Origin of the sequence: Frankia sp. AgB1.9 (assembly GCF_016786355.1) — a bacterium.
GTDB lineage: Bacteria > Actinomycetota > Actinomycetes > Frankiales > Frankiaceae > Pseudofrankia.
Genome location: NZ_JADWYX010000025.1, coordinates 19,540 through 76,908, shown reverse-complemented (window position 1 = coordinate 76,908; position 57,369 = coordinate 19,540). Strand labels below are relative to the sequence as shown.

The 57,369-nt window shown below is 72.2% G+C and carries 46 protein-coding genes and 1 pseudogene; 16 read left to right on the top strand and 31 right to left on the bottom strand.

All coding sequences use genetic code 11. From position 1 onward, the window contains the following. Positions 1–125: 125 nt before the first annotated feature. A complete protein-coding gene (locus tag I6A60_RS12240; RefSeq protein WP_203020352.1) occupies positions 126–458 on the bottom strand; it encodes a putative quinol monooxygenase in 333 nt (110 codons plus the stop codon). A gap of 485 nt (positions 459–943) precedes the next feature. Here I6A60_RS12240 and I6A60_RS12235 point away from each other — a divergent pair, with 485 nt between their 5' ends. Further along, entirely contained in the window at positions 944–3,073 is a 2,130-nt protein-coding gene (locus I6A60_RS12235) for a phosphocholine-specific phospholipase C (protein ID WP_203055613.1), read from the top strand. 15 nt (positions 3,074–3,088) lie between these two features. On the opposite strand, the gene I6A60_RS12230 is transcribed toward I6A60_RS12235, so the two are convergent. Both I6A60_RS12230 and I6A60_RS12225 read right to left on the bottom strand, forming a co-directional pair. Next, positions 3,089–4,180 (bottom strand): enoyl-CoA hydratase/isomerase family protein, encoded by a 1,092-nt coding sequence (locus tag I6A60_RS12230; protein ID WP_203020355.1) that lies wholly within the window; start codon positions 4,178–4,180, stop codon positions 3,089–3,091. Positions 4,181–4,437: 257 nt separating this feature from the next. After that, positions 4,438–6,882 (bottom strand): diguanylate cyclase domain-containing protein, encoded by a 2,445-nt coding sequence (locus tag I6A60_RS12225; protein ID WP_203020357.1) that lies wholly within the window; start codon positions 6,880–6,882, stop codon positions 4,438–4,440. Between the two features lie 373 nt (positions 6,883–7,255). Here I6A60_RS12225 and I6A60_RS12220 point away from each other — a divergent pair, with 373 nt between their 5' ends. Then, positions 7,256–8,857 carry a GGDEF domain-containing protein gene (locus I6A60_RS12220; RefSeq protein WP_203020359.1) on the top strand — a complete coding sequence of 534 codons (1,602 nt, stop codon included), beginning with the start codon at positions 7,256–7,258 and terminating at the stop codon, positions 8,855–8,857. On the opposite strand, the gene yaaA is transcribed toward I6A60_RS12220, so the two are convergent. From yaaA to I6A60_RS43980, 5 genes and pseudogenes are all read right to left on the bottom strand, one after another. Next, positions 8,846–9,721, bottom strand: a complete 876-nt coding sequence (gene yaaA, locus I6A60_RS12215; RefSeq protein ID WP_203042600.1) for a peroxide stress protein YaaA — start codon at positions 9,719–9,721, stop codon at positions 8,846–8,848. The genes I6A60_RS12220 and yaaA overlap by 12 nt on opposite strands. Before the next feature lie 151 nt (positions 9,722–9,872). Beyond that, positions 9,873–11,216 (bottom strand): hypothetical protein, encoded by a 1,344-nt coding sequence (locus tag I6A60_RS12210; RefSeq protein WP_203018807.1) that lies wholly within the window; start codon positions 11,214–11,216, stop codon positions 9,873–9,875. A 126-nt stretch (positions 11,217–11,342) separates the two neighbouring features. Then, positions 11,343–13,652 (bottom strand): germacradienol/geosmin synthase, encoded by a 2,310-nt coding sequence (locus I6A60_RS12205; RefSeq protein ID WP_203018798.1) that lies wholly within the window; start codon positions 13,650–13,652, stop codon positions 11,343–11,345. A 52-nt stretch (positions 13,653–13,704) separates the two neighbouring features. Beyond that, entirely contained in the window at positions 13,705–15,102 is a 1,398-nt protein-coding gene (locus I6A60_RS12200; RefSeq protein WP_203018796.1) for a family 2B encapsulin nanocompartment shell protein, read from the bottom strand. A 1,363-nt stretch (positions 15,103–16,465) separates the two neighbouring features. Next, a pseudogene (locus tag I6A60_RS43980) lies at positions 16,466–16,583 on the bottom strand (dihydrofolate reductase); the annotation flags it as partial. Between the two features lie 76 nt (positions 16,584–16,659). Here I6A60_RS43980 and I6A60_RS12190 point away from each other — a divergent pair. Further along, positions 16,660–17,067: a hypothetical protein gene (locus tag I6A60_RS12190; protein ID WP_238435282.1), complete on the top strand. Its 408-nt coding sequence runs from the start codon at positions 16,660–16,662 to the stop codon at positions 17,065–17,067. Further along, the gene (locus I6A60_RS12185) at positions 17,064–17,291 is read left to right on the top strand and encodes a helix-turn-helix transcriptional regulator (protein ID WP_203018792.1); all 228 of its coding nucleotides are present in this window, start codon (positions 17,064–17,066) and stop codon (positions 17,289–17,291) included. Before I6A60_RS12190 ends, I6A60_RS12185 begins: the two co-directional genes overlap by 4 nt. Positions 17,292–17,320: 29 nt before the next feature. Here I6A60_RS12185 and I6A60_RS12180 read toward each other — a convergent pair whose 3' ends face one another. The 3 genes from I6A60_RS12180 to I6A60_RS12170 form a co-directional block, all read right to left on the bottom strand. Then, a complete protein-coding gene (locus I6A60_RS12180) occupies positions 17,321–18,544 on the bottom strand; it encodes an SfnB family sulfur acquisition oxidoreductase (protein ID WP_203018790.1) in 1,224 nt (407 codons plus the stop codon). A 238-nt stretch (positions 18,545–18,782) separates the two neighbouring features. After that, the gene (locus I6A60_RS12175) at positions 18,783–20,459 is read right to left on the bottom strand and encodes a chloride channel protein (RefSeq protein ID WP_203018788.1); all 1,677 of its coding nucleotides are present in this window, start codon (positions 20,457–20,459) and stop codon (positions 18,783–18,785) included. Next, a complete protein-coding gene (locus I6A60_RS12170) occupies positions 20,456–20,944 on the bottom strand; it encodes a MarR family winged helix-turn-helix transcriptional regulator (protein ID WP_203018786.1) in 489 nt (162 codons plus the stop codon). The genes I6A60_RS12175 and I6A60_RS12170 overlap by 4 nt, the downstream gene beginning before the upstream one ends. 90 nt (positions 20,945–21,034) lie before the next feature. Between I6A60_RS12170 and I6A60_RS12165 the strand changes: the two genes are divergently transcribed. After that, positions 21,035–22,111: a nitronate monooxygenase gene (locus tag I6A60_RS12165; protein WP_203018784.1), complete on the top strand. Its 1,077-nt coding sequence runs from the start codon at positions 21,035–21,037 to the stop codon at positions 22,109–22,111. 165 nt (positions 22,112–22,276) lie between these two features. Here the strand turns inward: I6A60_RS12165 and I6A60_RS12160 are convergent, their stop codons facing one another. The 4 genes from I6A60_RS12160 to I6A60_RS12145 all read right to left on the bottom strand — a co-directional run bounded on the left by I6A60_RS12160 (position 22,277) and on the right by I6A60_RS12145 (position 26,520). Continuing rightward, positions 22,277–23,182, bottom strand: coding sequence for an alpha/beta hydrolase-fold protein (locus I6A60_RS12160; RefSeq protein ID WP_203018809.1), 906 nt, complete (start codon positions 23,180–23,182; stop codon positions 22,277–22,279). Between the two features lie 70 nt (positions 23,183–23,252). After that, positions 23,253–23,825 carry a DoxX family protein gene (locus I6A60_RS12155; protein WP_203018775.1) on the bottom strand — a complete coding sequence of 191 codons (573 nt, stop codon included), beginning with the start codon at positions 23,823–23,825 and terminating at the stop codon, positions 23,253–23,255. A 503-nt stretch (positions 23,826–24,328) separates the two neighbouring features. Beyond that, the gene (locus I6A60_RS12150) at positions 24,329–24,805 is read right to left on the bottom strand and encodes a GyrI-like domain-containing protein (RefSeq protein WP_203018773.1); all 477 of its coding nucleotides are present in this window, start codon (positions 24,803–24,805) and stop codon (positions 24,329–24,331) included. A 59-nt stretch (positions 24,806–24,864) separates the two neighbouring features. Then, complete coding sequence (locus I6A60_RS12145; RefSeq protein ID WP_203018771.1) at positions 24,865–26,520, bottom strand: alpha-keto acid decarboxylase family protein; 1,656 nt, start codon at positions 26,518–26,520, stop codon at positions 24,865–24,867. A 511-nt stretch (positions 26,521–27,031) separates the two neighbouring features. Between I6A60_RS12145 and I6A60_RS12140 the strand changes: the two genes are divergently transcribed. Beyond that, positions 27,032–27,733: a cysteine hydrolase family protein gene (locus tag I6A60_RS12140; protein WP_203018769.1), complete on the top strand. Its 702-nt coding sequence runs from the start codon at positions 27,032–27,034 to the stop codon at positions 27,731–27,733. Between the two features lie 156 nt (positions 27,734–27,889). Then, positions 27,890–29,548, top strand: coding sequence for a regulator (locus I6A60_RS12135; RefSeq protein ID WP_203018767.1), 1,659 nt, complete (start codon positions 27,890–27,892; stop codon positions 29,546–29,548). Positions 29,549–29,704: 156 nt separating this feature from the next. On the opposite strand, the gene I6A60_RS12130 is transcribed toward I6A60_RS12135, so the two are convergent. The 7 genes from I6A60_RS12130 to I6A60_RS12100 all read right to left on the bottom strand — a co-directional run bounded on the left by I6A60_RS12130 (position 29,705) and on the right by I6A60_RS12100 (position 38,039). Then, positions 29,705–30,847, bottom strand: a complete 1,143-nt coding sequence (locus I6A60_RS12130; protein ID WP_203018764.1) for an NDMA-dependent alcohol dehydrogenase — start codon at positions 30,845–30,847, stop codon at positions 29,705–29,707. Between the two features lie 18 nt (positions 30,848–30,865). Beyond that, positions 30,866–31,996: an ABC transporter substrate-binding protein gene (locus tag I6A60_RS12125; protein ID WP_203018759.1), complete on the bottom strand. Its 1,131-nt coding sequence runs from the start codon at positions 31,994–31,996 to the stop codon at positions 30,866–30,868. Further along, positions 31,996–33,078, bottom strand: a complete 1,083-nt coding sequence (locus I6A60_RS12120) for a phosphotransferase (RefSeq protein WP_203018757.1) — start codon at positions 33,076–33,078, stop codon at positions 31,996–31,998. Before I6A60_RS12120 ends, I6A60_RS12125 begins: the two co-directional genes overlap by 1 nt. Further along, a complete protein-coding gene (locus I6A60_RS12115) occupies positions 33,075–34,043 on the bottom strand; it encodes an LLM class flavin-dependent oxidoreductase (RefSeq protein ID WP_203018755.1) in 969 nt (322 codons plus the stop codon). The genes I6A60_RS12120 and I6A60_RS12115 overlap by 4 nt, the downstream gene beginning before the upstream one ends. Positions 34,044–34,123: 80 nt before the next feature. Beyond that, positions 34,124–35,485 carry an ABC transporter substrate-binding protein gene (locus tag I6A60_RS12110; RefSeq protein WP_203018753.1) on the bottom strand — a complete coding sequence of 454 codons (1,362 nt, stop codon included), beginning with the start codon at positions 35,483–35,485 and terminating at the stop codon, positions 34,124–34,126. Between the two features lie 86 nt (positions 35,486–35,571). Then, positions 35,572–36,786: a CaiB/BaiF CoA-transferase family protein gene (locus I6A60_RS12105; protein ID WP_203018750.1), complete on the bottom strand. Its 1,215-nt coding sequence runs from the start codon at positions 36,784–36,786 to the stop codon at positions 35,572–35,574. A 98-nt stretch (positions 36,787–36,884) separates the two neighbouring features. Beyond that, entirely contained in the window at positions 36,885–38,039 is a 1,155-nt protein-coding gene (locus I6A60_RS12100) for an amidohydrolase family protein (protein WP_203018748.1), read from the bottom strand. Between the two features lie 162 nt (positions 38,040–38,201). Here I6A60_RS12100 and I6A60_RS12095 point away from each other — a divergent pair, with 162 nt between their 5' ends. Next, complete coding sequence (locus I6A60_RS12095) at positions 38,202–38,564, top strand: DUF488 domain-containing protein (protein WP_203018746.1); 363 nt, start codon at positions 38,202–38,204, stop codon at positions 38,562–38,564. 31 nt (positions 38,565–38,595) lie between these two features. Here I6A60_RS12095 and I6A60_RS12090 read toward each other — a convergent pair whose 3' ends face one another. Next, positions 38,596–39,375 carry an LON peptidase substrate-binding domain-containing protein gene (locus I6A60_RS12090; RefSeq protein ID WP_203018744.1) on the bottom strand — a complete coding sequence of 260 codons (780 nt, stop codon included), beginning with the start codon at positions 39,373–39,375 and terminating at the stop codon, positions 38,596–38,598. A gap of 235 nt (positions 39,376–39,610) precedes the next feature. On the opposite strand from I6A60_RS12090, the gene I6A60_RS12085 reads away from it, so the two are divergent. Continuing rightward, positions 39,611–40,105 (top strand): hypothetical protein, encoded by a 495-nt coding sequence (locus I6A60_RS12085; RefSeq protein ID WP_203018742.1) that lies wholly within the window; start codon positions 39,611–39,613, stop codon positions 40,103–40,105. A 5-nt stretch (positions 40,106–40,110) separates the two neighbouring features. On the opposite strand, the gene I6A60_RS12080 is transcribed toward I6A60_RS12085, so the two are convergent. From I6A60_RS12080 to I6A60_RS12070, 3 genes are read right to left on the bottom strand one after another with little or no spacing between them, the layout of a single operon-like run. Continuing rightward, complete coding sequence (locus I6A60_RS12080; RefSeq protein ID WP_203055612.1) at positions 40,111–41,274, bottom strand: bifunctional RNase H/acid phosphatase; 1,164 nt, start codon at positions 41,272–41,274, stop codon at positions 40,111–40,113. After that, positions 41,275–42,018 (bottom strand): zinc ribbon domain-containing protein, encoded by a 744-nt coding sequence (locus I6A60_RS12075; protein ID WP_203021610.1) that lies wholly within the window; start codon positions 42,016–42,018, stop codon positions 41,275–41,277. Beyond that, positions 42,015–43,019, bottom strand: a complete 1,005-nt coding sequence (locus tag I6A60_RS12070) for a Nif3-like dinuclear metal center hexameric protein (RefSeq protein WP_203055611.1) — start codon at positions 43,017–43,019, stop codon at positions 42,015–42,017. The genes I6A60_RS12075 and I6A60_RS12070 overlap by 4 nt, the downstream gene beginning before the upstream one ends. A gap of 206 nt (positions 43,020–43,225) precedes the next feature. Here I6A60_RS12070 and I6A60_RS12065 point away from each other — a divergent pair, with 206 nt between their 5' ends. The 4 genes from I6A60_RS12065 to I6A60_RS12050 all read left to right on the top strand — a co-directional run bounded on the left by I6A60_RS12065 (position 43,226) and on the right by I6A60_RS12050 (position 47,903). Further along, positions 43,226–43,474, top strand: a complete 249-nt coding sequence (locus tag I6A60_RS12065; RefSeq protein ID WP_203024077.1) for a hypothetical protein — start codon at positions 43,226–43,228, stop codon at positions 43,472–43,474. 180 nt (positions 43,475–43,654) lie between these two features. Continuing rightward, positions 43,655–45,841, top strand: coding sequence for a hypothetical protein (locus I6A60_RS12060; RefSeq protein ID WP_203024079.1), 2,187 nt, complete (start codon positions 43,655–43,657; stop codon positions 45,839–45,841). 337 nt (positions 45,842–46,178) lie between these two features. After that, positions 46,179–46,889, top strand: a complete 711-nt coding sequence (locus tag I6A60_RS12055) for a TetR/AcrR family transcriptional regulator (protein WP_203024081.1) — start codon at positions 46,179–46,181, stop codon at positions 46,887–46,889. Positions 46,890–46,904: 15 nt separating this feature from the next. Then, positions 46,905–47,903 carry a TIGR01777 family oxidoreductase gene (locus I6A60_RS12050; protein ID WP_203024083.1) on the top strand — a complete coding sequence of 333 codons (999 nt, stop codon included), beginning with the start codon at positions 46,905–46,907 and terminating at the stop codon, positions 47,901–47,903. On the opposite strand, the gene I6A60_RS12045 is transcribed toward I6A60_RS12050, so the two are convergent. Then, positions 47,863–49,263, bottom strand: coding sequence for an aspartate aminotransferase family protein (locus tag I6A60_RS12045; RefSeq protein WP_203024085.1), 1,401 nt, complete (start codon positions 49,261–49,263; stop codon positions 47,863–47,865). The genes I6A60_RS12050 and I6A60_RS12045 overlap by 41 nt on opposite strands. An 80-nt stretch (positions 49,264–49,343) precedes the next feature. On the opposite strand from I6A60_RS12045, the gene I6A60_RS12040 reads away from it, so the two are divergent. Further along, the gene (locus tag I6A60_RS12040) at positions 49,344–51,599 is read left to right on the top strand and encodes an MMPL family transporter (RefSeq protein ID WP_238435280.1); all 2,256 of its coding nucleotides are present in this window, start codon (positions 49,344–49,346) and stop codon (positions 51,597–51,599) included. Here I6A60_RS12040 and I6A60_RS12035 read toward each other — a convergent pair. Continuing rightward, positions 51,549–52,205, bottom strand: coding sequence for a cysteine hydrolase family protein (locus I6A60_RS12035; protein ID WP_203024087.1), 657 nt, complete (start codon positions 52,203–52,205; stop codon positions 51,549–51,551). The genes I6A60_RS12040 and I6A60_RS12035 overlap by 51 nt on opposite strands. Positions 52,206–52,322: 117 nt before the next feature. Between I6A60_RS12035 and I6A60_RS12030 the strand changes: the two genes are divergently transcribed. Further along, a complete protein-coding gene (locus I6A60_RS12030; protein WP_203024089.1) occupies positions 52,323–53,327 on the top strand; it encodes a GlxA family transcriptional regulator in 1,005 nt (334 codons plus the stop codon). A gap of 60 nt (positions 53,328–53,387) precedes the next feature. On the opposite strand, the gene I6A60_RS12025 is transcribed toward I6A60_RS12030, so the two are convergent. From I6A60_RS12025 to I6A60_RS12015, 3 genes are all read right to left on the bottom strand, one after another. Next, entirely contained in the window at positions 53,388–54,965 is a 1,578-nt protein-coding gene (locus I6A60_RS12025) for an AAA family ATPase (protein ID WP_203024091.1), read from the bottom strand. A 365-nt stretch (positions 54,966–55,330) separates the two neighbouring features. Continuing rightward, a complete protein-coding gene (locus tag I6A60_RS12020; RefSeq protein ID WP_203042588.1) occupies positions 55,331–56,005 on the bottom strand; it encodes a DUF4304 domain-containing protein in 675 nt (224 codons plus the stop codon). A 125-nt stretch (positions 56,006–56,130) separates the two neighbouring features. After that, complete coding sequence (locus I6A60_RS12015) at positions 56,131–56,763, bottom strand: TetR/AcrR family transcriptional regulator (RefSeq protein ID WP_203024095.1); 633 nt, start codon at positions 56,761–56,763, stop codon at positions 56,131–56,133. 123 nt (positions 56,764–56,886) lie between these two features. Here I6A60_RS12015 and I6A60_RS12010 point away from each other — a divergent pair, with 123 nt between their 5' ends. Continuing rightward, positions 56,887–57,315 (top strand): ester cyclase, encoded by a 429-nt coding sequence (locus I6A60_RS12010; protein WP_203024097.1) that lies wholly within the window; start codon positions 56,887–56,889, stop codon positions 57,313–57,315. Positions 57,316–57,369 lie beyond the last annotated feature (54 nt).

The following is a 57,369-nucleotide window of genomic DNA, read 5'->3' as shown; positions in this document are numbered from 1 at the left end:
AGTCTCGGGCGGCCAGCCAGAGGCGTGACGCATGCCACATATGTCCCAACGCCAATGACTAGGGCATTTCCGCGACCACCCCAGGGCCCAGACGGCGATCATGACCGGTGTGGAGGCCCCGACGGTCAGGGCCGGTTCGGGACCGTCATCTCGGCGAGTTGAGACCAGTCGTCGCCGGGAACGGTCACGTTCACGATGCGCGGGGTCTCCGCGAGATGCTCGGGCAGTGTCCGCTGCGCGGCGATGAAATGCGCCGACTGGACGTGGGCGGCGCCGGCCTCGTCGTCCCGGAACGCCTCGACCAGCACGTATTCGGTCGGCTCCTCGAGGCTGCGCGACCAGTCGAACCACAGGCAGCCCGGCTCGCCGCGGGTGGCCTGGGTGAAGTCCTCGACGATCGCCCCCCAGCGGTCCGCGTCCGCGGGCAGCACCCGGAACTTGACGACGATGAAGATCATCTGACTCCTCCGAGGTGTGCGTGAGCGCGCCAGCGCATCCCGGGTGGCCGCGGCAGCCCCCATTGTGACCCACCGCGACCGGCACTCCGAACCAAGCCGCGTGCCTCGTGTCTACCGTCCCCGGCCAACGCGGCACGCGCTCGCCATCCCTGGCTGAGGTCTTCTCCGCGCGCGCCGAGATGCACCACAGGTCCCGAGACCGGGTGATTTGTCCCGTGGTCGCCTTGCGGACCACCGTCGTTCATCTTCGGCAGACAGGCCTGACGGGTACCGGACGGGCGGCGTTCCGCTGGGATTCATCGAAACGATCCGGACGCGGATTGGTGTCTGCCAGTAGCGTCGCGGCGTCCATCTCGGCCCGGTAAAAGGAGCGTTTTGGCTGAGCCTGAGGCGCCGGCCGCGCGGAATCGCGCGGTGACTTCCTCGGCGAACGACTCATCTCACCTCGCTCTCACCGGAAAATCCAATCGGAGGACGTGAACAGCATGGACGGCAACAGCGGAGCCAGCTTCGACGACCCGGGGTCCGGCACCGACTACCGCGCTCCGCAGCCCTTCGTGGCGTCCGTCAACCGCCGCCGGTTTCTTCAATGGGGCGGCGCGGTCGCCGGCGCGATGGCGCTGGCCGGACCCGGCGGCGTGGCCGAGGCGACGAGTGCCAGGGCGAGCGCGTCCGCGGCCGGCTCCACCGGGACGATCTCGGACCTGAAGCATGTGGTGATCCTGATGCAGGAGAACCGAAGCTTCGACCACTACTACGGCAGCCTGCAGGGCGTCCGCGGCTTCGGCGACAAGCAGGCGTTCAGGTTCCAGAGCGGCAACACCATCTTCCAGCAGCCGGACACCGGCCGCAGCGACGGCGGCTACCTGCTGCCGTGGCGGATGAACTCCGCGACGATGAACGCGATGAACGCGGGTGACCTGGACCATTCCTGGACCGGTGACCACAGCGCTCGCAACTCCGGGCTGTGGAACAAATGGGTCTCGGCCAAGGGTGAGCAGTCGATGGGTTACCTCACCCGCGCCGACCTGCCGTTCAACTACGCGCTGGCCGACGCTTTCACCATCTGCGACGGCTACCATCAGGCGATCATGGGGCCGACCAGCCCGAACCGGATGTACTTCTGGACCGGCACGTCGAGCGGGGCGACCACCAACCCCGCCGACTACACGGTCAAGTTCACCAATGTGAAAACCTATCCGGAACAGCTGACGGCGGCCGGCATCAGCTGGCAGGTGTACACCAACCACGAGGTCGGCGACGGCAGCGGCGCCGACGGCTGGGTCGGCGACTACGGCGACAACCCGCTGTGGTTCTACAAGCAGTACCAGACGTCGATGAAGGCCAACACGACCGCCGGCCAGCAGCTGGCGATCCGCGGCGCGGTCCAGCCCTGGCAGGCCAGCGCGGGCACCGCGCTCGGGCCGAACCACGTCAACCACGTCCTGGCCCAGTTCCAAGCCGACTGCGCGGCGGGCACGATCCCGCAGGTCTCGTGGATCGTCGCGCCCTACTCCTACTCCGAGCACCCCGCGGCGAGTCCCGCCTACGGCGCGCACTACACCCGGGCCGTCCTCGAGGCCCTGATGGGCAACCAGGCGCTGTGGGAGAGCACGGCCCTGTTCGTCACCTACGACGAGCACGACGGGTACTTCGACCACACGCTGCCTCCGGCACCGGAGACGAGTTACACCAACGAGTTCATCAGCAGCCAGCCGATCGGCATGGGCACCCGCGTGCCGATGCTCATCTGCTCGCCCTGGACCCGTGGCGGCTGGGTCGACTCCAACACCTACGACCACACCTCGATGAACCGGTTCCTCCAGACCTGGACCGGGGCCCCGCTGGTGAACGTCACCGCCTGGCGCAACCTGGTCAGCTCGGACCTGACCGCGGCGTTCGACTTCGCGAACCCCGACTTCTCGATTCCGGCGCTGCCGGACACGGTGCCGCTGATCAACCAGTCGGACGCGGCGAAGACCCTTCCGGCGGTCAAGCCGCCCGCCTCCGGCGCTCAGGTGGCGCCGGTCCAGGAAGCGGGCACCCGCCAGCACCGGCCGACGCGCCACATGCCGCACGCCGACGTCGCGGTCAACCGCAGCACCGGCGTGGTCACCGCCACCATGTCCAACACCGGCAGCCTGGGCGTCTCGCTGTTCGTCTTCCCCGACCAGTACCTGACCGCCTCGGCGACGCCGTTCACCGTGGTGAACGGTACGAACAAGACCTACACCTGGAACACGTCGTCCACGTCCGCGAAGTACGCCTTCTCCATCTACGGGCCCGACCGGTTCGTCCGCTCGTTCGTCGGCACCGTGGTGGCGGCCAGTCAGACCACCGTCGCGGTTCCGCAGGTGTCGGCGACCCCGGTTACAGCGGCGGCGGGTGGCGGAGTCGCCGCGCTCAAGATCGCCCTGGGTAACGCCGGGCAGCCGGCCGTCACCTACACCCTCACGCCCAACGACTACGCCGGCACCACCCAGACGGTCCCGATCGCCCTCAACGGTTCCGCCACAATCACCTGGCCCGTCGACGCGAACGGCTACTACGACGTGATCGTCAAGGCCGACACCGCCGACGGCTACACCCGCCGCTACGCGGGCCGCATCCAGTAGGAACCGGGCGGCGGCTCACCTCGTACTCGCGCGGGCGACGCCCCGGGCGAGTACGAGGTCACCGCCGGTCGGGGCGGCGAAGAACTCCGCGACGCGAGCGTCGTCGACGTCGGCGAGCATGTTGGGTGACCAGCGCGGCGACCGGTCCTTGTCGATGATCTGGGCGCGGATGCCCTCGGCCAGGTCGTGGTGGCGCAGGCAGGCGACGGAGACCCGGAACTCACTCACCAGCGCCGCGTCCAGGTCAGCGAGCGTCGCCGCGCGGCGCAGCGCCGCGAGGGTGACGACGAGCGCGGTCGGCGACTTCGTCGCGATCTCGTCCGCCGCGGCGGCGGCCGCCGGGTCGCCGTGCGCGCGCAGCCGGCCGAGGATGTCCGGGACGCTTTCCGCCGAGTAGCAGGAGTCGATCCAGCCGCGGGCGGCGGCGAGGTTCCCCTCACCCGAGGGCACGGCCAGCGTGGCGATGGCATCCGCCGGTGGCTTGCCGGCGACCAGGAGGTCGACCAGTTCCGGCAGCCGGTCGGCGGGGACCAGGTGATCGGCGAGGCCGCCGGCGATCGCGTCCGCGCCGGACAGCGTGCCGGCGGTCAGCGCGGCGTGGGTGCCGGTCTCGCCCGGCATCCGGGACAGCAGCCAGGTGCCGCCGACGTCGGGCACGAGCCCGATGCCGGTCTCCGGCATGCCGATCTTCGAGCGCTCCGTGACGACGCGGACCGAGCCGTGCGCGGAGATCCCGACGCCGCCGCCCATCACGAGGCCGTCCATCAGCGCCACGTAGGGCTTCGGGTACCGGGCGATCAACGAGTTCAGCCGGTACTCGTCGGCCCAGAAATCGATTGAGGCGGTTCCGCCGGTCAGGGCGTCGTGGTGGAACAGCCGGATGTCGCCGCCGGCGCACAGCCCGCGCGCACCGGCGCCGTCGACGAGCACGCAGGTGATCGCGTCGTCGATGGCCCAGTCGTCGAGTGCCTCGGTCATCGCGAGCACCATGGCGTGGGACAGCGCGTTGATCGCCTTCGGCCGGTTGAGGGTGAGGCGGCCGACGGGGCCCTCGACGCGGCGGATCACCTCGTCGGCGCCGTCGGCCGGCGTGGCCGAGACCGTCATCGGGCCGCCGCCGGCACCGCGCGGGACACGATCACCCAGCTGGTCCTGCTCGTGTCCTCAAAGGCGGGGCGCTCCCGACGGTCTCGCACGACGACATAGTCGAACAGGCCCGGGAGGCGCCGCGCCGTATCGAGACGGCGCTCACAGACGTCGGGCGCCGCGGTCGGCTGCCGTCCGGACCGGGATTTCAGTTCGTCGACGTGGTCGCGAACGCCGCCCGCGCCACCGACATCAGGGGCGTCCCGGCCTGACCGCGGTCACCAAGGGGGCGTGAGCGTCGGCGGGCCGACGGCGGCGCCCTGGGCGAGGTCGCAGCCGAGCGCGCGGACCCTGGCCAGCTGGGCCGGGGTGTCCACCCCCTGCGCCGCGACGGCGAGGTGCAGAAGGTCGGCGAACCGGACGATTCCGGCGATGATGGCGATGCCGACGTCGCCGTCGTCCAGGTTGTGGATGTGCCGGTCGCTGAGGCGGATGCCGCCGAGGCCAGCTGGAATGTTGTCCTTGGTGATCGCTCGGATCGGGCCCAGCTCGGTGAAGTCGAGGCGGGTCTCGACGCCCGCCGCGGCGAGTTCCCCGATGGCCGTGTTGACGTTGCGATAGTCAAGCTGCCACATCGCGTCGGGGATGAGCACGCCGAGCCTGGGGCCGCGCGGGTGCCGCGTTCCGGAGTCCAGGAAATACGTGATGATCTTCTCCCGCAACGCGGACTCGCCCAGGCCGCGCTCGGAGATCCGGATCCACAGTTGGCGAGACGCGCCACCGTCCGGGTGGTCGGCGTCTGGGGCGTCGGCCTTCCTGCCCGCGCCGTCGAGCGGCGGGGGAGTGGTGGCGGACTCGACGGTGCGCAGGGCGCCGTCGACGAGCCACTGGTCGATGTCACCGCTGAGCCCTGCCTCGAAGGCGACGGGCTCGATCTCCTCCGGTCCGAGCAGGCGCCCGCAGGGCTGCGTCCAGCAGGGAACGGCCTCCGCGGCCACCACCGCGCCGGAACCGGAAGCGATCGGCCGGAACAGCAGCGTCAACTGCCCGGCGGCGACGGCCTGCCGCAGCTCCGTCACCCCCGCCAGGTGGGTCGCGACCGTCTCGCGGATCGTGTCGTCGTAGGCGACGCAGCGTCCCGGCCCGCGCCGCTTGGCCGCGTACATGGCGAGGTCGGAGGCGTCGAGGAGCTGTTCGGCGTCGGTGAGGCCGGGGCCGGCCAACGCGATCCCGATGCTGGCGCCGACGCTGACGAGGCGGCGCAGCCGGACGGGCGGCGCGAGCGCGTGGATCACCCGCTCGCCGACGGCCCGTAGGTCGTCCAGGCCGCCGACTCCGTCGCACAGCACGGCGAACTCGTCGCCGGCCAGCCTGCCGACGAGGTCGGTCGGGCGGCCCAGCTGGCGCAGCCGGCCGGCGACCTCCTGGAGAAGCTCGTCGCCGGCGTGATGCCCCAGCGTGTCGTTCACGGCCTTGAAGCCGTCCAGGTCGATGTACAGGACGCCGGTCCGGCGGGTGTCCGGTTGGCCTCTGGCCAGGCTTCGGCGGAGGTGATCGAGGATCGCGACGCGGTTGGGCAGGCCGGTGAGCGGGTCGTGCAGCGACCGGAACCGGGCGGCGTTCTCCATCCGGATCCGCAGCACCGCGGAGCCGAGAATCGCGACCACGGAGCGGATGAAAGCCACGTCGTCGCCGGTCAGGCCCGGCGCGGCCCGGCGGACGGTGACGGTCGCGACCGGCTCGCCCATGTGGCCCACCGGCATCCGGACGAGCGTGGGCGCCGCGCCTGCGCTCTCGTCCCGGCCCGCTTCGGCGTCGAGACCGGCCCGGGCGGCCGCGCTGTCAGGGCAGGGCTCCACCGTGATCCGGTCGGCGTTGACCTGATCCGTGAGCGCGCTGATGCCCAGATCCCACAGGGCCCGCTCGTCGCCGATCTCCAGGGCGTACTGCGCCAGGTTGGCGAGCGCCGTCTGGCGGGCAGTCCGGTCCAGCAGCTCCGCGGTCGCCCGTTCGCGTTCGGTCACGTCGCTGACGACCCCACCGACCGCGGTCCGCCCTGCGGCGCCCGACACCGGGACCAGATGGACGTCGTACCAGCACCGGCCGGACGGCACCACACTGTGGACGCGCTGGCCGCGCATCGCGCTGCGCACCATCTCCAGTACGGCGGGCTCGTCGCCGAGCGCCTCGTGGAGGCCGTAGCCGGCGCTGTCCCGAGGCCCGGTCGCGGGCGACTCGCGGGCCGTTCCGGCGCTCGCGACCACCTGTCCTTCGTGGTCGAGCAGGAAGACCGAGACGGGGGTGCTGTCCAGCACGAGCTGGAGCTGCTGGTGGGTCGAGACGAACTCGGTGATGTCCTGGAGCTGCGTGAGGAAGCACCGGTCGCCGTCGATGGTGACGATGCCCCCCGACGCCAGGACGTGGGCGACCGTGCCGTCGGGGCGCAGGAACCGGATCACCCGGCGGCCCGCCTCGCCGACGCGCCTCCAGGACTGCTGACTGAAGGCCGCGTTCAGCTCGTCGACCTGCGTCGGGTCGATCATCTCACGCCAGTCCAGGCCGACGAGCTCGGACTCGCCGCGACCGATCAGCGCGCAGGCCGCGGTGTTGACGCGGCGCAGCCGGCCGTCCGAGATGCGGGTGACCGTCAGACCCACCTCAAGCTGATGGAAGAGGTCGACGAATCCCATCTCCCGGTCGTGTTCGTCGCCGCCGCTCGACACGTCGCCTCCCCGCCGATGGCAGGACGCCGCGCGGCCCGTCCGCCGACGGCCGCGGCTCTGCGCCGGTAGAGGCCTCTACCCCGCGTCGTGGCCACCAACCCGGAGCGTGCCCGGCCGCCGCCGCCGAGAACCCGTGCAAGCGCTGGCCATGACTGCGGCGTCGCCGCCGCTGGTCGGTTCGCCGTCCGGGGGTCGGGCAGGACTTCCGAGGGCGGCGCGGTGCCTCGGCGAGACCTGTGGCGGTGCGCCGGTCGCTTGGAGTATCCAATTGGTTGCGCTGCGGTGAAGGGGGTGTGTGGTGGCGGGGCTCAGCGGAGCCGGGGGCGCGGCACCAGGCCTTCGGCGGTCGGCTGGGCGGACCGGCGGGTCCTGGATGTTCCGGCGGGCCGCGGTCTGCGGTGCGCTGCTCGTCGCGTCGGCCGGGGTGTTCGTGGCGGTGCTGGGCTCGGGTCCCGCGCAGATCGCCACGCTGGTTGTCGCCGTTGTCTCCGAAGCCGCCGCCTCGATCACCTGCCTCTGGAGCGCTCGACGCGCCGCGCCCGGTGACCGGCGATGGCGGGTGCTCATCGGCATCTTCGCGGCCGGCCTCGGCGCGGGCGGCCTGCTGACGCTGGTGAAGCTGCTCAGCACGGGCTCGGTCGTGGGCAACGTGACCTCGGAGTATTCGGGCCTGATCGTCTTCTACGGGCTGGCCCTGGCCGGGTTGCTGTCCCTGCCGACCTGCCCGTTCGAGGACCGGGGTGCTCGCCGGTTTCGCGGCGGGCCGAGCCGGTGGCATGTGATCGTCGTGCTCGACAGTGTGCTGATCGTCGGTTCGGTCCTCCTCGTCGAATGGGGGACGTCCTTGGAGGGCCTCGTCCGGACCAGGTCGCCCGACCCCGCGGAGGTCGCGTTCGCGCTCGTGCACCAGGTCGCCGCGCTGATCCTCACTGCGACGGTGCTGCTGATCGGCACGTTCCGCCGGCCGCGGTCTCCGGCGACGCTGGCGCTGCTGGGAGCCGGTCTGCTGGCCTACGCCCTCACGAACGGCCTACTCGTCTATCGCTTCGCCCACGGCGACTACGACCTTCCGGGGTGGAGCCTGCTGCCGATCATCGTCTCCCTTCAGTTGATCACCCTGGCCGCGTTGGTGCCAGTGCGCGGCCAGGGGAGTCAGGACGGTGAGCCCATGCCCGATCCGCGGGCGATGTGGGCGCATGCCGCCCTGCCGTATGCCGTGCTCGGCGTCGCCGGTGTGCTGATCCTGACCAGGCTCGTGGCGGGGGCGCCGCTCGACCGGGTCGAGGCGTATGGAACCGTCTCGCTGCTCGTCCTCGCGCTCGCCCGGCAGATGATGACCATCGCCGAGAACACCCACCTGCTCGCCGAGGTGCGGGTGCGTGAGCGGCAGCTGCGGCATCAGGCCTTTCATGACCCGCTGACCGGCCTGGCGAACCGCGCCCTGTTCAGCCGGCGCCTGGCCCGCGCGGTCGGCCCCGGCAACGCGCCGGGCGGCGACGGCGACACGCCGGGCGGCGACGGCGCGCTCGCCGGCCGCGAGGCCGTCGCCGTCCTGTTCGTCGACCTGGACCACTTCAAGGGGGTCAACGACGCCTTCGGGCACGCCATCGGCGACGAGCTACTGAAGATCAGCGCGGCCCGGCTGCGCGGGGCGGTCCGCGCCACGGATACGGTCGCGCGCCTCGGTGGCGACGAGTTCGCCGTCATTCTCGACGGCGACGGCGCGGACGAGCCGGTCCAGCTGGCCCAGCGACTCGCTGCCGCTGTCGAGGCGCCCTGCAAGCTGGCCGGCCGCCGCTACGACCCGCGGGCCAGCCTCGGCCTCGTCACCCTCGACCGCGCCGCCGGACCGACGTGCCCCGACACGTTGCTCCACCAGGCGGACCTGGCCATGTACGCCGCGAAACGCGAACGCTCCCGCAGGCTGGTCGTCTACGACCCGGCCCTGTCCGCCGGGACTGTGTCACGTACCTGAAGGGGCCCGCGTGGGTTTGCCTGGCGGGGTCCAGCGGGTGATGACGTCGAGGGTGGGGGCGGTCGGGGTGCCGTGCGGCTCGGCGGCGAGGCCGGCTGCCTCGGCTGCCTCGGCCACGTCGTCGATGGTCTTCACCGGGCGGCCGGCGGCCTCGGCGAGCAGGAGCGCCCGGGTCAGCAGGCCCTTGACCTGCTTCGCCTGGTAGCTGAGCGGTCGGCGAACCCAGCGTCCGCCGACGCGTTTCTCCGTCAGAGCACGAACGGGCAGGGCGCCCGCCCGCAGCGGTCCGGCGAGGCGGGGCACGGTCACGTAGTCCGACGAGCGGAGGTCCACGACGAGGTGCTCGCCGGCGGAGGCCGGGGCGGCGGCGAGCAGGTCGGGCAGGACCGGCGCGAGCTGGGCGCGCCAGAAGGTCGCGAGGACGGTTGATCCTGCGCTGCCGCCCAGGCCGGGGATCGCCGCCGCCATGGCGACCCGGTGGTCGGGAACCGGCTCGGCCGCGCCGATGAGGCCGAAGGCGCCGTTGGAGACGAACAGGGTGTGGTCGGCGGCGGCTCGCGCGGCCGGTGGCAGCGTCGCCGGGGCGAGTGCTTCGTAGAGCACGCCGACGAACCGGTCGAGCGCGCGCGTCGTCGGCGCGTCCAGGATCGCGACGTTGGCGGCCAGGTCCGCCTCGGCCCGCGAGGCCGGCAGCCGCAGCGCGACGATCGCCGTGGCCGGGTCGTCACGGCAGAACGCGGCGACCGCTCGCGCCACCTCGGCCCGGGCCGCCGAGAGCGGGCCGTCGCCGAACCCGGCCGTCCGCAGCGACGGCCCGTCGCCACCCTCGGCCTTCGCCTCACTCGGCGGCAGCAGGATCCGCACGTACCCGACCTCATCTCGCGATGGCGACGTCCCGGCGGCCAACCTACGGCGTGGGCGGCCCTCCTACGGCGTCGCCGGGCGGCCTTCGAGCGGATTCGCGGCGATCCGGCCGGCGGCGTCCTTCACCGGCGACGGCGCTGGCCGGCGGCGGTCACCAGGTGAGCCAGGTGTCGTCGCCGCCGTTCGCGGCGAGCAGGGCGCGCGCCGAGGGCTCGGCTGGTGGCTTGCGCGCGACCCGCTCGGTGACCAGCGCGCGGGCGAGGCCGGCCTGCCCGGACCGCGCCGCGGCGGCGATCAGGGTCAGGTCGATGACGTCGCGCTGGGCGTGGCTCCCGCCGACCGCGTGGGCGTCGGAGCGCAGGTCCAGAAGCAGGTCCACAGCGGTCCGCGGCTCCCCGTCGGCGAACGCCGAGAAGGCGGTGAGCAGGCCATGCCCGGCCCGTTCGGCGGCCTGGCGGTTGGCGGGAGCGGTCAGGTCCCGGTTGGCGGCGACCACCTGGGCCGCCCGGGCGTGGTCGCCCGCCAGCCCGAAGGCCATCACCGCGTGCCAGTCGTTGAAGATGTACGTCGGCGTGCCGACCAGGTCGCGGATGTCGGTCGCGAGCGTGACTGCGCGGCTGGTCACGTCCGTGCCGTACAGGGCGAGTCTCCACAGCAGCGCGGCCGCGTCGACGATGTCGAGCCACTCGGTCGAGCTGACGGCGCGGACCCGCTCGTCGTACAGCGCGAGCGCGTCGTCGGCCCGGCCCAGCTCCAGCAGGTACAGCCCGAGATGCCACCAGTTGTGCACCGCGAAGTAGCTGTCCCGCCAGTCGGGCGCCGACGACGTCAGGAACGCCACGCCCGCCGGGAGGCTGCCCTCCATCTCGAAGACGTGGGCCAGCGCGTGCACGGCCCACACGTCCCGGGGGTCCCGGGCGAGCGCCCGGCGGGCGGCGTCCTCTGCTGCCCGGTAGTCGGCGTTCTCCTCGAGGCCGAAGGCGTACATGCCCTGGAGGAACCCCCAGGCCGGGTCGGTTTCCGGCCAGGCGGGAAGCACTCTCGCCACGAGGTCGCGCAGCTCGCGGCGGTCGCCGAGGAAGAAGGAGAGATCCTGGGCGATCTTCAGGGCCAGCAGGTCGCGGGGGTTGGCGACCAGGGCGCGCCGCAACGCGCGGGTGGCCGCGTGCCAGTCGCCGTCCGCCCAGGCCCGGGCCGCGGCCAGGTGACGGGCCTCGCGCGGGGCGGCCGGGCCCGCGTCGAACGGCCCCAACGGTTCGAGCAGCTGGCGGGCCTCGGCGGCGCCGGCGGCGGTGGTCGCGTAAAGGGCCAGGTAGGCGCGGAAGATCCGCGCGAGCGCCAGCTCGCCGTCCGCCGCGATCGCGGCCTCGGCCCCGCCGACCGGGTCCCCGGTGAGCCCGACAAGATCTTCGATCGCCTGGTCCAGCACGCCGACGGCCCCGCCGTCGGCCGCCTGTAGCGGGACCCCCCAACGGTCCACGCGGATCTCGCTCATGACGTGATTATCCCGGTCGCGTGGACGGCGGGCCGTGGCCACGCGGCCGGGATGGGGACGAAGTCGCACCCAGACCGCCTGACGACCGACGACACAGACCCAGGCTGGTCCAGCCGGCCGCGGGGCCTACGGCGCCGCCGATGACGTGGCGCCTGCGCGGGTGACGCGGGTCAGGCTTGCCAGCCGCGCCGCCGAGGTGCCCAGACCGACCGGAGACCCGAACGGTGGAACACCGGCCGCGGGATGCTGACGTAGCTCGGATTCGTCGTAACGGCGGGTGCCCTGGTGCCACCGCAGGATTCCGGCGAGCCAGTTCTTCAGATCCTCGACGTAGGTCAGCAGCGCGCCCTGAGCGTCCTCGGCCAGGTCGTACGTCTCGAACAGCGCCGGCAGTTCCTGTTCGACTATGTGCTCGAACTGCAGCATGCGCGCGGTCATGAGATCGTTGACCACCGTGACGGCACGGTCGCGGGAGCAGCCCAGGAATTTCTCGGCCACCAGGACGCCGTTGTGCAGCTCGCCCTCGAACTGAATCTCCTTCTGATAGGAGAAGATGTCGTTGAGAAGGGTGGCGTAGTCCGAGGCCGAGCTCTCCAGTGCCCTGATCGGGCGGCTGGCGTAGATCTCCGTTGGCACCAGCCGCTCGCCGCTCACCCGGGTGAGAGTCATGGTCAGGTCGGAGCCGAAGGTCGCCCGCCGCATCTCGAGGTAGTCGATCGGGTCGGGAATCCGGTTCTCGGCCTGGTTGGCGAGTTCCCACAGCCAGCTGTCAAGCATGAGGTCGATCGCCGCGCGGAACGATCGTCGCGCACTCAGGCTCAACGGCGGGGCGGTGCGGGCCCACAGGTCCGCGAGCCCGCGCTCCAGCGGAAGGAGCGGCGGCGGCATCGCCCCGGCGAGGGTGGCGAACTCGACCGGCAGGAACTGCCGAAGGCGCTCGTTGCACGCCCGCGCCCCGGCGAGGTCCCGCGTCCGGCCGAAGATGACGGGGTAGTAGTCGTCCGCGTAGGTGCCCCAGGTCAGCCAGCAGGCCGAGAGCAGCAGCTCGGCCTGGCTCGCATCCGGGTCAAGCCCGGCCGAGCAGAGTGGAAAGTCGTACGAGACGAGCTTGTGCTCGTCCCAGATTCCCGGCACCTGCGCCAGTAGCCCCATGTCCCGGGCCCACCGGACGGTGTCCCGGCGGCAGCCCGAAAGGTGCGGGTTGTCGCCCACCGGGAACGGCATGTACGGCGCTGGCGCCCGTGAAGGCCCGACGACCTGGAACGGGACGTGGCTGAAGGCGCGCCTGCGTTGCGGCGCGGTCGCCAGGACCGATTCCAGCGGCCGGGCGATGGATGAGCCCAGCCCGGTCGGACCGTGCGGAAGAATGCGATCGGCCACCCGCTCCGAGGTCTCGGCGATACCCTCGGGCCGAGGTCCGTCGTTCATGTACCGGCTGGACCGCAGGTGCCACTCGTGGCCGCCCGACTGCCAGTCCTGCAGACCCTTCACGTACGCGACGACGGCGGCGCGGGCGAGCGGGTCGATCCCGTTCTCCTCGAGAACAGGTGGGACCTCGCTGATCGCCGTGTGCTCGAACTGGTGCAGCCTGGACGTGAGCAGATCGTTTACCAGCTCGGCCGCGGACTGGGTGTCGCAGTCGAGGAAACGCTCGATGACCAGGACTCCGTTGCTCAGCTCGCCTTCGATCTCGACCTCGCGCTGGTAGGAGAACAGGTCGTTCCGCAGGTGAATCGCGTCGGCGAAGGTGTCTCGCAGCACCCGCATCGGGCGCAGGCCGGCTATGGCCGCGGGCACCTCGGCGTCCGCGGCGTGCTCGACCAGGTTCGCGGACCACGGCGCGCCGCCGACCTTGCGCCTCATCTCGATGTACTCGATCGGATTGGCGACCCGATTCGCGTTGATGTTGGCCAGTTCCCAGAGGGATTCGTCCAACAGGTTGCGCGTGCTCACCGCGAACCGCCGGCGCCAGGCCGCGCTCCGGTCCGGGACAGTACGCGCCCACAGGTCGGCCAGGCCGCGCTCGACCGGGTTCGTCGGGGCATCCTGGCCGGTCGGGGCCTCCCCGGCCGCGGCGACTCCGTCGACCGGCATGAAGGCGCGCAACCGGTCGAGGTAGTCGCGGGCGCCGGCCATGTCGCCAGTCCGTTTGAACAGCTCCAGGAAATGGTCGTCGAAATAGAAGACCCAGACGTACCAGTCCGTGACCAGGTTGAGCCGCTCGGCCGAGGCATCCGGGTGGGTGTAGGCACACAGCAGGGCGTAGTCGTGGGCGTCGAAGTCCTGCTCGCTCCAGATCACCTCGCCGCCGGGGCCGGGGCCGATCATCTCCATCTCGGCGGCCCAGGCCCTGCTGTGCGTCCGGGCCGCGTCCAGGTGCGGGCTCAGTCGCGCCGGGTAGGGGACGTAGAACCGCGGAAGCGTGAAAGGCTTCATGGTGCTCCGCGTCCTCCTTTCTGAAAGGGAGTGGGGGCGCCGGCGAGCGGTCCTAGCGTCCGATCTCGACGCTCTCCAGCACGCCGAGGGCGTCGGGCACGAGGACGGCCGCGGAGTAGTAGGCCGTCACCAGGTAGGAGATGATGGCCTTCTCGCTGATTCCCATGAATCGGACGGAGAGGCCCGGCTCGATCTCGTCGGGAATGCCCACGTTGTTCAGTCCGATGACGCCCTGATTCTCTTCGCCGGTGCGCATCGCGATGATGGACGTGCTGCCGGACGCGCTGACGGGAATCTTGTTGACCGGCAGTAGCGGAACGCCGCGCCACGCCGGCACCTGCTGGTCGTGGAACGCCACCGTGGCCGGGTAGACGCCCCGCGCGGTGCATTCGCGGCCGAAGGCGGCGATCGCGCGCGGGTGCGCCAGCAAAAAATGCGTGCTACGCCGCCGGCTGAGGAGCTCGTCCAGGTCATCCGGGGTCGGCGGCCCCGAACGGGTGTGAATGCGCTGGCGCAGGTCCACGTTGTGGAGCAGCCCGAAGTCGGAGTTGTTCACCAGCTCGTGCTCCTGGCGCTCGCGCAGCGCCTCGACGGTGAGCCGGAGCTGGTGCTCGAGCTGGTTCATCGGCTCGTTGTAGAGGTCGGCCACCCGGCTGTGGATCCGCAGCACGGTCTGGGCGACGCTGAGCTCGTACTCGCGGGGAGCCAGCTCGTAGTCGACGAACGTGCCCGGGAGGGCCGGCTCGCCGACGTGGCCGGCCGTGATCGAGATCTCGGCCTCGCCCTGTTTGTTCCGCGCCGGCGCGGGACGGCTCCGGTAGTCGTCAATCCAGGCCCGCAGCGTGTCCGAGGCGTCCACGATCTCCTGGAACCGCTGGCGCGGCAGCGCGAGCACCGTGGTCGTGGTCAGCGCGCGGACGGTGTAGTCCCAGGTCGTGTCCGGTTCGACCAGCACGTCGGCGCCGAAGTACTCGCCGTCGCTGAGGATTCCGAGCGACCGCTCGTCATCGAAGGCGCCGGGGCCGAACCGCCCCACCTTGCCGTGGGCGATGAGGACGACCTCGGCCGCGGCGGCGCCGGCTTCGGCGAGGATCTCACCTGGGGAGTACTCACGCTGGACGAAGGCGTCAGCCAGCGTGGTGAGCTCGCCGCCGTCGAAGCCGCGCAGCACCGGCAGCTCGGTCAGCTCGGCCGGGACGACGCGGACGTCCGACCCGGTGTTGGTGAACGTGAGGAGGCCGTCGCCGACGACATAGGTGAGACGGCGGTTAACGCGGTACACGCCACCCGCCGTGTGCACCCAGGGCAGGACCCGCAGCAGCCACCGGGACGAGATCTCCTGCATCTGCGGAACGGACTTGGTGGTGGTCGCGAGATTCCTCGCGGCCGCGGTGCTGAGGCTCAGCGGCTGATCCTGTGCCTCGGTGGTGGCGTTGACAGGCTCGGTCATGGCATGCATCACCCATCTTTGTTGCCGCGGGACGGAGTCGCCGCGCCTCGGTCGGTATCGCCTGAAATCGCCCATGCTTGCCGAATGGCTGATCGGAACGCGAATAAGTGATCGCGGACGAGGGAACAGATGGTTGCCGCGCGGAATACTCCGCAAGACATGGCGTTGTGTGGCCCTACCTGAATGGGCCATAGACGCGGTACTGGGTGGGCGTTTACAGGCAAGGTCCCGCCAGCAGTGGGCGGGATTGGTTTCGGCCAGTCGGAATGGACGCCGTCGGCCGCGGCGAAAGCTTCCCGCATCCCACCCGGGAGCGGCAAGAACTCCCCCTGACCAATCGAGGAGTGGCTCAATGTGACGGTCCTGCTATGACCCGAGGTCGGCGACGCCAGGGAAGGTCCGGACACACGGTGTGAAGATCGTTGTCACGGGTCCGAACATGACCCGCGGTCATGTGCCCGGTGCGGGCCGGGGGCGGATTCGCGAAGCCGGTGCGTCTCGTTGTCGTTCCGCCAGCGATGAGGCTCATCGTGGGCGCACCGCCGCGGGCACGGCGTCAACGTATGAGCGGCCGGCCGAGGCGCTGGTTTAACCTAGCTGCGCCTAGTCGAAGAACGTGTCCCGGCGGGGTCGTCTCGTCGATTGATGCTGTCACCTTTGCCGCGCGATCGGCCGCGCGTCTCAGGGGCGAGGTGCGACGCGGTCGACTTTCGCGGACCGCGTACGCCATGAGATTTCCAGGGCGACCAACCCGGCCGGCCTCGCACGGCCGCGGCAGTCGCCCGCACCGTCGGCCGACCGCCCCGGCCGAGGCGCTGCTCAGCGCGCGGTCCGCTGGGCCTGCGTCAAGCCGGAGCCCCCGAGTCGGACTGCGTCGGTCGCCGCGCACCGAGCCGCTGCGGCTCTGGGTGCGCGGGCCAGCCGGTAGCGATCGTGTCGGAGCCTTTATCCCCTAACGAGCAGGGACTAAAGGCTCCACTGCATTCCCCGGAGAACTAGTCCCTCGTCGGCTGGGCTGCCGCACGCCAACCGCAGTCGAGGAATGGGTACTCCCCGACGGCCAGGAGCGGTGGCCGGGGCAGTTCCCGCTACTTTCGATATTGGGGGCGTGGCCGACCGCATGGTCTGGGGGATCGCGTCACGCCAGCGAGTTCGTGGGGTGAGCACTGGTTGCCTCGACGGTGTGGTCTCCCGGCTCGTCGGCCGCGCGCTGACGGGAGGAGTCAGCGGTCGCCCCCGACACCATCCGTAGCGGTCGGGCGGACTTGGGGGCCCGAACGGATGGTGCCGCAGGGCGCCGAGGTAGTTCATGGTCACTACTGCTGACTACCGGCCGCTCCCAGCTGGCTCAGCCGGATCCAGGGCCACGGCCCTCGCGGGCCTGGTCGAGCGCGGTCTCGATGCCGTCGTTGACGGGGTGGAAGGTGGTCGCCCCCTCCCAGGAGGTCACGCTTCTCGTGCGTCACGACGAACACGGGCGATCTCCGGCCTGAGTCTGGGCGTGCCTGGATGACAAGCAAGCTTGACTAGATGGAAAGCAATCTTTACATTCGATCTATGGTTGACGAAGCTCGACAGGACAAGGTGACCCGCGACGCCCGCAGGGCGATCCTGATCGACGGGATTCCGGTCTCCCTCTTCGGGATGATCGCGCTGGCGCTGGGCAGTTCCCCCGACCAGACCACCGCCGAGAAGGGCTGGTGGCTCGGCGTGACCGGCGCCTTCACGCTCTCCGTCGTCTGGGTCCTGGTGCGGGCCTTCCGTCGCGCCGACGAGTATCAGCGCAAGATCCAGCTGGAGAGCATGGCGATCGCCTTCGCCGCCGTTCTCGTGGGCCTGCAGGCCGCCGTCCTGCTCGACGCCGCCGACATCGTCGGGCTACGTCCGCTCAGTGAGGTGATCGTCATCGGAGGCGTGGCGGTCTGGCTCGGCATCGCGGACCTGCGCACCCGCCTGCACCGGTGAGAAACCGGCTGCGCGCGCTGCGAGCCGAGCGCCGCTGGAGTCAGGCCGACCTGGCCGACCGATGCCAGGTGTCCCGCCAGACCATCAACGCGATCGAGACCGAACGCTACGACCCCGGCCTGCCCCTCGCGTTCACCCTCGCCGGCATCTTCGAACTGACCATCGAGGACATCTTCTTTCCGGACCGTTCCGAGGCCTCTCCCGATCCCGGCTCACGCCGCTGACGCGGCCGTCAGGCGATGAGGCCGACACGTCAGATCTGGCCGTGGTTCGGGGGAAGCGCGTCGTTGAGGTGGAAGTTGCCGACGTGGTGGTACTTCCAGTCGACCGGGTCGTGGCTGGCGTGGGTACGGGCGTTGCGCCAGTGCCGGCTCAGATCGTGGCGTTCATCGGTGGCGCTCGCGCCGGAGAGGGCGAACAGGTCGCTGGCCACCTCGGCGGCGATCTCGCTGCCGAAGGCCTTGGCCTGCGCCACCGCGAGCGAGCCTCGGGCGGCTGCCCGCGCGTCCTGGGGCCGCCGTCCGATCTCGTGCAGCTCGCCGGCGGCCCAGGCCAGCAGCTGCTCGGCGGCACGTACCCGGGTGGCCAGCCTGCCGTAGCGCAGGATCGTGTGCGGGTCCTGCGCCGCGGTCTCGACCCAGCCGCCGCGGGCGGCCTCGAAGAACGGCCGGGCCCGGTCGCGCACGAACGCGCCGGCATCGCGCAGCGCGCCGCCGGCGATGCCGACCTGGATCGCGGCGTGCACGAGCTGCGCGCGGGCCCCGAGCTGCTGGGGACCCTCGAACGCCTGGTGGTAGGGGATGACGAGGTCCGGGTCCACGAGCACGTCCCGCAGCATCGTCGTGCCGCTGACGGTCGCGCGTTGGCCCATGACGTCCCAGTCGTCGTCGACCGTGACGCCGGGGGCGTGGCGTTCGACGAACACCAGGACGAGGCGTCCGGACTCGTCGAGCGCCGTGACACCAATCCAGCGGGCAGTGATCGACCCGGTGCAGTAGTACTTGATCCCGTCCAGGCGTAGCCCGTCGCCGTCCGTGCGCAGCCTGGTTCTCAGGTCCTGGGCGTGCCGGCCGCCGCGCTCGGCGAGCCCGCTGCCGAACCGGGCACCGGCGAGCATGTCGGCGAACAGGCGTCGCTGCTGTGTCGCGGTTCCCCACCCGGCCAGCACGTCGGCGAACAGGAAGTGGCCCTGCGGCACCTGGGCGATGGCCGGGTCGACGGCGGCGATCACGCGGACGACCTCGGCGAGGGTCACCGGCGAGACGTCGGCGCCGCCGTGCTCGGCCGGCACCGTGATCCCCAGCAGGCCGCTGGCATCCAGCGCGGCCAAGGCCTCCACCGGCACGGAGCCCGAGCGGTCCCGTTCGATCACCTCGTCGGCGATGGCCTCGGCGTAGCGCCGCGCGGCGCCGATCGCCTCCACGTCCGACCCGATCACGGAGGCGGCCAGCTGGTTCCCCGCCAGTGGACCGGTCATCCGGACAGGTCACCCCAACCGGGCTGGGCATCCCGGCACACGCATCCGGGCCCGCCACGCACCGCCGCCTGCCGTGCCACGCCGCGACCTAATCCAAGATCCACTATCATCCCCAATTCCAGTCGACAAGATTGGCGGCAGCATCATGTCATCAATCTGGATGGCTCGGCAACCAGGCGGAAACAGGCGGTGGTCTCGACGACAGCAGGACTGCGTCGGGGGCAGCAAGGTCCTGGCGTCAGGCCGGCACCTCGGGCGGTCGTTTCTCCGGGCGCTCAGATCTTGTGAGGTGGGTGGGTCCGCGATGGGTGGGGATATGGCGTTCGCGGTGGTGCTCTTCATGGAGGTCATGTCGGCGCGCGTGGAGAAGCTGGCCGAGGTTGATGACGCCCGCGGGCCCGGCGGCGTCGCCACGGTGGATGACGGTGGCTTCGGTGACGCCGTGGTGGGCGAGTGCGTTGGCGACTTCTCGCAGGGTGTTGTCAGCGTGGACGACGACGGGCGGTCGCGTGTCCGGGTCCGACGCACGGTCCGCGGGTGTCATGACCTCGTGGGCGTAGAACGCGTCGAGGGGGTCGGTGCTGTATTCGCGGGTGAGGTGCAGCCCACGTCGGGCGATCTTCTCGGTCAGCACGGATCGTTTGAGCAGGAGCGCGGACAGGCCGTACGCGCTGATGGAGGCGACGAGCAGGGATGGGGCGTCGTTCCAGGCGTGGGTGAGTTCGAGCGTGAACACGACGCCGGTCAGTGGGGAGCGCATGACGCCGCCGACGACAGCGGCCAGGCCCGCCATGGCCCAGAAGCCGGGGAACACGGTGGGTAGTGCCATGCCTTCCAGCGCGCCGAGCGCTCCACCGATCATGAATACGGGGGCGAGTACACCGCCGGAGGTGCCCGAGCCGAGTGAGAGGGACCAGATGACGGTCTTGACGAGCAGGATGCCGAGGATGAGGGAGAGCGCGGCCCGGCCGGTGAGCAGGCTGTCGATGACGTCGTAGCCGACGCCGAGCGCGCGGGGCTCGATGAGTCCGCCGACGCCGATGACCGACCCGCCGATCGCCGGCCACCACATCCAGTGAACGGGCAGGCGGGCGAAGGCGTCCTCAGCCGCGTAGACCAGCCAGGTGGCGGCGATCGCGAGCAGGCCGCCGGTCAGGCCGGGGATGAGCGCGAGGGCCTGCGCGCCCGCGCCGGGCCGGACGAGGTCGGTGACGGGGAAGACCGGGGCGGTGCCCAGCAGCGGGCCCCGGCAGATCACCGCGGTGGACACGGCCGCCGCGACGGGGATCAGGCTGCGGGGCCGCCACTCGAAGAGCAGGAGTTCGACGGCGAGCAGCACGGAGGCGAGGGGAGCGTTGAAGGTGGCGGCCATCCCGCCGGCGGCCCCGGCGACGAGGAGCGCCTTGCGTTCGTCGGCGGACAGCGTGAGGACCTGGGCCAGGATCGAGCCGACCGCCCCGCCGGTCATGATGATCGGGCCTTCGGCGCCGAACGGGCCGCCGGTGCCGATGCTGACGGCCGCGGAGACGGGCTTGAGGACCGCGACCCGGGGCGAGACCCGGCTGCCGCCGATGAGGATCGCCTCGATGGCCTCGGGCATGCCGTGCCCGCGGATCTTCTCCGAGCCGAACCGGGCCATCACCCCGACGACGAGCCCGCCGACGATCGGCGCCGACAGGACCAGCCACGCCGGGTGGTGCCCGCCTCCCGGGCTGACCAGGGTGGTCGCCGCCCGCTGGTAGAAGACCAGGTTGGTGATGAGGCCGATGAGGCGCAGCAGGGCGAACGCGGCCAGAGCGCTCGCCGCGCCGACCGGCAGCGCGACGGCGGCCACGAACAGGACCCGCGGCGTGAGGGTGAAGTCGCCCAGGTGCGCGGGACGGTCGTGCCCGGTGCTCCGGATCGTGGGCGTCACAGCGGGAGCGGGCTGCTTGCCGGTACGACGGTTTCTCCGGCACAGCGGGTGACCTCGCGGGCCGCCCGCCGGACCTCCTCGCGTTGGTCCGGCCCCATCCGGTCGAGCACGGTTTCCAGCAGCGCGTGGCGTCGGTTGAGAACGGCGGTCACCAGGTCGCGGCCGGTGTCGGTGACCTCGACGGTGACGACACTGCGGTTCGCCGGGTCCGCGCCGCGCGCGACGTGTCCGGATGCCTGCAACCGGTCGACGAGGCGGGTGACCGAGGAGGCGACCATGCCCAGCTCGGACGCGAGCGTCGAGGACGGCACCCGGCCCAGCGCGTCCAGGGTGAGCAATGCCCGGAACCGCGGCACGCTCACGGCTCCGTCCAGGGCGTCCAGGCTCGCCAGAGTGATCCCGACCAGCGTGCGGGTCAGCCCTTCGAGCGCGGCGACATCCTCAGGTGGCTCGACGCGCCCCGGCGCGGTCGCGGTTCTCTTCACAGATGCAAGACTTGCGCAACGCAAGTCGTCGCGTCAAGCGGGCCGGTCCACCGCCCGGTCCGATCTGACGGCCGTGGCACAGTCGCCGGTATGGAGCTGCCAGACGTCCCGGCCCGGATCGTGTGCGCCCCCATGGCGGGTGGGCCCTCGACCCCCGAGCTCGCCGCCGCGGTGGGCGCGGCCGGCGGGCTCGGGACACTCGCGGCCGGATACCTGAGCGCCGACCGGTTCGCCGCGGACATCACGCGCACCCGCGCGCTGACCGGCCGGCCGTTCGCGGTGAACCTGTTCGTCGGCGGGCCGGCGGCCACGCGAACCCAGGCCGTCGCGGACTACGCCGAGCGCCTGCGGCCCCTCGCGGTCGAGCTCGGCGTGGCACCCGGCGAGCCCTTTCCTGGCGGTGACGCGGACGACGACGACTTCGCGGCGAAGCTCGACGTGCTGGTGCGGGCCCGGCCGGCGCTGGTCAGCTTCGCGTTCGGGCTGCCGCCGAGCGAGGCCGTCGACCGCTGCCACGACGCCGGCATACCGGTCGCCATCACCGTCACCGACGAGCGGCAGGCACTGGCCGCCGCCGGGCGCGGCGCTGACGCGCTCATCGCCCAGGGCTGGGAGGCCGGCGGCCACCGCGGCGGCATCGACCCGGACGACACCGAGGGCGCCACCGGTCGGCTGGCCCTGCTGCCGCTGCTGGCCAGGGTCCGCGCGTCGGTCGACCTGCCGGTGCTCGCGGCGGGTGGCATCGCGGACGGCGCCGGCGTCGCCGCTGCGCTGGCGGCCGGCGCGAGCGCGGCCGTCGTCGGGACGGCGTTCCTGCGCACGCCCGAGGCCGGGACTTCGCCGGTGCACCGGGCGGCGCTGACCAGCGGGCGCCAGACAGTCGTCAGCCGCGCCTTCACCGGGCGCCTCGCCCGCGGGCTCGACAACGCGTTCACCCGCGAGCACGGGTCCCACGCGCCGGCGGCCTACCCGCAGGTCCACCGGATCACCGCGCCGCTGCGGGCCGAGGGACGACGACGCGGCGACCCGGAGCTGGTCAACCTCTGGGCCGGACAGGCCGCGGCGCTCAGCCGGGACGCGCCCGCCGGGAACCTGGTCGCCGAGTGGCACGCGCAGGCCCAGGAGGCGCTGGCCGCGGCCCGGTCCACCCTCGCGCCACCCGTGTGATCAGCGGCCACGGCCCCCCGCGCGGATTCCGCCGGGCCGGCCTGGTGCCGTGACCGTCAAGTCCTGATCGCTGCTTTCGCCCTCCGGTGGCTACGAACCAGCGCTGGTTACGACCACCCGAGGGCCGAAACGACGATCATGGAAGGCCGGGGCGCTCGGGGCGCGTCACCCAGTGGTCGGTCGGGGCGACGGCGGCGCGAGCGCGCGGGCGACGAAGGCGAGCTGGGCGGGCAGCGCCGCGCGCCAGAACGTTGGATCGTGCCCGCCCGCGCCGAAGGCGCGTTCGCCGGCCGCCAGCTCGTCGGCGGACTGGCGGGAGACCGCGTAGAACGGGTCGCCGCGCCCGCAGTCGATCCGGTAGGCGACGCCCGTCGCCGGCGGCTGCCCGAGCACCCGGTGGGCGGCGAAGTCGGCGGAGGAGTCGAACGCCCCCGGCGCGCTGGCGCCGTACGTCCGCCACATCGCCGGGCTGCTCGCGGCCACGGCGGCGACCAGGTCGGGGTGGCGCTCGGCGAGCAGCAGGGAGCCGTAGCCGCCCATCGACCAGCCGAACGCCGCCAGCCGGCTGGTCCGCAGCCCCTGCGCCGCGAGCCGCGGGAGGATCTCGGTGAGAATCATCTGCTCCGGGTCGTCATCGGCCGCGCGCCGATGCCAGTAGGTCTCGCCACCGTCGACCGCGACGGCCACGAACGGCGAGGCTCCCGCCCGCACCGCCGTCGCCAACGCCGAGTCCAGGCCGAGCAGGGCCACCCCGCGCCGGGCGTCGTCGCCCCGGCCGTGCAGGACGAGGCATACCGGCAGGCCGTCGAGCGGGCCCACCACCGGCGACACGACCACCATCGACACGGTCCGGCCACGCGCGGCGCTGTGGAACTCGGTCGGGGTCACCAGGGCAGGCCCGGTCGGCACCACCGTCGCGGCGCGGGCAGCCGCCAGCGAAGGCGAAAGCCGTCCCGCCGGGCCGCCGCCCGGCGGAGCCACCAGCCCCGGCGCCGCGTGGCCGCCCGGTTCCCGGACCCACCAGGCGCCGGCGACGGCCCCGGCCGCGGCCGTCGGAACGGCCAGCAGCATCGTCCGTCTACTGGGCCGCACAGCCACGATCATCGCATTCCCGGCCCCAGTGCCACCTGGGCAGGTCGTCTCAGATGGCCAGGACGATCGCGGCGGTGGCACCGCCCAGACAGAGGGCGAAGAGCATCTCGGGTAGTCCGCCATCTCGGCGCCGGAACAAGCGGTCGAGCGCGAGACGCCCGGCGCCGATCGCCGCCACGGCGAGAGCGACGATCGCGATGGTCAGCGGGTACTCGATGCCTCCGTTGGTGCCCCACAGCCCGTGGGAGGCGGTCACGACCATCGCGTTGATCATGACGCCGACGACGATCGCGGCTGACAGCGGGGTGAGCAGGCCGGCCGCGAGGCCGAGGCCGCCGAGGAGCTCCGAAGCGCCGGCAAGCCCGGCGAACAGGGTGCCCGGATGATAGCCCAGCTGCTCGAAGCCTCGGCCGGTCGCGGAGAGGCCCTCTCCGCCGAACAGGCCGAACAGCTTCTGCGCACCGTGCCCGGCGAGCAGCAGGCCGACGGTCAACCGCAGGAGCAGCAGCCCGATATCGGCCGCGGAGACGGCCACGCGCGACGGGCCAGGGCGAGCGGAAAGAGACGACGCAGGGTAGGGCGTCCGGTAAGGCGCCGGGTGCCGCTCGGCGAGCAGTCTCATGGCAACCCCCGATCCCAGGACAGAGGCGGTGACGCTGCCGTCACGACCAGGTCTGCCCGCTCGCGCGACACACACTCAGGCTCGGACGGCAGGTCGCCGGGACGTCGAACGGCACCGCCCGGACCCGCTCGACCACGCCAGGACCCTCGGAAGGCCGGGGCGCTACCCGCGGTCCGGCCACCGCAAGATCGGTCCCACACCCAGCCCCTGCCGCCCGAGTTTCCCCTGCGCAGCCAGCGATCAAGGGGGTCGCCTGCCCCAGCGGGACGCCTTGATCATTCGTTGCGCAGGCAAGACGGCGTTCGATGCCCTGGTTTGTCCACCGTTTCCCTGCGCAGTTCTCGATCACGGTCTGGCAGCTTGCCCAACCAGCCGGATGATCGGCGTCTGCGCAGGAAAATAGGCGCCTTGGTGGCCGGGGCGACGCCGGCGGGCCGGGCCCAGCTTGGTCAAGTCGGCTGACCGCGCCGAGCCCTGCCCGTAGCGCCTGCTGACGGGGGAGATCATTCGGTGCTGGCGGCCAGTGCGTAGAGGACGGTGGTCTCGATCTTGGCTTCGTCCTCGTGCCAGTCGCCGTAGATCTCCATGCTCCACGCGCCGATGGTCTCAGCGTGTTCGCGGCACCAGGCGTGGATGGCCGCGTGCGCGTCCGGCAGGCCGCCGTACCCGCCGCGATGGACGGTCAGGGCGGCCCGGCCCGCGGGGGACTCGACGCACTCGACCAGGCCCTGCGGCGGGAAGGGACGGGTCACCTCGACGCCGAAGTCGACGTCGAGGCCGGCGTCGGGGCTGCCGACGCCGTGGTGGTACACGAAGACGTTGTGGCCGTCGTCGCGCAGGCCCGGCTGCCCGCGCAGGAACGCCCAGACCTGGTCCAGCGCGGCCCCGAAGGCCGTCGGAACCTCACCGGGGCGGACCTGCCTGCGGACCGCGGCGAGCACCTTCGGCGCGACGGTCTCGACCTCGACCACGTAAGTCATGGACCAACTCTGCCAGCCGTCATCATCAGCCCGCGTGAGCGGTGAGGCGGACACGGCCGCTATCCGCCGGCGTAGAGGCTCCCGACGTTCTCGTGCATCCGCGTCGCCAGCGGTGGCGCCGCATGGCTGTCGGTCAGCACCTCGATGTAGCAGCCGGCGCTGGCGTGCCGGGCCGTGTCCAGCGCCCGGTCGAGCTCGGCGCAGGTCGACACGCGCGCGGTGAACCAGTCCTCGCAGCCGAGCACCCTGGGCAGCTCCGCGTAGTTCCACCGCGCCAGGTCGTTGTACGCGAGGTCCGGGTGCTTGCACAGCAGCCGCTCGATCAGATAGCCGGAGTTGTTCAGCACGAAGACCACCGGCTTGAGCCGGTACCGGCCGAACTGGCTGATCTCCTGGGCCGTCAGCTGGTGCGAGCCCTCGCCGGTGATCAGCACGACGCGGCGGTCCGCGCCTGCGGCGACGGCGGCTCCGACCGCGGCGGGGGTGGCCCAGCCGATCGACCCCCACAGCGTCTGGTTCTCGAACGTCGCCCCGTAGGGAAGCCGCGCGAAGGCCATGCCCATCGAGCAGGTCCCGGTCTCCGCGACGACGATGTCGCGCGGCCGCAGGAACTGCTCCCAGCGGGGATACAGGTTGCCTGCCGTGATCGGGTCGTCGCCGCTGCCCGGTTCGGAGCGCATCCGGACCACGTCGGCGGCGGGTTGCGGCCAGGTCCGCGTCGGCAGCCGGGCCGCGAGGGCGGTCAGCAGGTCCCGCATCTCCACGCTCGGGTAGGTCATGGCGCCGACCTGGACGTGGTGGTGACGGATGTCGACGGTCTTCGCCGGGTCGAGGTTGGCCGTGAACGCGCCGGAGTTGAAGTCGTGCATCAGCGCGCCGACCAGGATCACGACGTCACCGTCCTCGACCAGGCGCCGGACGTCCCCGTTCATCAGCTTGCCGTCGTACATGCCGACGAACCCGGGCTGGTCCTCGTCCAGCACCCCCTTGTCGGCGACCATGGTGGCGAAGGGCAGGCCGGAGGCGTCGACCAGCCGCTGCAGGTGCCGGCCCAGGCCCGCGCGGACGGCGAGGGCGCCGGGCAGCAGGCAGGCGCTGCTCGCGTGGCGCAGCAGCTCCGACACCGCCGCGACCGCGGCGTCCAGCTGAGCCGGGTCGCTGGCCGGCGCGGGCAGCTCCGGCGCCTCGCTCGCCACCGGCAGCTCGGCCAGGTCGGCGGGGAACGCCAGGTAGACCGGGCGGCGGTGGTAGATCGCCGCGGCGATCAGGCGCTCCGTCTCGGCGGCCACGTTCTGCGGCGTCATGATCGCGCTGGCGCAGACCACCGGGTCCGACATCCGCTGGAAGAGGTCGAACTCGCCGTTTCCCAGGGTGTGGTGCACGAGTGCGTGGCGGGCCTGCACGGGCATCTTCGGCATGCCCACCAGGTGGAAGACCGGGAGATGCTCGGTGTAGGCGCCGGCGATGCCGTTGATGGCGCTCAGCTCGCCGACGCCGTATGTGGTGCTCACCGCCCCCATTCCATGGACCCGGGCGTAGCCGTCCGCGCAGTACGCGGCGTTCAGCTCGTTGCAGTTGCCCATCCACTGGATGTCCGGATGCGCGATCACGGCGTCGTCGACGGGGAAGGCGTAGTCGCCCGGGACCCCGAACACGTGGCGGATCCCGAGATCCCTCAGCCGGTTCAGCACGTGCTGGATCACGGTCGTGACCATCGGGGAGCCCCTCCGTCGAGTGCCGGTGCGGCGCGCGGCGCCCTGGGCCCCGAGGTCCGGCCCGTGGCGCGCGCCGACGGCCGCCGCTCTCGTCGCGCAAGCGGACAACTCAGGGCTCGGTACCCGTACCAGCCGGCCTCTAACGAACCGGCGCGACGGCAGGTAATTAAACAACTACGGACGGACGTGCGGGCCGCCTCGACCGGATCTGTATACGGGATCGGATCCGGGGCTGTATACGTCCTTTACTGATCCGTTACACAGCGACACGCGCCCCGAAACCGGACAGCCCCAGAGTCTTCGCAAGGCAGCGGCATCCAGCCCGAGGTCCCGACCGAACCGCACCGCGAGGCTCCCCAATCCGGGTGACCGAGCGGCTCACTCCTGCCCCGGCGCCGATCCCTGTCCCCGGCCCGGCAATCCGTGACGTGAGCCGACGGCCGCCCTGGCCGGTTTGGATTCTCAGGCCACCGCACTCCGTCCCCGTCTCCGCCGATGACAGGACCCTGGAATGACGAGCGCTCCACTCACCGTCCCGGCCCGTCCATACGACTTCACCTTTGATCCAGCGACGACGGCCCTCGTCGTCATCGACATGCAGCGCGACTTCATGGAGCCGGGCGGTTTCGGTGAAAGCCTCGGCAACGACGTGTCCCAGCTGCGGAGCACCATCGAACCGCTGACGGCGGTCTTCGCCGCCGTCCGTGCCGCGGGCCTTACCGTCATTCACACCCGGGAAGGCCACCTGCCGGATCTCTCGGACCTTCCCCCGGCGAAGCTGAACCGGGGGAACGCGTCGCTGAAAATCGGCGACCTGGGCCCGAAGGGGCGCATTCTCATTCGCGGTGAATACGGCCAGGACATCATCGACGAGCTCGCGCCGATCGAGGGCGAGTTCGTCGTCGACAAGCCAGGGAAGGGCGCTTTCTACGCGACCTCGTTCGGCGACATCCTGACCGAGAAGGGCATCACGAGCCTCGTCGTCACCGGGGTGACGACCGAGGTGTGCGTGCACACCACGGTCCGGGAGGCCAACGACCGGGGCTACGAGTGCCTGGTGCTTTCCGACTGCGTCGGCAGCTACTTCCCCGAGTTCCAGCGGGTCGCGCTGGAGATGATCGCGGCGCAGGGCGGCATCTTCGGGTGGGTCGCGCCATCGGCCGCGTTCATCGAGGCGCTCGCGTCCCTTTCGGCGGCGTCGGCCGCCCAGTAACACCAGCCCTCAGCAACACCCGTCGCGCCGCCGGGCCAGCACTGGCGGCGACGCGGGAATTCGGACGCCGCGCTCCGGGGGGACCGGCCCGCGTCCGCGAACAGCACGGGGGCAGCCGCGCCGCGGCCGTGCCCACCAGTCATTGAGGAGTCTGTCATGGTGAAGTTTCCAGGGACGGGCGGCACAGCGACCGCCGGTCCGCCGCTGTGGGTCCGGGGGGACCTCAACGCGTTCTTCGGGCTCGGTATCAACGTCCTGGTCAACGTCCTGGTCCTGACCGGGCTGTGCATCGGCGTCGTCGGTATCCCGAAGGGTGACGTTCTCGGCACGATTCTGCCGGCGCTCGGCATCGCGCTGATCATCGGGAACGTGTACTACACCTACCTGGGTCGCCGGCTCGCGGCGAAGACAGGCCGGTCCGACGTCACGGCGATGCCATACGGCCCCAGCGTGCCGCACATGTTCATCGTCACGTTCGTCATCATGCTGCCGATCTACCTGAAGACGAAGGACCCGTTCAAGGCCTGGGAAGCCGGCATGGCCTGGGCCTTCATCATCGGTGTGATCGTCATGCTCGGCGCCTTCGTCGGCCCGACGATCCGGCGGTACGCCCCCCGCGCCGCGATGCTGGGCACGCTGGCCGGTATCTCGGTCGCCTTCATCTCGATGCGCCCGGCCGGGCAGATGTGGGAGGCGGCCTGGATCTCGCTGCCCGTCTTCGCCCTGCTCATCGTCGGGCTGATGACCGACATCAAGCTGCCGTTCAACCTGCCGATCGGCGCGGTCGCGCTGCTGCTGGGCACGGCGATCGGCTGGGCCGGCGGCTACATGCACCCGCCGGAGGTGACCTCGGCGGCCAAGGACATCGCGCTGGCCCTGCCCGACTTCCGGTTCGACATGCTCATCCACGGCCTGAAGGACCTCTCGCCGCTGCTGGCCACGGCCATCCCGCTCGGCGTCTACAACTTCACCGAGGGCATGACCAACGTGGAGAGCGCCGCGTCGGCAGGTGACAGCTACAACCTGCGCGCGATCCTGCTGGCAGACGGTTTCGGCGCCGTGATCGGCTCCTGCCTGGGCTCGCCGTTCCCGCCCGCGGTCTACATCGGCCACCCGGGCTGGAAGGGCGCCGGCGGCCGCACCGGCTACTCGCTGGCCACCGGACTGGTGATCGCGCTCCTGTGCTTCTTCAGCCTGTTCAGCCTGCTCGGCTCGATCCTCCCGCTCCCCGCGATCGTGCCGATCCTGCTCTACATCGGCCTGCTGATCGGTGCCCAGGCGTTCCAGGTCTCGCCCCGCGCGCACGCGGCGGCGGTGGTCGCGGCGCTCCTGCCCAACATCGCCTCGTGGGCGACCGGGCTGATGGACAACGTGCTGGCTGCCGCCGGCACGAGCGCGTCCCAGGTCGGCTACGACAAGATCAACCAGGCGGGAGTCGTCTACAAGGGCTTGATGATCTTTGGTGAGGGGGCGATCCTCGCTGGCCTGGTCCTGGGCTCGATCGTGGCCTTCATCATCGACAAACGGTTCGTCTCGGCGGCGATCTTCTCGGCGATCGGCTCGGTGCTGTCGTTCATCGGCCTGATCCACGGACCCAAGGTCGAGTGGGACGCCAACGGCCAGGTTGCCCTGGGCTACCTGATCCTGGCCGCCGTCTGCGTCGCCTTCGCCCTGACGAAGCCGGCACCGCGGGTGCCGGACGCCGACGAGATCGAGCTGGAGCGCATCCACGGCGTGCCGCAGCAGGTCAAGAAGACGGACAAGGACAGCGAGGACGCCCCGGCGGCTGAGGTGCCGGCCGCCGCCACGGGCTGACCGGCCCGAGACACGGCCCGGTGCCGGGGGGCACCGGGCCCGTACACCCACGCGTCCCACGGTCCAGGCCGGCGAGGCGCGCGCCTGACCCGGGCGCGCCCCGCCGGCCGCACCGCGCAGTCCGCAGGCGGGGAGGCCGGTCCAGCCCGTCCTCGGTCACGCCTCCCCGGGTCTGGCGGCGTCGAAGCGGACCACACCGCGCAGGTTGCGGCCCGCGCGCAGGTCGGCGTAGCCCTCGTTGAGGGTCTCGAGGGTGTACGTGTTGGTGATCAGCTCGTCGAGCTTGAGCCGGCCCTGCTGGTAGAGGGCCAGCATCGCCGGGATGTCCTTCGACGGGCTGGAGGCGCCGAACAGGGAGCCCTGGATCCGCTTCTGGTACAGCACGAGGTCGCGGATCGAGACCGGGATGCCGAGGTCCTCGTCGGCGCGGCCCAGGCCGACCAGGACGCAGGTCCCGGCCTTGCGGATCGCGGCCACGCCGGCGGCGATGTGCTCAGGCCTGGTCACGCCCACGCAGACGATGGCCGCGTCGGCGCCCTGCCCGTTGGTGAAGCCACGGGCCAGATCGGTCGCCTCGGCCATCGTGGCGACCGCGTGCGTCGCGCCGAGGGTCAGCGCCGCCGCCAGCTTCCACTCGACCGGGTCGACGGCGATGACCACCGACGCGCCCGCGTGCGCGGCCCCCTGCACCGCGTTGATGCCGATCCCGCCGACACCCATCACGATGACGACGTCACCCGGCCGCACCTCGGCCGACCGGACGGCGGCGCCCCACCCGGTGCTGACCCCGCAGCTTGTCAGGCAGGCCGCCTCCAACGAGATCCCGTCCGGGCAGCGGACCGCCGACTGCACGGAGACGGTCGTGAGCTCGCTGAACGTCGAGACGCCGGCGGCCTGGCTGACGGGCCGGCCGCCCAGCGTCATGCGGCGGGTGCCGTCGGCGCGAACCCCGGACAGCACCCGGGCCCCGTTGTCGCACAGGTTCTGCATCCCCGAGGCGCACCACCGGCACGTCCCGCACATCGGCAGGAACGACAGTACGACCCGGTCACCGACCCGCCACCCCGGCGTGTTCGGGCCGACCTCCTCGACGATGCCGGCGCCCTCGTGGCCACCGGCCATCGGCAGCGACCCGTCCGCGACGGGCAGGTCGCCGGTGACGATGTGGTCGTCGGAGTGGCACAGGCCGGCCGCCACCATCCGGACGAGCAGCTCGTCCTGGCGCGGCGGCTCCAGCTCGACCTCGGCCAGCTCCCATTTGCCGGGCTGCTCGGACAGCACGGCTGCTTTCGTCAACACCGCGGTTCCTCCGGTGGATCAGTAGTCGTCCGTCGTCTCGAACAGGCCTTCGTATTCGAGCTTGCCGTCCCGGACACGCCCGTAGTGCAGCCAGTCACCCTTGAACATCTGGTGGTCGAACGGCCCGCCGGCGATGTGGGTGTTCGGTCCGCCGGTGACGGCCGGCATGAACCGGATCCGCTCCAGGCCGGTCTTGACCCCCTGGCCGGTGAGAACCGGGGCCCGGTACAGCGCCTCGACGACGGTCGCGGCCATGTCGTAGGCGAGGCCGGGGATGGCGTTCGGCCACATCCACGGGTCCTCGCCGAACCGGGTGACGAACCGCTCGTGGAACCGGTGCATCCGTGGGTTCGCCGGGCACCACTGGTCGATGCCGACCCAGCCTTCGAGCTGCTCGAAGCCCCAGATGTACTGCATGAACGCGGTCGTCATGATCCTCGGCGGGTCCCAGTCGGCCCGCTCCAGCGCGGCACGCACGGCTCCGGAGACGACCAGGCCGCCGTAGCCCAGCCAGGCCAGGGCGTCGGCGTTGGCCGCCCGCAGCCGGCCGAACGCGTCGGCCAGCTCGTCGACGGTGGTCGTGTTCGTGATCTCCTCGACGGCGGTGACCCTGATCCCGAGGCGGCGGGTCTCCTGCCGGAAGAACCGGACGTACTCCTCGGAGATCGGCGACCAGGGCGCGACGACGGCGACGCTGCGGTGGCCCTGGCGCTTGAGCCAGTTGACCATCAGGGCCGGGTCGCCGCCGACGTCGCCGTTGCCGAGCCGGAAGCAGTACTCGCCGTGGAAGCCGTCGGTGCCGCACATGCTGACCAGCGGGACGTGGGCGGCGTTCGCGTGCTCGGCGAGCGCGAGCGCCGAGTCGGTGTAGTTCGCGCCCACGACGGCCAGGCAGCCCGCGTCGACGAGACGCTGGAACGCGTCGATGCCGCCCTTCGCCGTGCCCTGCGGCAGCCCGGCGTCCTGCTCGAAGACGAACTCGTAGCGGCGGTCGAGCAGGCCGCGCTCGGTCCCCTCGTCGAAGGCCATCCGGATCTCGCGCTCGAACCGGGCCCACTCCATGCCCAGCCAGCCGATCTTGATGGGGGCCAGCTTTAACCAGCGGTCCTCGATGGACGGCGCGGGCGGCTTCGCGGTCGAGGTGGTCATCACCACTCCTTGTCGAGTTCGACGGCGGCCAGCGCGTCGTGGTCGGCCGCCGCGGTGCCGAGACGGGTGAGCAGCAGGGCGGTGACGGCCGGGTCGACCCTCAACGTGATGCCCCACAGGAAGAAGCCGTGCACGATGCCGCGCCGGACGCCGAGCCAGGCGTCGTCCCAGGCCGGCGGCTCGACGCCGCCCGCGCGCAGCCGGTCCAGGTAGTGCCGCACGAGGTCGCGCTCGGCGCCACGGCGGTCCTCGACGGTCAGCGCCGACGCGAGGTGGTAACCGACGTCGAGGTACCACGGCCCGCGCTGGACGAGCTGCCAGTCGACGAACGACGGCCGGCCGGCGCCGTCGAGGTAGAGGTTGCCGACGTGCGCGTCGCCGTGGATCACGGCCCAGTCGGCGGCGGCGGCCGACCGCGCGGCCAGGGTCCGGTAGCCGGCGGCAAGCCGCTCGGCGTCGCGGGCCGGCTCGGGCACGCCGGCGCCGATCGGGCCGGCGAAGTTCTCCCGGATCTCGGTCACGCCGCGCCGGATCAGGTAGGTGTCCAACCGGGGAGCGAGCCAGCCGGCCGTGGCGAGCGCGGGCCGGTTCCAGGTCGCCGCGTGCAGCCGGGCGAGCTGGTCGAGGCTCTCGGCCGCCTGGTCCGGGGTGTAGGGGCTGCGGGCGTCGAGGAACGTCGCGCCCTCGGTGACGACGTCCTCGGTGATCACGACGGCGTTGTGGGACGCCGGGTCGACGTCGGCGTAGACGGTGCGCAGGGTCCGCATGCCGGTGCCGGCGGCGACGTCGCGGTAGAAGAACGCCTCCGGCTCGCCCGCCTGCCGGAACTCCCGCCCCGCCTCGGTGAAGTAGCCCTTGGCACACAGGTTCGGCGACAGGCCGGCGGCGGGCGCGCCGTCGACCCACTCGACCTGGAACCTGGCGTTCGTCGCCACCCGGCTGATGACCGCGCCGGGCGTGACGGTCCGGACCTCAACCCCGGGGAACCGCCTGCCCAGCGCGGCGGTGAGCCACCCCGGCGTGAGCAGCTCGTCGAGGGTGTCGGGCAGCGGCGGCGACGTGGGCGCCGCCGGGGCGGTCATGACCTCGCTCCGGCGGCGCGCAGCCGCGGCGCGAGATCCGTCAGGGCCTGTAAGACCATGTCTTCTCCTCCGTCCCGGGTGGCCGGCAGCAGCGCGAGATGGCGCGCGCCGGCCGCGATGTACTCGCCGAGGCGTGCCTCGACCTGCTCGGGGGTCCCCGCGACCGCGACGCGGTCGATCATCGCCGCGAAGTCCTGCCGGTAGGTGCCGCCGAGGAACTCGGCCGCCCGGCGGCGGGCCCGTTCGCCGTCGTCGTCGATGACAAACGGCAGGTAGGCGGCCCAGGTGAACCCGTCGAGGTCCCGGCCGACCGCCGCGGCCTCGGCCCGGACCGTCGCGACCGAGCGGGCGTACCGCTCGGCCGAGTAGAGGTACGGCATCCAGCCGTCCCCGAGCCGGGCGGCGCGACGCATCGCGACGGGCGCCCGGCCGGCGACGAGGACCGGAGGCCCGCCCGGCTGGCTCGGCGCCGGAGCCATCCGCACTCCCTTCATCGGGAACAGCGGGCCGTCCCAGGTCACCGGCTCACCCGTCCACAGCTCGCGGACCAGGCCGATCGCCTCGTCGGTGCGCCGCCCCCGGCCGGCGAGCGGTACCCCGCAGGCGTCGAACTCGGCCGGGTACTCGCCGCCCACGCCGACACCGAGGGCGAGGCGCCCGCCGGTGGCCACGTCGAGGTCAGCGAGTTGCTTCGCGACGATCGCGGGCTGGTAGAGCGGCAGCAGCAGTACCGCGGTCCCGACCACCGCCCGCTCGGCCTGCGCGCTGAGCCGGGCGAGCCAGGCCAGCGCCTCCGGGCCGCCGTTCGGCGACGCGACATGGCCGCCGACCCACAGCGCCTCGGCGCCGGCTGCCTCGGCGGCCGCGACACCGGCCCGGGTCCGTGGGGCGACGCAGCCTAAGCTCACCCGGTCGGCCGCGAGAACCGTCCTGGCCTGTCGCGTCGCCTCGTCCAGCTCGGTCATGCGCTGCCCTCCCTTGTCTTCCTGCCCTGGGGCCGGGACCGTGTCCCGACCCCAGGGTGTGGCCACGCCGCTGGCCTGGGCTACTGGTTGGCCACCAGCGGGGTGCAGGAGAGCTTGACGGTCGGGAGGTACTTGCCGCCGGAGAGCTGGACCACCGCGGCGCAGGGGGCGGACGCCGTGTGGTTGACCGGCCACTGGGTCTGGGCGACGGCACCGGCGACGTTGTAGCTGTAGCCGCCGCCGTTCATGGTCTTCAGCAGACTGGCGACGGTGAGGTCGCGGCCGGTCTTCTTGACCGCGTCGAGGAACATGTCCGCCGACCAGTAGCCGGCCATCGCGGTGAGGCCGATCGGCTCGTTGGGGGCGTACCTGGCGAAGTCGGCCCGCATCTGGTCGTCAGCCGCCGAGCCGCTCTCCGCCGGGGCCCACTGGAGCAGCGTGTAGGTCCCGTCCAGGTCCTTGAAACCGGCCAGCCGCGGGTCGTAGCCGAGCGGCGTGAGGATCTTCCCCTGGTAGCCGGCCGCGCGGAGCGCATCGATGATCTTGATGGCCGGTGAGAAGTCCACGATCGTGACGACCAGGTCAGGCGGCGCGCCGTGGTTGGCGTGCATCAGGGCGTTCACGATGGCCGTCGGGTCGTTGAGCCCGGAGGCCGGCACCGGGTTCTCGACATACGGGACGGTGATCCCGGATGCCTTGATCGCCTTCGCGGACAGCTTCACGCCGTTGACCGCGGAGTCGAGGTCGACGCCGACGACGGCCGCGCTCTTGCCGGACCCGTCACCGCCGAGGATCGACCGGGCGGCCATGCCCCACGCGCTCGGGATCGTGCTGCCGCCGGGGCCGGAGACCAGGCAGCCGGTGATGCCGAAGCCGAGGGCCGTACCGCAGTAGTCCGCGCTCACACCCCAGCCGAAGAAGGGCGTGTCCGTCTTGCAGAACACGTCCGAGAAGTTGCCCGCCCGGGCGACGGCGGGCACCGCGGCGAAGACGCCGTCGTTGGCCAGGGACTCGGCCTGCGTGATGAGCCTCGTCGGGTCGGAGCCGTCGTCCCGGGTGCCGACGTAGGTGATCGTGCGCCCGTTCACGCCGCCCTCCGCGTTGGCGCGCTCGAAGCGGATCTTCGCGCCGACGTCCATGCCCGTGTTCACCGGTCCGCTGGAGCTGGTCTGGGTGATCAGGCCGCCGACCTTGATCTCGGTGTCGGTCACGCCCCGGTTCTGCGGCCCGGTCGGGTTCGCGCAGCCGAGCTTCGCCGGGTCGACGGTGATGCCGCTGTTGCTCCAGCCCGTGTCCGGCCCCGGCGTGAACGCCGCCGGCCCCACCGTGGCCGCCCCGGTGGCCTTCGGGGAGGTGGTGCCACTGCCGCCGCACGCGGCGGCGGCGGTGACTAAGAAGATTCCAGCGACGGTGAGTGACGCGAGTCTTCGGGTCCTGCCCATCAGAAAGCCTCCCTGTTTGTCTGCTGTCACCCGGAAAACGGCATGGCAGGGCCGGGAAATCGGGCGACGAGTTTCCGGTAACCGAACTAGAGGACGGCGCCTGATTCCTTGAGGCGCAGGATGTCGTCCCAGGTGTAGCCGTGTTCGAGCAGGACGTCCTCGGTGTGCTCGCCGTGCCCGGGGGCCGGCGAGAGTGCCGGTGGCGCGTCGTCGAACTGCGCGGGGCTCGCCACCAGCGGGTATTCGCCGGACTCCTTCTTGACGGTCGTGACGAAGCTGTTCGCCAGGGCCTGCGGGTCGTTCGCCGCCTCCCGGGCGGTCTGCACCAGCGACCACGGCGTCGCGAGCCGCCCGAGCAGTTCGGCCCAGTACGCCAGCCCCTGCCCGGCGAAGATCTCGTCGAGGACGGCGATGCAGGCCGGCGCGTTCGCGGCCCGGGCCGCGGCGGTCGCGAACCTGGGGTCGGTGAGGACGTCGGCCCGGTCGACCGCCTGGAAGAACTCGACGACATGTTTCTCGGTCTGGATGCCGGAGAGGTAGACCAGCCGGTGGTCACGGGTCTGGTAGGCGGCGACGAACGGGTTCGGCAACGCCAGGTGGCGGTTGCGGGGAATCGCGTCGATGTCGTAAAGCTGGCTCGCGACGACGCCGGGGGAGAACATCCACAGCCCGGAGGACAGCAGCGAGACGTCGACCACCGCGCCCTTGCCGGTCCGTTCCCTGCGGAACAGGGCCGCCGCGATCCCGCCGGCGAGGAAGGCGCCGGACGCGAGGTCGCCGAGCGCCGGGCCGGGCTGCGGGACGAACTCGTCGCTGACCTGGCTCGCGGCCTGCGCCATGCCGGTGCGGGCCCAGAAGTCGGTGTGGTCGAAGCCGCCCGCGTCGCGCTCCGGCCCCCGTGGGCCGTGCCCGCTCGCCCGGGCGTAGACGAGGCCCGGGCGCACGGCGGTCAGGTCGTCGACGTCGATGCGGAACCGGCGCCGGGCGTCGGGCAGCAGGTTGGTGATGAACACGTCCGCCGAGCGGACCAGCGTCGCCAGGACCGCCTGGCCGTCGGGGGTGCGCTGGTCGACGCCGACGCAGCGCTTCCCCCGGTTGGTGATCTCCCACATGAAGGCGACGCCGACCTCACGGTCCGGCAGGCCGGCGATCGGGTTGCCGTTCATCGGGTCGAGCGTGCCGGGCGGCACGACCTTGATGACGTCGGCGCCCCAGTCGGCGAGCACCGCTCCGGCGGACGGTGCGAAGGCGTACATCGACGCCTCCACCACGCGTACTCCGGAGAGCAGGTCGTAGGGCATGGCACTCCGTTTTCTAAGGGCGCGTGTTTCCTGGGCCCGGTCGTCGTTCGTGGGCTGTCGGCTGGTGCCTGCCGCTGGCCGCGCGGCGGCGCGGGTCGTCAGAGCCGCAGCAGCGCGCGCAGGTTGCCTTCGGCGATCTTCACGGCGTCCTCGGCGGGAACGTCGGCGAGCGTCTTCTCGAGGTAGGCGCGGTTGTTCGGCCACAGGCCGTCGCCGTGCGGGTAGTCGCCCTCGAACAGCAGGTTGTCGACGGGCACGTCGCCGAGGCTGCGCAGCGCGAACCGTTCGTCGACGAGGCAGGCGTACATGTGCCGGGCGAAGACCTCACGCGGCGGCCGGGAGTCCTTGATTCCCGCCTGGCCGATCGTGATGTCCGTGCTGATCCGGTTGTCGTGGAACGCCTTCTCGGCCCGCTCCAGGATGTAGGGGACCCACCCGGCGCCGCCCTCGGAGAGCATCACCTTCAGCCGTGGGAATCGCTCCAGGATTCCGCTGAACAGCCAGTCGACGCAGGCCATCATCGAGTTCAGCCCGATCAGCGAGACGAGTACCGGCGGCGGTGCGTCCGCCGACGTGGTCAGCAGCCGCGACGACGAGCCGATGTGCATGCAGATCGGGATGCCCGCGTCGTCGGCCACGGCCCACAGCGGGTCCCAGTGGTCGGTGTGCACGGATGGCAGGCCGAGGACGGTCGGGTTCTCCGAGAACGCCACCGTTCGGGCGCCCTTCGCGAGCACCCGCTTCAGCTCGGCGACCGCCGCGTCGAGGTCGTTCAGGGGGAGAATCGCCGCCCCATAAAGCCGGTCGCGGTCCGTCGCGCACCATTCGTCGAGCAGGTAGTCGTTGTAGGTGCGCAGGCAGGCCTGGGCCAGCTCGTGGTCGGAGACGTTGAGGAAGAACCGGTGCCCGGCGAAGCGCGCGTAGTTGGGGAAGCAGAGCTGGCCCCACACACCGTCGATGTCCATGTCGGCCAGCCGCGCGTCCGGGTCGTAGCAGCCGGGCCGGATCTCGTCGAAACGCGCGGTGCCCGGCGCCGGCGGGTAGCCGGCCTCGGAGAAGCCGGGCAGCGGGCGGCACGAGCCCATCGGGATGTAGGTGAGCTCGCCCTCGTAGCGCCAGGCCTGGCGGCCGTCGACCTCGACGATGCGCGGGCAGTCGTCGCGGAACTTCGCCGGTACGCGGTCGACCCACAGGTGCGCGGGCTCGATGAGGTGGTCGTCGGCTGAGAGGATCTTGGTGGACTCGGGCAACATCGGCGTTCCTCCCTCTCTAGTCAGGCGACTATAGCCAGGTGGCTAGATTGACGCAAGACGCGGCCAGCGGGGTAGGAAGGTCGTAGGAAGGTCGTGCGACGCCGGTGGCGGGACGACGTCGTCGGCAGGCGACGTGACGGCACGCGCGGTGGGGGAGCGGCGATGGGCACATCGGCGAAGGTGCAGGTGCGGCGCGCCTACGAGGCGCCGGCGAAGACCGACGGCACCCGCGTCCTGGTCGACCGGCTCTGGCCGCGTGGGCTGGCCAAGGCCGGGGCGAGCCTGGACGAGTGGTGCAAACAGGTCGCCCCGTCCACCGAGCTGCGCACCTGGTACGCCCATGACCCGGAGCGCTTCGAGGAGTTCGGCCGCCGCTACCGCCAGGAGCTGGCGGAGCCCGAGCGGGCCGACGCGCTGGCGCACCTGCGCGAGCTGGCGCGGGGCGCGACGTTGACGCTGCTCACCGCGACCCGGCGGCCCGAGATCAGCGAGGCCGAGGTCCTGGCCGAGCTTCTACGCGACTGACGCGGCCGCGAGAGACCCGGGGGCGCCGAGCCTAGTTGAGGCTGGGAGGGATGCGGGTCAGGTTGGGGCTGGCGACGGTCGTGATCGAGTTCAGCAGGCCCAGCTCGCGGCGCAGCAGGGACTGCTCGGCGCGCAGCCGGCTCAGGGCGTTCGGGGCCTCCAGCAGCTCCTGGCGCCGCGCGATGTCGGGGACCACGGCGGCCGCGACCAGATACGACAGCGTCACCGGGTCTTCGGGCAGGTCGGGCAGCTCGATGTCGAGGGCCTTGTTCTCCGCGAGCTTCGCGGTGTAGTCGCGCAGCAGGCCCTGGACCACCGGCACCAGGGCCGCGGCGGCCTGGGCGTCGCCGCTGTCGTCGGCCAGGTAGGTGACGTCGCCGACGAGGTAGGGCCGGCTCTCGGCGTCGACGGAGCGCAGCACGAACCGGCGTTCGCCGACGGTCCGCAGCGAGTACCGGCCGTCCGGCAGGAGCTCCGCCCGGCGTACCAGCGCGGTGCAGCCGACCCGGTACAGCTCGGGGGTCTGCGCGCCGACCTCCCGACCGAGCTTGATCGCGACCACGCCGAACTGGCGGGGCGCGTCGTCGGGCAGCTCCAGCAGCTCCCCGACGAGCTCCCGGTAGCGCGGCTCGAAGATCTGCAGCGGCAGCAGCAGGCCGGGCAGCAGCACGGTCCCCAGCGGGAAGAGCGCCAGCCGCTCGGTCGGCGGTTCGTTCGCCGCTGGGCGCGGCACCGCTTCGCCGCCCGTCGCGCCGCCGTCTGTCGGGTCGTCGCCCGCCGCGCCGCCCGCGTCGGTGGGATCGTCCGTCACCGTCGTCGCCTCCGTCCCTCGGTGCCCATCGTCGCACCGCGACCACCTGTGTGCCCCGGCCATGACCAGGCTCGCGGCCCCGGTCGCACGGCGGCGAGCCGGCGATGACCGCTGTGTCGCGGTGCTGCTACGATCCGCTGTCAAGTTTGTCGGATCTGTCATCGGCTGCCCGGCATCGGACAGTTCCGGCGGCCGGTGCGGCGCGCTACCGTGGCGTTGGGGGAGGTGGCGTCTCGTGACCGGCCAGACGACCGACGGCGCGCACGACTCGCCCACCGGGTGCGAGCCGGTGGAGCTGCTGGTCGTCCTCGCCCCGGGCAGCGGGACACCGCCCGGCCCGGGCGCCCCGCCGCCGCCGGTCCCCGTCCCACCGGTCGGCCCGCGGCCGGCGTACGCGCCGCCGCCCCCGCCGACCCGGCCGCTGACCGCGCTGGAGGCACTCGGCGAGGTCGTCCCGGTCCACCACGAGTACGCGCCCCGGCTGGTCCTCGTCGAGCTGCCGGTCGCCGACGCGCCGCGGATCGCCGCGCTGCCCTACGTCGTCGGCGTCTACGAGGCAGCGCCGCCCCCCGAGGTCCTCGCGACGCTCGGCGACCTTGAGCTGATCTTCGTGCGGGCCTGGCTCAGCCGGCTGGACCACGACGCCCACCACGGCGACGACGACCGCACCGGCCAGGGCCTTCCCTGGGACGCGCCCGGCTACGAGCCTCCCGACGCGGCCACGGGCTGAGCGAGCTACTCGCCGGCCAGCGAGGCGCCCGGCAGGTGGCTCACGTCGTTGAAGGCGTGCAGGACGGCCGGTCCGTCCGCGTACCAGGCGATCGTCGTCAGCGACGCCAGGCCCAGATGCAGCCGGTAGAAGACAGCGGGGCCGGCGGCCAGCGCCAGCGACGCGGCCGACTTGATCGGCCCCATGTGGGTGACGACGAGCAGCCGGCCGCCGGGGCGCTCGGCCCGGTGCCGGTCGAGCGCGAGCCGGACCCGTTCGATCGTCGCCGCGAGGCTCTCCCCGCCGGGCGGCGGGACGGCCGGGTCGGCCAGCCACGCGGACAGCTCGTCCGGGTGGCGTTCCCGCGCCTCGGCGAACGTCAGCCCCTCCCACGCCCCGAAGTCGGTCTCCCGCAACTGCTCGTCGACGACGAACTCCACCTCGTCGCGCCCCGCCGCCGGGACCAGGCCGGGCAGCGCCGCCTCGGCGGTCCGGCGGGCCCGGCGCAGCGGTGAGGTGATGACGGCGTCGAACGCCTCGCCGCGCAGCCGGGCACCCGCCGCCGCGGCCTGGGCCAGACCGACCTCGGTGAGTGGCGCGTCGACCAGGCCGCCGAACCGCTTCTCGACCGACACCTTCGTCTGCCCGTGGCGCAGCAGCACCGTCCAGGTCGCCGGCGCCGGCGCGACCCAGCCGGTCGGCCGGCGCGTGGCCGGGGTCTCGACCGGAGCCGGATCGGGGGACTGCGGCGTCGACGGCTCCCAGGTGCGGCCAGCGGCCGCAGCGTCCATCGCCTCGTTGGCCAGCCGGTCCGCGTCCTTGTTGCGCTCGCGCGGAATCCACCGGTAGCGGACCGGGGCCGGCCGGGCGGCGACGAGCTCGGCCGCCTCGGCGGCCAGCGGCCGCATCGCCGGGTGCTTGATCTTCCACCGGCCGCTCATCTGCTCGACGACGAGCTTCGAGTCCATCCGGACCTCGACGTCGGCGTCCGGCGCGACCTCGGCCGCGGCCCGCAGCCCGGCGATCAGCCCCTGGTACTCGGCGACGTTGTTGGTGGCGACGCCGATCGCGCCGGCCCGCTCGGCCAGCAGGGCGCCGCTGTCGGCGTCCCGCACGAGGGCGCCGTAGCCGGCCGGACCGGGGTTGCCCCGCGACCCGCCGTCGGCCTCGATGACGACCTTCGCCGCCACCTAGAGCCCCGACTCGGCGGTGCGGATCAGGATCCGGCGGCACTCCTCGCAGCGGACCACCTCGTCGGCGGCAGCGGTCGCGACCTCGCGCAGCTCGGCACCCGAGAGCTCCAGGTGGCAGCCCTCGCACCGGCGGCGGACCAGCTTCGCCGCGCCGACGCCGCTGGAGCTCGCGCGGATCTTCTCGTAGAGCGTCACCAGTGGCGCGGGCAGCACCGGGGCGAGCTGGTCGCGCGCGCGACGCTGGTCGCCGGCCTGCGCGTCGATCTGGCCGAAGGCCTCGTCCCGGGCCCGGACGGCGGCGTCGAGCTCGGCCTGGACCCGGTCCCGCTCGGCGGCGAGCTTGACCAGCCGGCCGTCGAGCTCCTCCGCGGCCTCCATCTTCTCCAGCGCCTCGTCCTCGAGGACGCCCTGCCGGCGGGCCAGCGAGGCCAGCTCCGCCTGCAGGTTCTCCAGCTCGCGGGCGTTCCCGACCTGGCCGGACTCCAGCCGGCGGCGGTCCCGGTCGGCGCGGGAGCGCACCAGGTCGATCTCGTCGTCGAGCCGCCGCTGCGTCCGGCCCAGGTCGCTGATCTCGGTCTCGACCCGGACGACGTCGGCCTTCAACGACTCGACGGCCTTCGCGTGTTCGGCGATGACGGCGAGCTCCGGCAGGTCACGGCGCCGCGCCGCCAGCCGGTCCAGGCTGGAGTCGAGGACCTGCAGGTCGAGGAGGCGGAGCTGGGTGGCTGGGTCGGCCTTCATCGAATGTCAGGGACTCCTCGGCAGGCAGGGCTCTTCTGGGTTTCGGTGGCGGGCGCGCCAGCCGCCGGGCTGGCTGTGTCGTCCGCGGGCGCGGTGGGGAGGTGCAGCCGCCACGGGTCGGTCACGAGCGTCGACACCGACGTGACCACGGTACGGCCGTGGGCCGCGAGGGCGGTCGTGAGCCGCTCGGCCGCGTAGTCGAGCCACGGCCACTCGCTGGCCCAGTGCGCCACGTCGACGATCGTGACCGGCAGCGCGGCGACCGCGTCGAGCACGTGGTGGTGGCGCCCGTCGGCGGTGAGGAACACGTCGGCGCCGGCCGCGGCCGCCGCGCCGGCGAGCTCCCCGCCGGAGCCGCCGCAGACGGCGACGCGGCGGACCGGCCGGTCGGGGTCACCGGTGGCGCGGACCCCGGCGGCGGTCGCCGGCAGCGCGCCGGCGACCCGGGCGCAGAACGCCGACAGCGGCTCGACGGCCGGCAGCTCGCCGATCCGCCCGAGCCCCGGGTTGGCTGTGCCCTCGGTGAGCGAGCTGCCCTCGGTGAGCGACCTGCCCTCGGTGAGCGAGCGGCCCTCGGCGAGCGGGCGGACGTCGAGGAGGCCGAGCGCGGCGGCGAGCGCGTCGTTGACCCCGCGGCAGGCCACATCGGCATTCGTGTGCGCCGTGAAGAGCGCGGCGCCGGCCCGGATCAGCGTCGTGACGACCCGGCCGCCGGCGGTCGTGGTGGCGACGCCGTGCACGCCACGCAGGAACAACGGGTGGTGGGTGACGAGCAGGCCGGCGCCGAGCGCGGCCGCCTCGGCGGCGACCTCCACGGTCGGGTCGACGGCGAAGTGGACCCGGCCCACCGTGGCACCCGGCTCGCCGACCGACAGCCCGACGGCGTCCCACGACTCGGCGAACCCAGGCGGGTAGGCCTCCTCGAGGGCGGCGACGCAGTCGGCCACGGTCGCCGGTCGCCCGGCACCTCCGGCCGGCGCCGCGTTCGGAAGATCGGTCATCGACCCGACCCTACCGGCGGCGCGCGGGCAGACGGCCGCGCGGCGCGGGCCGGCTGGGACGGCCGCGCGAATTCCCACCGGGCCGTCTTCTGGCCGCCCACCGGAGAACTCCGCCGACACGCACGCGCTACGTTTCTCCGGTCACTGCCACACAGACCGCCCACATCGGGACGTGTCTGGCATCTACGACGAAGAGGAGACCACGGATGGCCGACGTGTCGGTTCGTTTCCAGGTCGCCGGCGACTCCGAGATCGTGCTCAACCTGGCAACAGGCCAAGCGGTCCGGCTCGTCGAAGCGATCATGCGTAAGGTCTCCGAAGCCATGACCGCGCAGGCCGCGCAGGCCAGTCAGAACGGCCTCTCACCGGGCATGCCGATGCAGATGCCGGCCTGGCCCGACATGTCCGGCGGCCCGTCGACCGGTGGCGGCCCGCAGCACCGGATGCCTGGCTGAGCCAGCCGCGAATCCAGCGGCTCTGATTGGGCCGGTATCAGACCGGACGTCCGGACGCGATAGCGAGACGCGGTAGGACGGTGTCTAGCTCTCCGGAACCATGACATCCGGCGGGTTTGGCGCGATACAAATCCCCACGGGTCTCCCCACGGCGCACCAATGAGAGGACAAAAGATCATTATGGCGGGGGATGTTCCGGCCGACGAGCGGGTGTTCATCGCGCCCGGCGCGTCCGACGCCACGGCGGCCGGACCGCGGGAGGCCGTGATCGCGGCCGGGCCAGCCGGTCAGCAGCCCACCGCCGCGCCGACCGGCGCCGAGGCCGGCGCTGACCCCGGGACGGGCGAACGGACGCTGCACCGCTACGGCCGGGTCCACGTGTTCGGCGCCCCCGGCAGCGGCGACGGGCCGGCGACCGCCGTCGCGAAGCCGGTCCCGGGTGCCGTGAATGGCTCCTACGGGCCGGTGGACGGCGCGGTCGTCGCCACCGCGGGCCTGGCCGGGCTCGACCGCACCGAGACCCTCGGCCTGGAGGCCTTCCGGCTGCGCGCGAGCGCCGCCTACCGTCGCGCCAAGCAGGTCCGACCCCGCGCCGGCGAGCCGTGGGACATGGACCGCCCCTGCACCGACGTCGCGCCCCCGCACGGCGCCTCGCGCCACACCCGTCCGGCCGCCCCGCCGGCAGCCGGGGCTCCCGCCGCCGCGGCGACCCTCGTCGCGACAGCCACCAGCGGGGACGGCGGCGGCGCGGCCAGCGACGCCAACTCCACCGCCGGGCCACTGAGCTCCTACCTCGAAGGTGCCGTCGCGGTCGGGCTGATCATGGTCGAGGGGCCGACCGCCGACCTGCAGTTCACCGCCGCCGAGCGGACGAAGGTCGTCGCCGAGGCGCAGAACGGCCTGTCATGGCTGGCGACCAGCAACCCGGCCGCCGGGATCACCTTCAGCTACGACATCCAGATCGTGCGGCTGACCCAGCCCGCGGACGCCTCCCAGTCGGACCTCGAGGCCTACTGGCGTGACCCGACGATGGCGAAGCTCGGCTACCAGGCCAACTTCGACGGCGTCTACGACTACGCGAACGCGATCCGCTCCCGGCTGGGGACCGCGTGGGGCTATGTCGCGTTCGTCACCAAGTACCCGGTGCAGTACTTCGCCTACGCCGCGATCGGCGGCCCGCGGATCGTGCTCACCTACGCCAACGACGGCTGGGGCCCGGACAACCTCGACCGGGTGTTCGCCCACGAGTCCAGCCACGTCTTCGGCGCCGTCGACGAGTACGGCTCGTCCGGCTGCGACTGTGGTGGCTCCTTCGGTCGCTTCGGCGCGCCCAACGGCAACTGCGACTCGTGCGCGGCGAACCCCGTCGACTGCCTGATGCGGGGCAACACCTTCGCGTTCTGCCGGTTCACCCCGGCGCACATCGGCTGGGGCCGCGGCGCGTCGGGCAACCCGGTGCTGGTCCAGTCCAAGGGCCTCGGCCAGCTTGGGCAGTTCCAGCTGGTCGTGCCGTCGTCGTTCGACGGGCTGACCCACCGCTGGGAGAACTTCGACCAGCCCGGCTACCCGTGGGAGGACCCGTTCCAGACGGCGCAGGCCCTCGGCAAGCTCGACGCGGTCACGATGATCCAGTCCACCCTGTCGAACCCGGGGTCGATCGAGTGCGTCGTGCGGGTCGGGGCTGATCTCTACCACCTGTGGCGGGACAGCACCGGGGCCTTCGTCTGGTCGACGCCCAGCAAGATCGCGACGGGCGCGGCCGGGGTGCCGTCGTTCGTGCAGGGCGGCTACGGCGCCCACGGCAACTTCGAGATGCTCTACCCCGCCACCGGCACCGGCCTGATGACCATGTGGCGCAACAACGACGCCTTCCTCTACCCGTGGAGCAACCCGCGCCAGATCCTGCCCGAGCTCGGCCACATCGACGCGGTGAGCCTCATCCAGGGCGACCGGGGCACCCCACCGGGTGCGCTGGAGGCGGTGATCCGGGCCGGCACGAAGCTCGGGCACATCTACCGTGACCAGACGCCGGCAGCGGCCTGGCACCTGACCGCCTGGTTCGGCGACGGCACCGCCGGCAACCCGGTGCTGATCGAGAGCAGCTTCCCCGGCGCCCGCAACTTCGAGGTCATCGTCCCGTCCGCCACCTCCGGGCTGATCCACTTCTACCGGAACAACCAGGCGTTCGGCACGCCGTGGAGCGGCCCGCGGCCGTTTGCCACCAACCTCGGCAAGGTCGACGCGGTCGCGATGATGCAGTCGACGTTCCAGGGCCACCTGGAAGTGGTCGTCCGCATCGCCGACCGGCTCTACCAGATGTTCCGCGACGCCTCCGGCGCCTGGTTCCCCGCCAACCGCATCGCCTAGCCCGAGGCGGGGCGTGGCCCTGCTCGCGGTGAGGCGCGCTGGCAAGTCCTTGATCGCCGTTTTGGCCCTGCGGTGGTCGTGACGAGGGCGTTTTCACAACCACCGCAGGGCCCAAACCGCGATCATGACGGGTGGAGCGGCTCTCGATACCGGGACTGAACGCCGCGCGTCGGCTTCCCGATCACCCGGACGCCCGGGTCAGGCTCCGCTCCTACCCCGCGCTCCACCGCAGACGAGATTCACCACCCCCACGTAGGACGTACGCAGAGTTGAACACGTTCAGATCGTTCGGTATTGTGCGGTTTGAACGTGTTCAACTCTGCCCCGGGAGTCGCGGATGAGTACAGGCGACGGTTCCGATCAGGTCGTCCGACCAGCCGAGCGAGCGAAGGGTGCCGCGACGCGGGCGCTGATTCTCCAGACCGCGCTGGCGTCGTTCCGGGACCGGGGCTACGACCAGACGACGATGCGCGGGATCGCGCAGTCCGCCGGAGTCTCGCTGGGTAACGCCTACTACTACTTCGGCTCGAAGGAGGAGCTGGTTCAGGAGTTCTACGCCCTGATCCAGGAAGGACACCGGCTCCGGTCCGCCGACGCGTTGCGGGGCCGTGGGCTCGCGGAGCGGCTGCGCGGAGTGCTGCACGCCGGGATCGACGAGATGTCGCCCTACCACGAGTTCGCCGGGTCGTTCATCCGGGTGGCGATCTCGCCGACCTCGACGTCGAGCCCGTTCAGCCCGGAGTCGTCCGCGGCCCGTTCCGCCGCCATCGGGCTGTTCCGCGAGGTGCTCGCCGGTCCCGACACCCGCCCCGGAGGCCCGCTCGCGAAGGACCTCCCGGAACTGCTCTGGCTCGCCTACCTCGGCATCACGCTCTTCTGGGTCTACGACACCTCGCCGGGCCAAGCCCGCACCCGCCGGCTGGTCGACTCGTCCGCCCGGATGATCGCCCGAACCGTCTCCCTCACCCGGCTCCCGGTGCTCAGGGCCGCCGCCGAAGACCTGCACACCCTGCTGGCCGACCTGCGCGTGAGCGCCGACCACCGATAGCGAGGACGGGACGCTATGAAGATTGTCATGCCGGGCGGTACCGGACACCTGGGACGCCTGCTCACGGGCTCACTGCGGGCCGCGGGACACGAGGTGGTCGTCCTCAGTCGGCGCCCGGACACGCAGGTGCCCGGCGCCCGCGTCGTCCCCTGGGACGGGCGCACCACGGGGGAGTGGGCCGCCGAGCTCGACGGCGCCGACGCGGTGATCAACCTCGCCGGGCGCAGCGTGAACTGCCGCTACACCGAGGCCAACCTGCGGGAGATGATGGCCTCGCGGGTCGACTCGGCCACCGTCGTCGGCGCCGCGATCGCCCAGGCCGCCAGGCCGCCGCGGGTGTGGCTGCAGATGAGCACGGCCACGATCTACGCGCATACCTACGAGCACGCCAACGACGAGGCGACGGGCGTCCTCGGCGGCTCCGAGGCCGGCGTCCCGGCCTACTGGGCCTACAGCGTCGACATCGCCCGCAAGTGGGAACAGGCCCAGGCCGACGCGGCGACCCCCGACACCCGCAAGGTCGCATTGCGCACGTCGATCGTCATGGCCCCCGCCCGCGGCGGCGCCTTCGACATGCTGCTGCGCCTGACCCGGAGCGGCCTCGGCGGGCCGGTCGCCGGAGGCCGGCAGTACATGTCCTGGATTCACGGAGACGACCTGGCCCGGGCCGTCGACCTCCTCCTGGACCGGGACGACGTCGCGGGCCCGGTCAACCTCGCCACCGCCAGTCCGCTGCCGATGCGCGCGTTCATGGCGGCCCTGCGCGAGGCGGCTGGCGTCCCGATCGGGCTGCCGGCGACGCGGTGGATGGCCGAGCTCGGTGCCCTCGTTCTGCGCAGCGACACCGAGCTGCTCCTGAAGAGCCGCCGGGTGGTGCCGGGGCGGCTGCTCGACGCGGGTTTCGCCTTCGAGTTCCCCACCTGGCCCGAGGCCGCCCACGATCTGGTGGCCCGGGCCGGTGAGACCGACGGCGTCAGGCCGCGGCGCGGACCCGGGCGGCGCAGGCGAGGATGACGTCGGCGGCGAACGCCGCGTCGTCGGGGCCGGTCTTCCAGGACGAGACGCTGACCCGCAGGGCGGGCGCGCCGTCCCACTGGGTGCCGCCGCACCAGATCCGGCCGTCGGCCTGGATCTCGGCGATCAGCGCCGACGTGGCCGCCGCGTCCGGCCCGGCCGGGCCGTCGACGCGCAGCAGTACCTGGTTGAGGACGACGTCGTTGAGCACCGTCAGCTCGGGCCGCAGCCGGTCGGCGATCAGGGCGGCCGCGTCGCAGGACCGGGCGACGAGGTCCGCGACCCCGGCGCGGCCCAGAGTGCGCAATGCCGCCCACACCTCGACCTGGCGGGCCCGCTGCGAGGACTGCGGGGTGTGGTGCATCGCGTCGAACGTGTCGCCGAGGGGCACGTAGCCGGCCGCCGCGCTGAACGTGTTCCGCAGGTGGGCCGGGTCACGGACGAAGGCGATGCCGCAGTCGTGCGTGACGTTGAGCCACTTGTGGCCGTCGGTGGCCCACGAGTCGGCGCGGTCGAGCCCGGCGCACAGCCGGTCCCGGCGGGCCGGGTCGGCCAGCGCCCACAGGCCGAACGCGCCGTCGACGTGCAGCCAGCCCTTCGCTTCGGCGGGGCGGCGGGCCAGCCAGTCGGCGATCTCGTCGAACGGGTCGAACGCGCCGGTGTTCACCTCGCCGGCCTGGGCGCAGACCAGCACCGGGCCGGGCAGGTCGGGCAGCAGGTCGGCGCGCAGCCGGCCCTGGTCGTCGGTCGGGACGAGGTGCACCCGGGAACGACCCAGCCCCACCAGGCCGAGCGACTTGCGCAGCGTCGAGTGGGCACCGGCCCCGACGACGACGTCGAACGCGGGGGCGCCGAACAGGCCGTCGGCCTGCGCGTCCCAGCCGAGCCGGCCGAGCAGCGCGTCGCGGGCGGCGGCCAGGCTCGCCGCGTTCGCCATCGTGGCTCCGGTGACGTAGGCGACGGCCGCGCCGGGCGGCAGGCCGAGGACGTCGAGCAGCCAGCCCCGGGTCACCTCGTGCAGCCGGGCCGCCACCGGAGACATCGCGGGCAGGGCGGCGTTCTGGTCCCAGGCGCTGGCCAGCCACGAGGCGCCGAGCGCCGCGGGCAGCGTCGCGCCGATCACGAAGCCGAAGTAATGGGCGCCGGCGGACGCCATGGTGGCGGGGCTGCCGGCGGCGTGCAGCAGCTTCAGGGTCTGCGCGGCGGGCGCGCCGGTCGCCGGCAGCGGCTCGTCGAACGCGGCCAGCCCCGCGAGCGCCGCCGCGTCCGGTGCCGCCGGGCGGTCGTCGACCGTCGCGGCGTACTCCAGCGCCAGCCCGGCGGCGGCGCGCAGCAGGTCCTGGTCGTCTTCTCGGTCCACCGGCCCATCCTGCCGGACAACCGGCCCAACGCGGCCCAGATCAGGCCTGGGCGGACATCGCATCGCCTACCGTGTCGGTCATGACAGCGCCTCGGTCGGGTCCGGTGACCCGTGCTGGCGGGTTCTGCGCGCGGCACGGCTGGTGGGTCGTCGCCGCCTGGGTCCTGCTGCTCGTCGCGGCGACGCTCGGTCATCGCGTCACAGGCGGCGGCTACTCGGACGACTTCCAGCTGCCCCGCTCGTCGGCCCAGCAGGGCGCCGACCTGCTGCGGGCCCACGCGCCGAAGGCCGGGGGCCTGGGCAGCCAGGTCGTGTTCACCGTCGAGGCCGGCACGCTGCGCTCCCACGCGTCCCAGCTGACCGCGGCGGCGGACAACCTCGCGCGGCTTCCCCACGTCCTGGCCGTCAGCGACCCGCTCGCCGTGACGACCGTGTCGAAGGACGGCCGGACCGCCTACGCGACGGTGCGTTTCGACGTCAAACCGGTGACCCTGGGGCGGTCCTACCTGGCGACCGTCGACCGGGCGGTCGCCGTGGCCCGAAATGCCGGGGTCGAGGTCGACTACGGCGGCGCCCTGGGCAACGCCGCGCGGCCGAAGGCGAACGAGGCACGTTCGGAGATCATCGGCATCGCCGTCGCGATCGTGGTGCTGCTGGTCGGGTTCGGCAGCGTCTACGCCGCCGGGCTGCCGATCCTCACGGCGCTGTTCGGCATCGGAACCGGCATCGGGGTGCTCGGCGTCGCCGCGTCGGTGACCGCGTTCTCGTCGGTGTCGCCCACGCTCGGCATCATGATCGGGCTGGGCGTCGGGATCGACTACGCGCTGTTCCTGTCCACCCGGCACCGGCAGCTCGTCCTGGACGGGGTCGAGCCGGCCGAGGCGGTCGCCCGCACGCTCGCCACCAGCGGCCGGTCCGTGCTCGTCGCGGCCGCGACGGTCGTCATCGCGCTGCTTGGCCTGTTCGCCTCCGGGATCGGCTTCGTCGGCAAGCTGGGACTGGCCGCCTCGATCACCGTCGCGGTGTCCGCGCTGGCCGCGACCACGCTCGTACCGGCCCTGCTCGGGCTGGCCGGGCGCCGCATCGACCGGCTGCGGGTGCGCCGCCCCGTCGCCGAGGCGCCCACCGAGGCCGGCGAGACCGGCTGGCACCGTTACGCGGCGACGGTGGGCCGCCACCCATGGCGGTTCCTGGGCGCCGGGGTCGCCGCGCTGGCCGTGCTCGCGGTCCCGCTGCTGTCGATGACGCTCGGGCACGTCGACGCGGGCGCCGACCCGACCTCCTACACCGACCGCCGCGCCTACGACGCCATCACCGACGCGTTCGGGCCGGGGGCGAACGGCCCGCTCACGGTCGTCATCCAGCTCGCCCACGGCCAGTCGGGCGCGGCCCTGGCTCCGGGCCTCGACCGCGCACTGGCCGGCACGCCGGGCGTCGCCACGGTCATCCCGGCGCGCACCACCGGCGACGGCGCGCTGCTCGTCGCCACCGTCCTGGCGACCACCGGCCCGCAGGACCCGGCCACCGACCACCTGCTCGCCCGGCTGCACGACGAGACGCTGCCCGCCGTGGTCGCCGCGACCGGCGGCCACGCCTACGTGACGGGGAACCTGCCGGCGAACCTCGACTTCCGCGACCAGGTCTCCGCCCGGCTGCCGATCATCATCGCCGTCGTCATCCTCGCGGCGTTCCTGCTGCTGCTCGTCAGCTTCCGCAGTCCGTTCCTCGCGCTGAAGGCCGCGCTGCTCAACCTGTTCTCGATCGGCGCGGCCTACGGCGTCGTCGTCGCCGTCTTCCAGTGGGGCTGGGGCGGCTCGCTGCTAGGCGTCGACGAGAAGGTGCCCATCGAGTCGTACGTGCCGATGATGATGTTCGCCATCGTGTTCGGGCTGTCGATGGACTACGAGGTCTTCCTGCTCTCCCGGGTCCGCGAACGTTGGCTCGCCACCGGCGACAACGGCCGCAGCGTCGCGGACGGGCTCGCCGCGACCGCCCGGGTCATCACCTGCGCCGCCCTCATCATGACCAGCGTCTTCCTCGCATTCCTGCTCTCCAGCAACGTCGTCATCAAGATGATCGCGCTCGGACTGGGCGCCAGCGTGCTGATCGACGCATCCCTGATCCGACTGGTCGTCGTCCCGGCGGCCATGTTCCTGCTCGGTCGGGCCAACTGGTGGCTGCCCGGCTGGCTCGACCGCGCGCTGCCCCGCCTCGAAGGCGACTCCGGGCCCCACCCGGTGCCCGAGCCCAGGCCGGAGTCCGAGCCGGCGCCCAGGCCGGTGGTTTCAGGTGACGGTGGCCGCGAGAGCGGACTCGGGCAGCGAGCTGGCGGGTAGCCGGCCGCCGTCGCGCAGCGCCGCGAGCCAGGCCTCGGTGGTGCCGACGGCCGCCATGCCGCCGTGCAGCACGGTCAGCGCCCGCTCGTGCATCTGCCGCGCGTCCAGCGTGCCGACGCTGTTCGCGTAGGCGATCGTGCCGGTGGCGTCGGCCAGCACCTCCACGGAGAACCCGGCGTGCACCGCCTGGCGGGTGGTGGTGTCGACGCACCAGTGCGTCATGAAGCCGACGATCGTCAGGGTGTCGATCGCGTGGGCGCGCAGCCACTCCTCCAGGCCGGTGCCGGTGAACGAACCGGGCAGGGTCTTGCGGAACAGCGCGTCGCGCGGACGCCCGCCGACCGCTGGATGGAGCTCCCAGCCTGGGCTGCCCGGGGCGAAGGCGGGGGAGCCCGCGGGCGCGTCGTGCTGGATGACGACGACCGGCAGCCCGCGCTCGCGGGCCGCGTCCATCGCCGCGGCCACGTTGGCCACCCCCACGGCGAACGGCGGGTGGACCACCGGCAGCGCGCCGCCGGCGTCGTACTCGTTCTGCACGTCGATCACGACGAGGGCGCGCCGGAGGGAACCGGCCCCGGTCGTCTCGATCGTCGGTCTCTCGGTCATCGGCGTGGCCCTCCTGAGCGTTGGGACGCCGGCCCGCGCCGGCGACTCCCTCAGGTTCGCGCCTGCGCCGGTCCGATCGTGAGTGGCCTGAAAGACACCATCCGATAGGATCAAGCCATGATCTTCGACGCCTCGACACCGGACGGCCCCCGGGCGCGGAGCGCTTCCACCGTCGCGGTCGTCTTCGGCGACGACATCCCGATGTTCGAGGCGTCGGTGCCCGCGCGCGTGTTCGGTGGCGCCGCCGGGCATCCCGACGTGCCGCGGTTCGACGTGCTCGCGGTCGCGGGCGAGCCGGCGCCGCTGCGTACCTCGGCCGGGATCACCCTCGACCCGCCGTACGGGCTCGACGCGCTGGCGTCGGCCGGGACCGTGATCGTGCCGGGCTGGCGTGAGCCGGGCCGCGGCGAACCGCCGTCCACCGAGCTGCTCGACGGGTTGGTCACGGCGCACCGCGATGGAGCCACGGTCGTCGGGCTGTGCCTGGGCGCGTTCGTGCTCGCCGCCGCCGGGCTGTTGGACGGGCGACGGGCGACGACGCACTGGGCGCACGCCGCGACGCTCGCCCACGACCATCCCGAGGTTCGCGTCGACCCCGACGTGCTCTACGTCGACGAGGGCAGCGTGGTCACCAGCGCCGGCAGCGCGGCCGGCATCGACGCCTGCCTGCACCTGCTGCGCCGCGGGCACGGCCCGGCCGCGGCGAACGCGGTGGCCCGGGCGCTCGTCGTCGCGCCGCATCGAGCCGGCGGCCAGACGCAGTACATCGAACGCCCGGTCCCGACGCCGCGGACGGGCGACGCGCTGGCGGCGGCGGTCGAGTTCGCGCTGGCCAACCTGGCCGACGTCGACCTGGACGTCGACGCGATGGCCGGATGCGCGCACATGAGCCGGCGGACCTTCGACCGGCGCTTTCGCGCACACGTCGGCAGCTCGCCCCTGCAGTGGCTGCTCGGCCAGCGGGTGCTGCGGGCGCGGCAGCTGCTGGAGTCGAGCGACCTCGGCGTCGAGGCGGTCGCCGGGCTGGCCGGCTTTTCGGACGGCGTGGCACTACGGCCACACTTCCGGCGGCTGGTCGGCGTGTCCCCCCAGGCCTACCGCGCCGCGTTCGCGTCCAGGTGACCGACCGCGCCCACCCTCGCCGTCGACAGCGAAGCGAGACCCGGCGCTGATCGTGTGGGGTCAGCCGTTGAGGACGGTGATGGTGCGGCCGGCGGGGCTGGTCTCGGTGGTGAGGGTGGTGCGTTCGTCGATGGTGGGGGCGTCGGGGCGTTGGTCGAAGATGGCGAGGGTGCCGGTGTTGAGGCCGAGTCGACTGAGGTAGCGGTCGAGCTGTTTGAGGCCGGCGTTGAGGGGGTTCGGCCGGCTGGCGCGCCAGGTTTTGATCTCGATGGCTTCGCGTTGGAGGTGGTGGGTGCCGTCGGGCGCTTCGTAGGGCCAGCGGATGTGGAGGTCGATGCGTCCGGAGCCGACGGCGTATTCGCGTTCGACTTGTCCGCCGCCGTTGACGACGCGTTGGAGGTATCCCATGAGGATGAGCTGTGGTGCGGCTTCGCTGTAGTAGCCGGTGCTGATGAGGAAATCGCCGTTTTCGGTCCACCATTCGGCGAACTCGTCGAGCATCTTGGGGAAGTCGAACGTGTTGTCGGGTCGGATGAAGGAGTGGGGGTTGGCGGTGACGCTTTCCTGGATGCTGGAGGAGAGGACTCGGGCGATGACTTCGCGGTAGATGGGGTTCGCGGGTCGGACGGGTGCGGTGGGGGCGATGAGGCCGAGGTCGCGGACGTAGCTGAGGTCGTCGTCGTAGGGGTCGAGCTGGAGTGGGTCGCCGGCGAGGAGTGGGCCGATGACGCTGCGGACCCGCGGTTCGGCGAGCTTGGCGGCAAGCGAGTCCAGGTGGGTGGCGCGGGTGAGGATCAGGCGTTCCTTGGCCTGGTCAAGGTGCGCAATTGTGATCGGCTCTGCGGCTGGCACCCGGATTTCCTCGACGACCTCCTGAGCGAGGGCATTGACCAGCCAGGGCTGTCCACCCGTAAGTTCGTAGGCGCGTTCGACGGCGCCGGGGGCGAACTGCTGGCCCGTGTCGGAGGTGTGCTGGCCGTAGAGGTTGGCGACTTCGTCGGGGGAGAAGTCACCCAGTCGTAGCGATTTAAGTTTGATGTTGAAGGGGCTGGATGTGCCGAGTCGGAGCGGATTACCGCCCGCAGCGGCCTTATAGTCGCGGACGTCGCGCAGGCCGCAGAGGGCTACGGACCAGGGGAAGGGAGCGGGCCGGCTGTTGTAGCCGTCGCGCAGCTGGCTGAGCACGCTGAGCAGCGTTTGGCCCTGGAGCGCGTCGATCTCGTCGAGGAACAGCACCAGCGGGCGAGGGCAGTCGTGGGCCCAGACTCTTAGCGCCTCGACGAGTAGCGAGCCTCCCGACGCCTGTGGCCAGAGCGGGGGACGCAGGTCGGCTGTCAGGGTGTCTTCGGCGCTGGCGCGGATTCGATCGAGGATGATGCGCGCCGCCGCGGCGTAGTCGTCGCCTGCCGCGCGGGCTGCCTCGCAGGAGACCATGAGGGCGGCGTAGGTGCCCTGCGCAGTCAACTCGTGTGCGAGAGCGCGAAGTGCGGTCGTCTTGCCGGTCTGACGCGGTGCGTGCACGACGAAGTAGGCCTTGAGGTCCACCAGTTCGGGGGCCTCCGGCAGCCGGGACAGAGCCGGGATCATGTAGTGCTCGGTGGGCAGGCACGGGCCGGCTGTGTTGAACCGCCGAGTCATCGATCCCCGTTTCTCCACATCACACGCCTCGTGCTCTCTGCGCCCACCCTACGGCTGATCGATGATCTACGGCCGGTCGCCGGTCAGCTGGGCTGCGGCTGGTCAGATCAGCTCGTGGGTCGTCGAGCGCGACCGTCTCATGGCATGGGTGTTCTAGCCGTGCCTCCTGTGAGCGCCGGCTGCAGCGCGCGCTATTTGCCTGCCGGCCGGGAGGCGTCCCAGCTCGACGCCGGCAGCCAAGCAGCCGAACCGTGTGACTTGTAGCCCAGGAGCGCTCGGCCAAGGGCCCGCGAGCTATTGACCTTTCGGCACAACGGGGAATGGGCATCCCACAGCGACCCGCCGCGCGACGCCATCGGACCCGGTCATCCGCCCGTGGTCCCGTCCTTCGCGCGACCGGATGCGCGGGCTTTCGCCCACGCGATGAGGTCCGGAGCTGCGATGCCACCTACCTCGCCGGGATCGAGAGCGAGCCGCGTCAGCACCTCGTCGAGCTCGGTACTCGGTCCGTCATCGGCGAGCAGGATCGCGAGTGCGCGATCAAGAAAGCGGCGGTGGACTAGACCGGTCAGAGGTCCGAGGTCAGCGCGGCGGACACTCGCGATGAACTCGGATCGGTCCAACAGCCTGCGAAGGGTCGGCACACCGCGGCTCTGGAGCCTGTCGACCATGTCCACGGCCACGACGGCCGAGGACTGTTCGTCGGTGATGGTCCACCACGCCTCGTAGCCGGGCTCGGCCCCCGTCGGAGAGAGGCGATCGCGCCATAACCCGTCGTATTCCTTCGGCGTCGAGGTCGGCGCGGCCGACAGGTCCTTGTGCTCCCACTCCCACCAAGGCGCCGGCACCACAGCCAAATTGATCAAGCAGTCCAGCCGGTCGGCATTACTGAACTTGGAACTCTGCACGTTCACGACAGCAACATCACTCGATGCCGAACGCAGCAGCCAGGAGGTCCCGGACCCCTTGAAGCCCTGCTCACGGAGAAACGGACCGACGATCGTCCGCAACACGACCTTGAGATGATCTCGTGCAGCCACAGCGTCATCATCTCGAACGCTGAGAGCCGTCGACTCCCCGGCCATCGGGTCTGGCACAGTCTGAAGGCCCGAGAAGGCCGGACGGGTCCACTCAAAGGGTCAAGAGCAGCGATCAGCCCGGCCGCTCACGGCGGCGGCTGGGGCGTCGACGGCGCTGGATCGAGCAGCTCGCGGACCAACGTGTGCGCGACCCATTGCTCGAACGCGTCGGGTGGCCAGCCGGACTCGACGACCAGCTCGCCGTACACGCCGGGAGCCGCGAGCGCGCGGTAGATCGCCTGTCCCTGGGCGACGGGGACCCGCAGGGTGCCGTCGAGCGACGCGATGATCGCGTCCATCACCCGGTTGCGGCCGGCGAGCTTCGCCTGCAGGAGGGCCCGGGTCTCGGCGTCCTCGTCCGAGGCGGCCGCGAACAGGGTCACGACGTCGAAGCCGGCCTCGTACAGCGCCCGTAGCCAGTGGGCGGCCGCGTGCAGGCGCGACCTCGGGTCGGGCTCGGCGATCGTCACCTCGGCGAGCGGGCGAGCGCCGGCCTCTTCCAGCCACCGCTCGCAGATGGCCGACAGGATCTCCCGCTTCGCGCCGAAGGCCGAGTAGACGGTCCTCGCCGCGACGCCGGCCTCGGCCGCGATCGCCTCCATGCTCGTCGCCCGGTAGCCCCGGGCCGCGAACAGCCGACGGGCCGCCTCGGCGATGCGGTCGCGGGTCTGCTGCGCCTGAATCTGCCGATACGTGGGTGTGTTGACAGCCGGAGCCACGTGGGTACAGTAGCACTGCCTTCGATGCAGTGATGCTGCATTAAAAGCATCACGAGTGCAGTTAAAGCAGATCGACTGCACCCAGACTCGCGCCCAGGCGCATGATCAGGAAAGGAACAGGTCGTGGACACCGAAGCGAACAAGCGCACCGTCCGCCGCGTCTTCGAGGAGGCCTTCACCCAGGGCGACCTCGACGTCGTCGACGCCTGCCTGGCCCCCGAGGCCGTCGACCGGCACCCCTTCGCCGACGACGAGCCGGACTTCCGCGCGCATCTGAAGGGCAACATCCGGATGCTGCGCGCGGCCCTGCCCGACCTGGCGGCCTCGGTCGAGGACCTGGTCGCCGAGGGGGACAGGGTCGCCGCCCGCGTCCACCTCACCGGCACCCACACCGGCGCACCGCTGTTCGGGATCGCGCCGACCGGCAGCCAGGTGGCCGTCGAGCAGTTCCACATCGTCCAGTGCGACGAGGGCGCCCGCGGCATCCGGCACTGGGCCTACGTCGGCGTCGACCAGCTCGCGGCGCAGGTCGCGGTCACCGCCGCGATCTGACGACCGAACACCTTCAGAGCCGGGGGGGGGGGCCCCCCCCGGCCGGCCCGCCCG

Coding starts and splice junctions, on each gene's coding strand:
- I6A60_RS12240 (WP_203020352.1), bottom strand. CDS start 458: ATGATCTTCATCGTCGTCAAGTTCCGGGTGCTGCCCGCGGACGCGGAC.
- I6A60_RS12235 (WP_203055613.1), top strand. CDS start 944: ATGGACGGCAACAGCGGAGCCAGCTTCGACGACCCGGGGTCCGGCACC.
- I6A60_RS12230 (WP_203020355.1), bottom strand. CDS start 4,180: ATGACGGTCTCGGCCACGCCGGCCGACGGCGCCGACGAGGTGATCCGC.
- I6A60_RS12220 (WP_203020359.1), top strand. CDS start 7,256: ATGTTCCGGCGGGCCGCGGTCTGCGGTGCGCTGCTCGTCGCGTCGGCC.
- I6A60_RS12210 (WP_203018807.1), bottom strand. CDS start 11,216: ATGAGCGAGATCCGCGTGGACCGTTGGGGGGTCCCGCTACAGGCGGCC.
- I6A60_RS12205 (WP_203018798.1), bottom strand. CDS start 13,652: ATGAAGCCTTTCACGCTTCCGCGGTTCTACGTCCCCTACCCGGCGCGA.
- I6A60_RS12200 (WP_203018796.1), bottom strand. CDS start 15,102: ATGACCGAGCCTGTCAACGCCACCACCGAGGCACAGGATCAGCCGCTG.
- I6A60_RS12190 (WP_238435282.1), top strand. CDS start 16,660: ATGGTTGACGAAGCTCGACAGGACAAGGTGACCCGCGACGCCCGCAGG.
- I6A60_RS12180 (WP_203018790.1), bottom strand. CDS start 18,544: ATGACCGGTCCACTGGCGGGGAACCAGCTGGCCGCCTCCGTGATCGGG.
- I6A60_RS12165 (WP_203018784.1), top strand. CDS start 21,035: ATGGAGCTGCCAGACGTCCCGGCCCGGATCGTGTGCGCCCCCATGGCG.
- I6A60_RS12160 (WP_203018809.1), bottom strand. CDS start 23,182: ATGCTGCTGGCCGTTCCGACGGCCGCGGCCGGGGCCGTCGCCGGCGCC.
- I6A60_RS12155 (WP_203018775.1), bottom strand. CDS start 23,825: ATGAGACTGCTCGCCGAGCGGCACCCGGCGCCTTACCGGACGCCCTAC.
- I6A60_RS12150 (WP_203018773.1), bottom strand. CDS start 24,805: ATGACTTACGTGGTCGAGGTCGAGACCGTCGCGCCGAAGGTGCTCGCC.
- I6A60_RS12145 (WP_203018771.1), bottom strand. CDS start 26,520: ATGGTCACGACCGTGATCCAGCACGTGCTGAACCGGCTGAGGGATCTC.
- I6A60_RS12140 (WP_203018769.1), top strand. CDS start 27,032: ATGACGAGCGCTCCACTCACCGTCCCGGCCCGTCCATACGACTTCACC.
- I6A60_RS12135 (WP_203018767.1), top strand. CDS start 27,890: ATGGTGAAGTTTCCAGGGACGGGCGGCACAGCGACCGCCGGTCCGCCG.
- I6A60_RS12125 (WP_203018759.1), bottom strand. CDS start 31,996: ATGACCACCTCGACCGCGAAGCCGCCCGCGCCGTCCATCGAGGACCGC.
- I6A60_RS12120 (WP_203018757.1), bottom strand. CDS start 33,078: ATGACCGCCCCGGCGGCGCCCACGTCGCCGCCGCTGCCCGACACCCTC.
- I6A60_RS12115 (WP_203018755.1), bottom strand. CDS start 34,043: ATGACCGAGCTGGACGAGGCGACGCGACAGGCCAGGACGGTTCTCGCG.
- I6A60_RS12110 (WP_203018753.1), bottom strand. CDS start 35,485: ATGGGCAGGACCCGAAGACTCGCGTCACTCACCGTCGCTGGAATCTTC.
- I6A60_RS12105 (WP_203018750.1), bottom strand. CDS start 36,786: ATGCCCTACGACCTGCTCTCCGGAGTACGCGTGGTGGAGGCGTCGATG.
- I6A60_RS12100 (WP_203018748.1), bottom strand. CDS start 38,039: ATGTTGCCCGAGTCCACCAAGATCCTCTCAGCCGACGACCACCTCATC.
- I6A60_RS12095 (WP_203018746.1), top strand. CDS start 38,202: ATGGGCACATCGGCGAAGGTGCAGGTGCGGCGCGCCTACGAGGCGCCG.
- I6A60_RS12075 (WP_203021610.1), bottom strand. CDS start 42,018: ATGAAGGCCGACCCAGCCACCCAGCTCCGCCTCCTCGACCTGCAGGTC.
- I6A60_RS12070 (WP_203055611.1), bottom strand. CDS start 43,019: ATGACCGATCTTCCGAACGCGGCGCCGGCCGGAGGTGCCGGGCGACCG.
- I6A60_RS12065 (WP_203024077.1), top strand. CDS start 43,226: ATGGCCGACGTGTCGGTTCGTTTCCAGGTCGCCGGCGACTCCGAGATC.
- I6A60_RS12060 (WP_203024079.1), top strand. CDS start 43,655: ATGGCGGGGGATGTTCCGGCCGACGAGCGGGTGTTCATCGCGCCCGGC.
- I6A60_RS12055 (WP_203024081.1), top strand. CDS start 46,179: ATGAGTACAGGCGACGGTTCCGATCAGGTCGTCCGACCAGCCGAGCGA.
- I6A60_RS12050 (WP_203024083.1), top strand. CDS start 46,905: ATGAAGATTGTCATGCCGGGCGGTACCGGACACCTGGGACGCCTGCTC.
- I6A60_RS12040 (WP_238435280.1), top strand. CDS start 49,344: ATGACAGCGCCTCGGTCGGGTCCGGTGACCCGTGCTGGCGGGTTCTGC.
- I6A60_RS12035 (WP_203024087.1), bottom strand. CDS start 52,205: ATGACCGAGAGACCGACGATCGAGACGACCGGGGCCGGTTCCCTCCGG.
- I6A60_RS12030 (WP_203024089.1), top strand. CDS start 52,323: ATGATCTTCGACGCCTCGACACCGGACGGCCCCCGGGCGCGGAGCGCT.
- I6A60_RS12025 (WP_203024091.1), bottom strand. CDS start 54,965: ATGACTCGGCGGTTCAACACAGCCGGCCCGTGCCTGCCCACCGAGCAC.